We start from the raw sequence: 51,665 nt of genomic DNA, 5'->3' as shown, positions 1-51,665 counted from the left end.
CACATAGTCCTGAACGATATCTTCCATTTTCTTTCTGGGCTGCTTTATGAATTGCTTTGCGGTCATGTCCGTTGTGTTCAGAAAGCGCCCCAGGCAGCGTAGATATATGTCCCCTGTAATCACCGAATTCTTTCCAACGTTGGAATGCCATCGTCTGACATCATCATCCTGCAGCATCTCGTTGTAGAGATCTTTATCGTGGGTTATTTTGCGTGACATGATATAGGTATAAGTCTTAATCGTACTTAAATTGTTCTATGATTTATACCATACGCTGGTATGGGTCCGCCCGGATTTGAACCGGAATCTATAGGTCCCGAACCTACAAGGATAACCAAGTTACCCCACGGACCCGCGGGACAAAAAACGCAGAAAGAGTTTCATCATAAGTACTTTTGCGAATGTTTGAAGGGGCCAAAAAGTCTGCGTGGCGCTGCCTGGCAACGTTATTCAATTGTGATAAGCGTCCAAATGCACATTGAGTCGTGTGTTGTTGGCCATCCGCGGGCAAGAGGATTTAATCCTGTTGGCAATATCAAGAACGGTGAGTACCTACATGGAAGCGAATGAGACCGGCACTTCAGAGTTCAGTGAGAAAAAAGTCTACGAGAAGGCTGTGTTTGGCGGTGGTTGCTTCTGGTGCGTTGAGGCAGTATTCTCAGAAGTTGCCGGTGTGAATTCCGTGGTGTGCGGATATGCCGGGGGAACGGTACCAAATCCGTCCTATGAGCTGGTATGCAGCGGCACGACAGGACATGCCGAGGTCGTTCGGATAACATATGACCCGGCCACGATAAGTTACAGAGACCTTCTGAAGATATTCTTTTCAATCCATGATCCGACTACACCAAATCAGCAGGGCGTCGATTACGGCAGCCAGTACAGATCAGTCATACTCTATGACAGGATGGAATTCAAGAGCATGGCAGAAGAAGTTATCAGGGAACTTGAGAGGGAAAGGGTTTTCAGCGACCCCATAGTGACAGAAGTTGTTCCGCTTGGCCCATTTTACAGTGCCGAGGATTACCATCAGCATTATTTCCGCAAGAATCTGGACAAACCTTACTGCAGAATTGTCATTAACCCGAAACTGTCCAAATTCAGAAAACAGCATGTAAGTGCACTGCGGAAAACGGCTTAGGTCGCAGCAATGGCCATATAACTTCGTCAATCAACGGAGTTCGAATCGTCATTATTAAATAACCATCGCAGCAATCGGGCTGCATGCATAGCGCACTGATGGAGAAAATAGCAGGAGAAATAGTGCTATCTTCAGAACCCGGTCGCACGATGCGCAAATGGAGAGAGGAATTTCATCTGAGTCAACTGGACATTTCCAGGGAACTCAGAGTTTCACCATCAGTTGTGAGCGATTACGAGTCGGGAAGAAGAAAATCGCCGGGAGTGTCAGTGGTAAGGCGTTATGTGGATGCAATGATAAATCTGGAAATACTGAACGGCGGAAAGCTCTTAAAACGGTTCGACACCGAAACGCGTCCGGATTATTTGCTGAGTATGAGGGAGTTTTCTGGTTCCGTATCGCTTCAGGATCTCATGCTTGCGATAGAAGCGGAAAATCTTTCCAGAGACGTGAGCACTGACAGATATCTTCATGGATACACGATGCTCGACAGCATAAAGGCAATAACATCATTGAGCGCTGCCGATTACATCAAGGTATTCGGATGGAGCAGTCAGCGCGCGCTGATTTTTACCAGCGTGAAGTACGGCAGATCGCCGATGATTGCCGTCCGCGCTCACCCGATGAAGCCGGCTGCTGTAGTGTATCACAAGCCAGAGAACATAGACAGGCTTGCGATATTACTAGCGAGACTAGAGAATATTCCGTTGCTGACAAGCGATATGGATGTGGACAGAATGATAGAGGTTCTTGAAAAATTTGGAGAGGACAAACGATGATGAGCGCATCTGGAGATAAGAACGTCGGAATAGTGTCATATGGTGCCTATGTGCCCAGATTCAGAATAACGCCTGAGGAGATTGCGAGGATTTGGGGGGAGGATGGCGAAGCCGTCAAGAAGGGATTGATGATATACAGTAAATCGGTCCCGTATCCGGATGAAGATGTCATCACCATTTCTGTTGAAGCGGCGAGGAATGCGCTCGCCCGTTCCGAAGTAAATCCGGAGGACATAGGGGCAGTATATGTTGGAAGCGAGTCTCACCCTTATGCCGTTAAACCATCCGGTACAATTGTCGCTGAGGCAATAGGAACATCTCACTTCATCACTGTCGCGGATTATGAATTTGCATGCAAGGCAGGGACGGCAGCGATGCAGACCAGCATGGGCCTTGTCTCTTCAGGCATGATGAAATATTCACTTGCAATCGGTTCTGACACATCGCAGGGGGCCCCCGGTGATGCGCTCGAATATTCAGCATCCGCAGGAGGAGCCGCCTATATCATCGGAACAGACCATCTGATTGCCAGAATAAACAGAACAATTTCATTCACATCCGATACACCGGATTTCTGGAGGAGAGAAGGACAGCCATATCCGAGTCACGGCGGGAGGTTCACAGGTGAGCCGGCGTATTTCAGACACGTCGGAATGTGCGCGAAGGAGCTTATGAAACAAGTGGGCACTTCGCCTTCAGATTATGATTATGCCGTGTTTCACCAGCCGAATGGGAAGTTCCCGTCCAGAGTTGCACAGATGCTGGGTTTCAAGAAGGAGCAATATGAAACAGGACTCATGACACCGTACATTGGGAACACATATTCTGCATCCATGATGATCGGACTTGCGGCCATACTGGATGAAGCCGGAGCCGGAGACAGGATACTATGTGTTGCCTTTGGTTCTGGCGCGGGAAGCGATGGGTTCGACATAACAGTGACCGACGGCATTGATACATTTAACAAAAAGGCAGCACCGACGGTTAAGGAGCTTGTGGCAAAAACCGAAAAACTCGACTATGGCACATATGCCAAGTTCAAAGGCAAGATTGCGATGAAGGAATAACAATGAGAGACGTTGCAGTAATCGGCATTGGCGATACCAGATTTGGCGAGCTTTGGGAACACTCACTGAGAGATATAGGTATGCAGGCGGGGATAATGGCTGTCGGCGACGCCAATATCGTCGGGGAACAGCTTGATGCCCTTTACATAGGCAATATGGCCGCAGGCAGCCTCATTGATCAGGAACATCTGGGGGCAATGGTTGCGGACTATTCGGGTCTTTCACAGCTTCACCTGCCGGCAGTGAGAATCGAGGCAGCGGGAGCCTCGGGCGGAATGGCACTGAGGGAAGGATACATGGCGGTGGCGTCCGGAATGCACGATTTCGTCATGGTAGCGGGAGCCGAGAAAATGACGGACGTCGGTGATGATGAGATACCCAGAATTCAGATGGCCGGCGGTGACCAGCAATGGGAGGGACTCGCCGGCGCAACAATGGCCAGCCTGCATGCAATGATTGCGAGAAGGCACATGCATGAATTCGGTACAACGAGGGAGCAGATAGCGAGCGTGGCTGTGAAAAACCACAGAAATGGTGCCCTGAATCCGATGGCTCAGTTCCAGAAGGCGATTGACATCGACGTTGTGCTTAATGCGCCGAAGGTTGCCGATCCGCTCGGCGTCTTTGACTGCGCCCCAATTTCGGATGGAGCCGCTGCAGTGATACTCGCGCCTCTCGAAATCGCCAGGAAATATACAGACGAACCCGTAGTCATAGCTGCATCGTCTGCCGCAACGGACACGCTTGCTTTGCATCACAGGAGCAGTATAACGCGATTTGATTCGGTAAAGGTGGCATCAGCCAAGGCATACAGATACGCGGGCGTGTCGCCGAAAGACATCAAAATTGCCGAAATACACGACTCATATACGATATCCGAAATACTCAACATCGAAGATCTAGGTTTCTTTGAGAAGGGAAAGGGAGGGGCCGCGACAATGGAAGGGATGACTGAGATAAACGGCGTCGTTTCTGTCAATACTTCGGGAGGGCTCAAGTCTCGAGGAGATCCCATGGGAGCAACCGGCATAGCGCAGGCCGTTGAGATTGTAAGACAGCTGAGAGGCAAGGGAGAAAAGAGACAGGTCAGTAACGCCGAATACGGACTTACACTGAATGTCGGCGGAACAGGTGCAACTTCTGTCGTTCACATACTGAGGAGGGCGTGAATATGTCCAATCCAAGATACTGGCGTGAGAATCCAAGCAGATACACGCTGCTCGGTTCCTCCTGCGGAAACTGCAATGAAACGTTCTTTCCGCCAAGGGCCATCTGTCCGAAATGCAGACGGAAGAGCGTTGGAAAGATTACACCGCGCAAACTCTCGGGGAAAGGCAAGGTTTACTCCTACACGCTGGTTCACGAACCGATGCCGGACTTTACGCTCATGCGTCCGTACATTATGGCCATAGTGGAGATGGAAGAAGGAGTGAGAGTCACGTCGCAGATCGTTGACTGCAGGGAAGAGGACGTCAGGATAGGGATGAAGGTGGAAGCAATATTCAGAAGACTTGGTGAGGAAGGCAGCGCTGGCATAATCCGCTATGGTTACAAGTTCAGGCCTGCCGTGTGAAACTTTGCTTCAGCTGCAGCTGCACATTTCCGAACGCTCATGATGATTGCCAGTGTGAGAAGGAAACATTGCTCGCCTGAATTGCCCAGTCCGGCACAGCTAGGCACATCTATATCGTATTCAAACAATGCCAACCACACAAAGGTGCCGAAAAAATGTCAGAAAGAGAGAGCGTTAATGAATTCTTCAGCAGAAATGCAGAGAAGTACGCGCAGAGCACGTCACACGCCAGGGGAAAAGATCTGGATATCATGATTTCCCTGCTCAAACCGGAAAAGAAGATGAAGGCACTGGATGTCGCAACAGGAACCGGGTTCACGGCAGTTGAGTTATCCGATTCGGTGGGTGAGGTCTTTGCGACCGACAGGACACACAATATGCTGGATCAGGCACGGAAACTGTCGGAGAAGCGTGGCGCTGCCAACACGCACTTCATTCTGAGCGATGCCACAGCGCTTCCTTTCAGAGACGCATACTTCGACATCATAACATGCAGAAGAGCGGCACACCACTTCAGGAACAAGGATGCATTTCTGAAGGAAGTGCACAGGAGTCTGTCGCCGGAGGGGCTGTTTGCACTCGTGGACATGGTCGCACCCGAAGGATTCAAGGACATGTACAATGAGTTTGAGAGAGCCAGGGACAGCAGTCACGAAGAGGCGGAAACATTCAACGGCTGGAAGCAGCTCATCGAATCGCATGGATTTGAGCTATCAAGCGGCAATGTGGAGGGTGAGCGCATTCCGTTCGAGAAGTGGCTGTATCCGGTGGAGATGGATACAGAGGAAGGCAGGAAGAGCCGGCTGTTCCTTTCAACTGCAGGAGATCGATTCGGTGAAGCCATATCCTACGATGCCGGCAGCGATGCCTTAGTGAAGCGGCGGACGATAATCATCGCACGCAGACGCCGACTCTAACTGTGTGTCCTGCATCGCGAACGGATGGTGTCGGGAAGATTAATCCGGAAACAATAAAATAATAAGCAGGAAATCTGAAAAGTGTGACAAAGTTGAATTCCGTCAGGCTGGATGGTTGTTCGCTCACGGTTGAAGATCTCGTAAACGTTGCCCGCAACGGATCGCGGATAATCGTTGACAGCAGGGCCATGAAGGGCGTTGAGCGATCCAGGAAACTGCTCGAAAAACTCATCAGGAACGGCTCTACGATATATGGTGTCAATACAGGTTTCGGAGAACTCTGCAACAGGAGAATAGACGGAAAGAATGCATCTGAACTACAGGAAAATCTTGTGCGCAGCACATGCGCCGGCACCGGCGCACCGCTTTCAATTGAGGAAACAAGGGCAATAATGCTGTTGAGGCTGAACACACTGGTCAGGGGATATTCAGGCGTCAGGATGGAGTTGATTGAGCTTCTAAAGGATATGATCAATGCACGAGTGCATCCTGTGATACCCTCCAGAGGGTCCGTCGGTGCAAGCGGCGATCTCGCGCCGCTGGCTCATATGGCGGCAGTCATGATTGGAGAGGGATACGCATTTGATGGCGACAAAATTGTGCCCGGAGCGGATGCGCTGAAGAAGAAGGGGCTCAGGAGCATATCGCTGAAGGAGAAGGAAGGGCTTGCGCTGATTAACGGGACGCAATTCATGACCGGGCTGGGCGCACTCGCTATCTATGACACGGGGAAACTGCTGGAGCAGGCAGTCACAGTGTTTGCAATGAGTCTTGATGCCCTGGGGGGCAACACTGCGCAGTTTGATCCAAGGATCATGAAGTTAAGGCCTCACGCCGGAATGGCCTACATCGCAGAGCGTGTTAACAGCGCATATGTCGGTGGAGCGCGTGCAGGCACTTCGGGCGTGCAGGACCCGTACACGCTCAGGTGTGCGCCGCAGGTTCTGGGTCCCCTGAAGGACATGCTTGATTACTGCCGCAGCACTGTGACGATCGAAATGAATTCGACTACGGACAATCCGATAGTGCTGCCTGATGACGGTCAGGTCATATCCGCAGGCAACTTTCACGGACAGCCGATAGCAGTCGCACTGGACAGCCTGTGCATCCCGTTGCTTGCAATGATGTCCTTTTCCGAGAGGAGGACCGCCAGGCTGATAGATTCGAAACTCAGCGGCTTGAAACCTTTCCTTGCTGACAGACCGGGACTGCAGTCTGGTTATATGGTTCCGCAGTACACGGCAGCAGCACTTGTTTCGGAGGGAAAAATCCTGTGCCACCCGTCCTCCTCCGATTCCATTCCAACGTCCGCGAATCAGGAGGATTTTGTGAGTATGGGAGCCTATTCCGCGATAAAATTGAGACAGATGGTCGGGTATGCATTCACTGTCGTTGGCATAGAGGCAATGTGCGCGGCACGTGCGCTGGACCTCGCCGGAGGACCATCTTCGTCCGCCATCAGAGAGGCGCACGCACGCGTCAGGAGACATGTGCGCGGATATGACGGGGACAGAGTGCTGTCTGAAGACATAGAAGCATGTGCGGACATGCTGAAGAATGGTTCACTCCTGCGCTGAATGGAAGGCAGGTAACATTCACAAATCGAGGCCGAGTTTGCGCAGGACCGACGCGTCCATCGAAAAGCAGACATTGACATTCGGCATGTCCACGATCTCGCTGATGTGCAGACTCCCTGTCAGAGAGCAGAGCATGTAAGCCTCCGCCCTGTCAACACCTGCCGAATGAATGACGTCCACCATCTGTATAACTGCGCTCCTTGAAGCCTGATATATGTCGTGCGATATTCCGGAAGTGGAAAAAACAGTCCCTTCCTCCCTTGACTCCCTGGACACAACAAGCGGTGCGCCGATGCCCGCATTTCCTTCTTCGACAGTAAGCCTGATTCTCACCCTTGCTGGCATCTCTATTGACGTGCCGCAGACCTCTCCGTCGCCCTGGAGGGCATGCGGATCAGCAGTGGCAAAGAGTCCGCCGTCCACGTTGACAGGGAAGTACACCTTGCTCCCCCTGCGCACACGCCTGTTGTCCATGTTTCCGCCGAAATACTGCGGAGGGATTAGATCGTATTCCGCATCGCCTCCCGGAGCCACGCCCATTACTCCAAGAAATGGTTTCGTTCTCAGAGATATGCCCTTCAGGAATGCGCCGTTCATCGGTCTCGCCATCCCTCCGTCGATGGACCAGTAATACATCTTCGTCTCGCTGAACAGATCATGGAGGAGGCCGAAGTCGTTAGACACCATGCTCCATCCCCAGTTGCCGCATTTGATGTCCAGTATTTCCGCACACAGCATGTCCCCCTTCTTTGCCTCCTTTACTAACACAGGCCCGACAGCCGCATCGGTCAGTGAGCCGTCACGCGTGGAAATTCCGGCGACAGTCGCGCCCGGCTTTATCTGATCAGTGGAGGCATCCGGGAGATCAAACGTGACGGTATCGCCAGAATGTATTTCAATTGCAGGCTCGTTCCTTCCAGACCATTTGAGTATGAGGTTGCTGCGGTCATGCCCGTTCAGATGACGATCTGTCATGAACCTTGAATCGCGGGATGGGATAAAGAATTCGTCCAGGACTCGAGTGTCGCACGATGCGCATGCCCGGCAGGATAAAACGTTGTTCTCTTAATCCGACCCAGTTGAGAAACATATTTTAACCATGCAATATTGAAGAAACACAACACACAATCTGGTGGTTCAATAGAAATATATTCCAGATTCCGGAAATATGTTGTTTCCGGGTATGTCAAGAAATGGACAATAATTGGCGTCCTGATTGGTATAATTGCAGGAACAGGTTCGCTTGTGCTCTATTACGCAATATCCTTCTGCACCTCGCTTTTCCTTACGGGCATAACAGGATTTGTTCCTCCATCGCCCATCAGTGAGGGGGGAACGGCCGTATACGCATTCGGGCATTTCAAATACTGGCTCATTCCGGTTTCGACGACGCTCGGTGGTCTCCTGTCCGGCATTCTCGTCTACAGGCTCGCGCCCGAAGCTGAAGGGCACGGTACGGATGCCGCGATCGAGGCATTTCACTTCAGGGGCGGAGTCATCAGAAAGAGGGTACCTGCCGTTAAACTGGTCTCATCGGCCATAACCATCGGCTCGGGAGGCAGCGCTGGAAGGGAGGGGCCGGTAGCTCAGATCGCGGCGGGCTTCGGCTCTTTTGTGTCAGACATATTCAGGCTGAACGATAAAGACAGAAGAATAGCGGTTGCGGCCGGTATCGGTGCCGGCATAGGCAGCATTTTCATGGCACCGTTCGGCGGAGCGCTGTTGAGCACCGAAGTGCTGTACAGAAGGGATTTCGAAGTCGATGCACTCATACCCTCCATAATAGCCTCCGTTACAGGATATGCGATTTTCGGCTATTTCTTCCACTACAGCCCACTTTTCACCCTGCCTTCTTCGACACCAATCGCGTTCTATCATCCGCAGTCGCTCGCGCTTTATGCACTCGTGGGACTGCTGGCTGGCCTCACGGGCATACTTTACGTTAAGTCATTCTACGGCATCAAGAGACAGTTCGCCAGATTGAGAATGATACCGAATTACGTGAAGCCTGCAATAGGCGGTCTCCTGGTTGGCCTGATTGCAATGGCTTTTCCTGAAGTGCTTGGACTGGGTTACGGATGGGTTCAGCTCATATTGCTCAACAATCTCACACTTCTGCCGCTGTGGATATTGATTGTCATCCTGTTTCTCAAAATTCTGGCAACGTCGTTCACCATAGGGTCCGGTGGCTCCGGAGGCGTCTTCGCACCTGGAATAGTCATAGGCACATTCCTGGGTGCCATCATAGCAGTCATTTTTCACGACTACCTTTCAACCCTGTTTCCTTACCTGAGCCTGGCAGAAATAGCAATAGTGGCAATGATCGCGTTCTTTGGCGGGATATCAAAGGCACCTATTTCCATAATCATAATGGGAACGGAAATGACCGGGGGCTACGCACTTTTCCTTCCTCTGATGCTTGCGACGACAATATCTTACTTTGTATCTGGCAGCAGGTATTCGATATACAGCATGCAGGTACTCGATAAAGCACATTCGCCTGCACATGCGGCTGAATTCGAGAAGCCAATAATGGATCTTGTAAGCGCGAGGGATGCCATGAACCCGGCAATTACTTCCATCGAAGGGAGCATGAGCCTGAACGATGCGTACCGACTTCTGCTGGAGAGGAAGAGCGCGGGAATTGTAGTTACTGAAGACGGTGCCCCGGCCGGATATATTGCGTTCGCGGATCTTGCCGGCGGCGAGCGACCGGAGGGTATGAAACTGAGAGACAGGGTGAAGGTAAAGGTCGAATCTATTTCTTCAGAAGGGACAGCACATCAGGCATTCAACTTGCTCATAAGCAGGAAGATAGAGATGCTCGCTGTTTTCGATGCAAAACGGAAAGAGACCATAGGCGTCATCGGTCTGTCAGAGATCGCAAAGGCATATAACGAGAAAATCAAACAGATTCAAAAACAGGCCGGAGAGGACGAAGGCCTTACGCCGGAATAACCGCCTGAAGTGGCAATATATCGGTAACATCATTTGCAATAGTCGATTATCGGTAAGTTCCATTGACATCTGAGAGGAATACGGTGACCAGTTCAATGAACGCTTCCGGTTTGTCCCTGTGCGGTACATGTCCGGCGCCGGGGATCACTCGGTAAATGCTGTCCGGCAGCTCTCCCATCAGTCTTTCGCCTGTGGATGGGGGTATGACGTCGTCATGCTCACCCCAGATGATCAGAGTTGGAATCTTCGATTCCCTTATTGCCTCGACATATGGTGACGAGTCCTCAACACGATTCCCGTAGCCGGCTCCCGCTGTGTCCTCGAGTATTAGTGCAGAGGCTAAACCAGGGTTGCGGATGATGCAATTCATGGATATCCACCCGCCCATGGAGTTGCCGGCAAGCACTGTTTGAGTAACGCCTTCGCGACGCATGATCTTTTCCACAGTTGAGGTATAGTCTGCAATAGGTATATCCGCAAAATCACCGAAAAAGGGAGGAAGGCTCGGTGCTATGACGGTATATTTGTTCTTCATCGCATCTATTGTTTTTTCCCAGGTTCCGGAATGCCCGTTCCAGCCGTGAATGAGTACACACTTCTGCGCAGCTGTCCCCTCGACACAATACCCCACGCTGCCGAACCGCTCCGAATCAATCCGCCTGTTGTCACGTGGTCTGTCCATCATCGTCTCGTGCACCTCGGGCCAATGCAGCAATACCTGAACAGAAAGCGCGTTCTGCGGGCAGCATAACAGCAGGCAGCTTCGATCTCATCAGGCACAACACTGACGCCAGACACAGTTGCGTCACAATAACCGAACTCCTATGTCTGTTTTTCCGCTGCATCTGCGCAGAGTTTCAATGCATCCAGCGAGCAGGCATTGCGCACCATCTCCCTGCTGCCGGGGTATGCTTTCTCCGAAACAACTTCCGTCCCCTTGTAAACAACTGCGATGAATGCAAGACCGATTGCCTTCTTTTCGGTCTGTCCCGTCGGGCCCGCAATACCGGTCGTTGAGACGGCCATGGTCGAATCGAATATTCTCGCGGCACCACGAGCCATTTCCAGCGCAGTCTCCCGGCTTACCGCACCGTGAGAGGCAATTGTCTGCCTGTTTACACCGAGCAGCCTGACCTTTGCGTCGTCTGCGTACGCAACGACGCCTCCTTTGAAAAAGGAGGATGCACCGGGTACGGAGACTATGGCATTAGACACATGCCCGCCGGTAAGTGATTCGGCAACGGACAGAGTGTGCGACCTTGCAGTAAGCAATCCTGCAATGCCGGCAACAAGTTCAACCGTTGCCTTCTGAAAGTCTGAAGAGTTCTCTGACACGTTCCGCACCGCCGAAATCGTCGATGACGCGCAAGACACCTTCCGGAACCAGAGGCTGCCATTTGCCCTTGTTGATCATCAGTTCCCGTATGTGTGTTCCGGAATACTTTTTCCTGTTGTATATCCGGGTCTGCCGAACTTCGAAGCCTGCTTCAGTGAACAGCCTCTGAGTCAACGGATTGTTGGTGAATGTGATGTTAAACGGCGGAACAAGCGAGCGCACGTGAGAGACCCATACGGAGTACCTGTTCACATCCATGATTGGCACCACGTGGATCTTCTCCAGGAGCCCTTCTTCCTTCATGGCTGAGTGTATCATGCGGTAGCGTTCCCCGGCAGTGAACGGATTCTCGCGTATATGTGAATACTGCGCACTACCTATACCGATAACAAGCTCATCGCATTGCGCGAGTATCTCCCTCACGACATGCATATGGCCGAGGTGGAACGGCTGATACCTGCCAATCACTAACCCGATCATCTGAGACACGCTTTATCTCGGAACGGGCCTGCCGCCTTTAATCTTTGCCGGCTGAGTCTGTGGTATCTCGACGTCGGCATCACCCGATTTCTGGACGAATATAGAACCTATCCTGGCAAGAAGCTGATCTTTCTCGGCCCCGGGCACGAGCGCCTCTTTGAGCACATCGTACAAAGTCCTGACCGGGAATATTTTGATCTTCCCTTCATAGCGCGGTTCGAGTATGATATCCCCGAGATTGTCCTCCGGAAGAATTACCTCAATCAGGCCGGTCTCTGCAGCCGCCTCTGTCTTGGCCGTCACGCCTCCGACAGGCAGCACGAATCCGCGCACGCTGAGGCTCCCGGTCATGGCGATGGACTGATTCACGGGTATGCCTTCAAAGGCGGAAATGACAGCAGTTGCAATCGAGACCGATGCGCTGTCGCCTTCGACGCCCTCGTATGTGCCTATGAACTGTATGTGAATGTCGTGATTGCTTATGTCTTCGCCAGAGTATTTCTTGATTATGGCAGACACATTGTCAACCGCTTCCTTTGCAATGTCGCCCAGCTTTCCGGTGGCTATGACGCGCCCGCCCGATCTGGTATGCGCCGGAGTAACTTCCGCAACGATCGGCAGCACTATGCCGGATAATTCGGAGATGCCCGATTCCCCGCCGAGCGCCGCCAGACCGTTCACAGTACCAACCAGACCGCCGGCGGTAGTGATTGAATTATATTCTTTTCTCCTCTGGATATACCTGTCCGCCACCTGCTGCTCAAGGGATCGGGCGATTGCCTTTGCCTTGAGCACATGCTCGCGGTGGACTGTGTCCGATCCCTCCTCCCGCGCTATGTCTCCAGCCACCCGGACGAGACCGCCCAGTTCCCTCAGCCTCAGTGTAAGTCTGCCCTTCCTCCCCGCTCTCCTCTGTGCTTCCTTGATTATTTCTGCAACCGCGAATTTATCAAAGTGTGAGATTTTCTTGTCTTTGACGACTTCCTGAGCAACGAATCTGACTAATTTCTGCCTGTTGAGCGTGTTGTCCGGCATGGTGGTGTTCATGTACACTTCGTAGCCGTATCCCCTCACTCTGGACCTCAATGCAGGATGCATTCCCTGCAGCGCATCCAGATTTCCTGCAGCGACAAGTATGAAGTCGCACGGTACTGGCTCGCTCTTCACCATCGCACCGGAACTCCTTTCACTCTGTCCCAGAATGGAGAAACGGCCTTCCTGCATTGCCGTGAGAAGGCTCTGCTGCGACTCCATCCTGAGCAGGTTTATCTCATCGATGAACAGAACGCCCTTGTTTGCCTTGTGTATCGCACCCACTTCGAGTCTTTCATGAGCCGGCGTTTCCAGCCCGCCGCTCTGGAATGGATCGTGTTTCACGTCCCCGAGCAGCGCACCCGCGTGGGCGCCGGTCGCGTCTACAAATGGAGGCAAATCATCAGGGCTGTGCGAAACCAGCAGTTTCGGGACCATGATGCTCTCCTGCCTCTGACCGGTATAGCGTGTGAAAAACCAGATGAAAATCGCGGCGATTATTCCAAAGAGCAGGATGGACGGATCGTGGTTGTATATGAAAACTGCAATGGATGCGATGACAATCATGAGAACAAGCATCCAGTAAACAGATGCTTTCTGCTGTCTCCTCTGCATCATTTCTGCACGCTGGGCATTAACAATTTCCTTCCCTTTGCCCGCCGGTATGATCCTTATCTTCGGTTCATTTGGATCGTCCGGGTTGTGATATGCGATAATATCCTGCAGCTCGCCTCTTGGCAGGAACTCAACCATTGAACTCGCAAGCATGGACTTGCCTGTTCCGGGTTCTCCGATAAGCATAACATGTCTTTTCTGCTCCGAAGCCTTCCTGACAACACGAACGGCTTCATCCTGACCGATGACCTGATCCGACTGGCGGGTAGGTATGCTTATTTCTGCCGTGGATGAAAAATTCTGGGAAACAATCCATGTGTCTGCGTCTTCGATTCCCTCAACAGGCTCTTTAGTCTGTAATTCACCATCTGACAAATGAGTTCAGCTCTACACCATTTGTAGTTTTCCTTGCTAAATAAGGTTTTTGGGATGAGTGCAGCAAAGAATAAATCGCACGTTTTGTCACGCGGTGCGAAACAATATGCTGGCAAAAAGAGGTTGCGACTGTACTAAGCGCGCTCCGGTACAGAGCCATATGCAACAATCGTGATATACCAAAGCAGTGGTTAGCTGTGAAGCATAAACACGCGGAGGAGGCATCAACTGTGCGACATGGTCTCGCATTCATCACATCACGATTATATCGTGAGGAATATTGCCATGACTCGTGCAGTATGGCGCACATCGAACTAGCCGATGACCTGCATCTGCGCGTGCCGCGGACTCCGCCCGTACAATGAGGAGCAAACCTTCAGACGAATGGAACATTACCTGCGTTTGAATGATTGGCCGCGATCGGATAAACTGAGGTCAGTAAAATGGAGCCAGAAGTAGTCACCCCCGAAGAAATAGGAATCGATGCAGATATAGCCGAAATACTTCGTTCCGACGGCATCACGGCTCTTTATCCCACCCAGATTTCAACCCTGCCGCACGTGATTCAGGGGAAGAATCTGGTGGCGGCGGTGCCGACCGCGAGCGGCAAATCACTGATTGGATACATCGCCCTGCTCAGGGCATTCAAACAGGGGCACAAGGGCATGTACATTGTGCCGCTGAGGGCCCTTGCCACTGAAAAACATGAGGATCTGAAAAAGTATGAAAAAATAGGCGCCAAAGTGGCAGTTTCAACCGGCGATTTCGATTCGAAGGGGGAGAGTCTGCAAAAATTCGACATCATCGTAGCGACGAGTGAAAAGGCAGATTCACTCCTGAGACACAACTCCACCTGGATCAGGGAACTGTCCGTCCTGGTCGTTGATGAGATACACCTGATGAACGACGCGGAAAGAGGACCGACGCTGGAAATGGTAATTGCGCGTCTGCGGAAACTGGTGCCGAACATACAGGTGGTCGGCCTCAGTGCCACAATCAAGAATTCAAAGGAGATTGCAGACTGGCTCGAAGCTGTGCACGTAACCAGCGACTGGAGGCCCGTGAATCTGAAATATGGCACATACTGCGACGGCGAGATATTCTTCACGAATAATGAGAGGAGAAGTCTTGAAGTTGACGACGACCACCTGTGGGCACTCATAAAGGATGCGACGAAAACAGATGGCCAGGCTCTTGTATTTGTCAACACGAGAAAGAGCACGGAAACGACGGCGCTGAAGTACAGAGGGATGATGTCGAAGAGGCTCAAAGCAGAAGGAACAGAGCTGGGCGAAGACACAGAGTCTGATGATGACGAAGAGGAGGCTACCGAGGTCTCGAATATGCTTTCCGCATCGCTGAAATCAGGCATCGCATTTCATCATGCAGGCCTCACCGGAAAGCAGCGCACAAAGGTCGAGAGCATGTTCAAGAATGGAAAAATAAAATGTCTCGTTGCAACACCGACACTTGCCGCCGGCATCAATCTGCCTGCAAGGACTGTGATAATCAGAGACATCTACAGATACGACTCCCAGCTGGGAAACACGCTGATACCTGTTATGGAGATAAAACAGATGCTGGGGAGGGCCGGAAGACCGAAATATGACGATTACGGGGAAGCCATAATAATCTCAAGGACCAGGGAACAGGCCTCACTCATACTCGATGAATATCTTCTCGGTGAAGTTGAGAGCGTAAATTCTCAGATTGGAAACGAGAAGGCACTCAGAAACAACGTGCTTAGCGCCGTTGCTACGAGGCTTGCAGCATCGGAGGAGGAACTCAGGCATTTCTTTTCCCTCAGTTTCTTCGCTTTTGTCAACGATCTTGAACCCCTTCTGGATGGGGTGGAGACCGCGCTGAACTATCTTGAAGAAAATGGAATGGTAGTGAAAGAGGGAGGCAGACTGAGAGCTACCGTGTTCGGCAAGAGAGTCTCTGACCTGTACATAGACCCTAAATCGGCTGTGATAATTAAAGAAGCCATAAACAGGTTCGGGACCGGCAAAGAACTCGGTTTCCTTCATTCTGTGTGCTCCACGCCCGACATGATACCCCTCTTCTGCAGGACCTCGGAGACTGTAACGTATGATGAAATCGCCGAGGGAAGAAAGAAAGAACTTCTGCAGAGCATAGAGGACGCTGAGGACACCGGGCTATATCTTTCACAGTTGAAAACGGCGCTGATGCTGCTCGACTGGATTGGAGAGGAAAGGGAGGAGACGATTCTCCAGAGATACAACATTTATCCCGGAGATTTGAGAAACAAGGCCGACACGGCGTCGTGGCTCGTCTCAAGCGCGGCTGAACTCGCTTCTCTGCTGTCATCAGACGCGAAGCGGAGCATCGAAATGCTTGCGAGGAGGCTGGAAAAAGGTGTGAGCGAAAGGCTGCTGGACCTTGCGTCGCTCAAAGACATCGGAAGGACGAGGGCGCTTGCACTGTACACGCACAATTTCCGAACAAGAAGGGATATATCAGCCGCGGACGTCGGAAAGCTTTCGCTCGTGCCTGGCATAGGAAAAAACATAGCTGAGAATATCATAAAGCAGTCAAAGAAGGCAAGGAAGCCCGTCGTTGAACAGAAGGAGGAAATTCCGGAGGATTGGTTCTTCCGTGAGTAGTGCGAATCTCCCTCCCAGTGTGCTGGACGTGACGTTGATAGGATGTAACAGGCAAAAGGCGGATCCCGTCGAAATCATAAACACCTTCAGGAAGGAGGGGTACGCGGTTCAGCCGGTGCGATCTGACATGGTATTCGGCGCCGAGCACATGATGGCAGCATACATGCATGCCGCCAGGGCTTTTTCAAGGGGGAGCAACAGGTCTGATGACCTCATGACCGAATTCATGATGTACGCTGCCTGTGAGACACAGATTACCAGGGCCATAGAGAAAATGAAAGTCACGTCTCAGCGGGGAATTGTTATGCTCATAGTGCCGGCAATGGATGCCGTGCTGCTGGAAAGCATGCTGGCGCGCATGAAGCTGGGCAGGGATGACACGTTGATGGATGTCTCCGAAAGCAAGCGGGAGAATGCCGTTGAACTCGGTGTAAAATGGGGTGTGGACGTGACAGACGCGGTGATTGAGAGAATCGCAGTGCTGGACATCATGAAACGATGAGAGAAGTGTGCCAGCGTACGCCAGTTTGAATGCCCCTGGCCGCAGTAATCATTCGGGCAAGTGTTAATAATGTTGCGACGATAGTAGTTTCCCGCAAGCGCCAACAGAAAATATGTGGAGAGTCCGACATTGGATGAAAAACAGATAATAGAGGCACTCAGGCCGGTCATGGATCCTGAGATAGGAATAAGCATAGTGGAACTCAACATGGTCAGGGGCGTCCGGATTGAGGGGACCAAGGTGAGCGTAGACATCGCGCTGACCGTGCAGGGCTGTCCGCTTCAGAAGACCATCGAATCAGACGTGAGGACAGTTCTGAAAAATGTGCCCGGACTGGAGGAGGTCGAGTTAAAGCTCGGAGTCATGACGAAAGAGGAACAGTTTGCGCTTTCGGAGGAATTGAGAAAGAGGAGAAACCAGAAGAAACCTGAGGGAGCCACTGAAGTTGCACCCGGCATTTTCAGATATGGTAAAATGGGCATCCAGCATGTCATAGCCGTAATTTCAGGCAAGGGAGGCGTGGGGAAGTCGCTCACGACAGCCGTGATAGCCAGTGAACTGACCAGAGAGGGCTTCAGCGTTGGCATACTCGATGCAGACATAACAGGCCCCAGCATGGCCAAGATTATGGGCGTGCATGGAAGGGCGGCAGCAACGGAGAAAATGCTGATACCGGCTAAGACAGCGGCAGGCATCAAACTCATCTCCATGAATCTGATACTGGAGAAACAGACGCAGGCTGTCGTCTGGCGGGGACCGCTGGTGACAAGAGCCATAAACCAGATGTACTCGCAGACTGACTGGGGAGATTTGCATTTTCTGCTGCTTGACCTTCCTCCGGGAACGAGCGACGCGCAGCTGACCGTATTCCAGTCCATACCGCTTGACGGCGTGATAGTGGTGACGACGCCACAATCGCTTGCGCATATGATTGTAGAAAAGGCGCTGGACATGGCCAGGGTCACGAAGATACCGGTCCTTGGCCTCGTGGAGAACATGAGTTATCTGAAATGTCCACACTGCGGTGAAGAGGTGAACCTGTATCCGCACGACGACGGCAGTGAAACGGCGATGCTGGCAAAACTTGAACTCCTCGGAAGACTTCCTTTTGATCCGGCAGCCACGGCACTTGCGGACAAAGGGGAAATCGAGCAGTACCGGAGCGATGATGTCAGACGGCTTGTTTCAAATGTCAGGAACAAAATACTTTCAATCTCATCAGTTTCAGTTGAACCCATTGCCTGGAAGGCGGAAGAGACGGTAGCAGGGATCAGACGATGACGATAACGGAGAGGGAAAGCTCGTTTCAGGGCGTGAGGAGCGGAAAGGTGCTCAATTGGCCAAACTGATAGAGTGTGTTCCGAATTTCAGCGAAGGCAGAGACGCCGGCATCGTGAAGCAGATATGCGATGCTGTCAGGAGCATCGAAGGCATCATGTTTCTAGGCTCCGAGCTGGACGCATCACACAACAGGAGTGTGCTCACATTCGCAGGCACGCCCTCACCCGTCGCGGAGGCCGCGTTTGCAGCCGCCAGAAAGGCTTCCGAACTCATTGACATGAACAGGCACAAAGGGGAGCATCCCAGAATAGGAGCGACAGATGTGGTGCCGCTCATACCCCTTGCAGGAACAAGCATGGAGGAATGTGTGGCTCTCTCTGTGGAAATAGCGAAAAGGATATCGGACGAGCTGGGAATACCCACATATCTCTATGAGCGCTCTGCCAGAAGACCGGAACGTAAGAATCTTTCCGACATCAGGAAAGGCGAATATGAGGGACTCAAAGAAGCGGTTCTTATGGACGCCGGGAGAAAACCGGATTTCGGCGGACCCGCACTTCATCCGACTGCAGGTGCGACTGTCGTGGGCGCAAGGCCGCTCCTGGTTGCCTATAACATATACCTCAATACTCCGGACGTTTCGGTGGCGAAGAGAATAGCGAAAAAGATTAGGGAGAGAGATGGAGGACTGCCGGGGGTCAAGGCACTCGGTTTCCTGATAAAGGAGAAAGACATGGCACAGGTATCAATCAACCTGACGGACCTTTCAAAGACTGGAATGAGCGAGGTTTACGCACGCGTGGCGGAAGAGGCGACGCTGGAAGGCGTTACAGTGGCCGGGAGTGAAGTCGTGGGAATGGTTCCGGCCTCTGAATTCATACAGATTGGAGTGCAAAAACTTAAGCTGATGGAGTTTGATTCAAATCAGGTGATAGAGTCCAGGCTGCTTGATATCATGACAGAAGGAGGGCGGAAATGACTTCGTACTCCGACAAAAAGATCTCTGAATTCATCAAAGAGCTTGCGTCGTCCGCGCCCACACCCGGCGGCGGCTCCGCTTCCGCGATAATCGGCGCCACTGCTGCAGCGCTCATAGTAATGGACTGCAATCTGACGATCGGCAAACAGGCGTATGCGGGCGTCCAGGGGCAGGTCGCGGGCATCAGGAAGAGAGGAGAACGCATAAGCAGGATGCTGCTCAGACTCGCGGATGCAGATGCAAGAAGCTTTGAGGCAGTCATGAAAGCGCTTTCGCTGCCAAGAGAGACGGAACTGCAGAAGCTCAAGCGATTCGAAAGGATCCAGACGGCGCTGAAGAGGGCGACGGAGGTACCGCTGGAGGTTATGAACTTATGCGCGGAGCTCGAGGAAATGGCGAACTTCATGGTTGAATACGGGAACAGAAACAGCCGTTCAGATGCACTAGTCGGAAGCATAATGGCCGAAGCGGCGCTCAAGGGCGCCTATGAGAATCTTGAAATAAATCTGGAGTCCATCAAGGACGAGCATTTTATTTCTGAAATGAACAAGAGGGTGGCGGAGCTTCTGAAGACGCCTCCGCAGTATGTGCGATGAGCGCTCGAAGATGCGCCTCAATAATATTTTCTACAACGTGAACGTCACGGAACACAATGTTCACCGTAGTGGTAGTTTTAGGATGCAGGCCGGATGGAGACAGACCAACGCCTGAGATGGTAAAGCGCGTCAGATGCGGAGTGGAGGCGGCAAAAGGAACGGCGAAGGAGAGGTACGTGCTCATGTTCTCCGGAGGAAGGACGGCGGGAACGTTCAGCGAAGCTTCAGTGATGCACCGTGTCTATGAGGAAATGTTCCCGGATGCTGCCATACCTTCTGTACTCGAAAACAGGAGTCTTGACACAATCGGCAATGCATTCTTCTGCTCGTCTCTGCTCGAAGGGTTGGAATACGACAATGTGATCGTTGTAACCAGCCCGTATCACATCAACAGATCCAGGTACCTGTTTTCATTCATGCTCGGCCATAAAGTTTCGTACAGAACGTTCGGACGCGTTCCGGCCGATTACACGAAAGAGGAGCGAAAGAGCCTGCAGATGGCCAGAGAGATGATGAAGGGCATAAAGAGAGGAGATCTTGAAGCAATATGGAAGAGGATGTCGGATGTTCATCCTCTTTATTCGGCTGATGTGTAGCAAACGCTCCGGCTACATTCGCAATCTGCTCATGGCGGTAAGCTTAAGCGCCTATCGGAAGGCCGCATTCGCATGCCTTGAGCCTTGAGGAGCAGGGGATGTGGTATTCTCTACCGCAGTTACAATTGTAGGTCTGCACTCCCTCACGCAATCTGCCCCTGCAGTGCGCACAAATCCTCACCCTCACTATCGATGAGCCTTCCACCCTGAAGAGTCTGCTGTACACATGTTCCTCACTGTCTACGAGACTGCGGGCCTTAACGCTCACCTTCACATCTCCGGTCGCGGACGGCGAGATATTCAGATGCCTTTCCTGACCGGGTTTCATATTGCCAACCTCATCGTTCATGCTGAACGACTGACCTTTCACTTCAATGGATACGCCGAGAGCGACCGCACGACCCCTGTTGCGCACAGCGATCATGGGTGATGCGCTTCCCCTGATTTCTTCAACCGAAAATGATGGAAGCATACTGTTCCGAAGCTTCTTCATATCGTCGATAAGCTGTGCTGCAGTCGCAGGCGCATTTTCCGGCATATCGGAGAACAGTGTATTGAATTTGCTCTCGAATGCGCGCATGTTAATGCCGGCACCGCGCAGGATCTGTGAAAGAGACTGATACTCAGACTGTAGCGGCGCGAGTGCAGCTGCTGTCACGGCCTTTCTGGATGCCTGTTCCCTGACTTCCCTGAGATATGCCATCGCCGCGTCATACCGCTGGTCTGAAATGAGTTCATCCAGCCGGTTCATTGCGGCAGTTCGAAGAGCCTCAGGATAGTCGATCCCCTCCAGTCCTCTGTTGAAGGCAGCCTGCAGCGTTTCCAGTATGACAAACGACAGATCCTTGAGACCGTTGAAGCTCAGAGAGAGCGAATCGAAAAGTCGTCCTTCCATCATTGCCTCCTTCGACTGTTCCGTGATGCCCTGCCTGAATTCCAAACCTAGTTCGTCCGCAGCTCTTCCCGCCTTCTCCAAGGCATTGAGTGTTGAAAGGCACGTGCTGTTGATCGCCTCTTCCGCCTTCCTGTCGCAGGCTGCAATGAGCGTGAGTGCCTCAACCGGTTTGCCGGCAGACATGGCCTCTGCGATTCCTGCCGCCATCTCCCTGCATTCCCTGACCTGGACACCGATCTCCTCATAAGAGTTGAGCTTCTGTTCGAGCGCGGCAGCCTTCTCCCCTGCCCTCTTGCTGTCTGACTGGAGCTCATCCATAATCTGCTCGATGCGAAGACCCTTCTCGATTACCTCGCGGTATCTTCTTGACTCTAGCAGCTTCTTCATGTCATCGATTTCCGCATCAAGTGTGGATGTGTCGACGCCCTGCTGGCGCACGGAATCCACTTTCGATGCCGTGACTTCCAGCGTTCTCTTCGACATTTCTTCCTGCAGCTTTACCTTGTCGCAGTATTCCTTGATGGATAGCAGTCTTGACGCGCCTTCCGGCTTACCGGCCGCAAGGATAGGCTTCAGTGCCTGTATGTTCTCCTTCGCGCCTTCCATGTCTTCATCAGGCACAATGGGCATTAAAGTCTCCGCGTAGCGCATAAGCATCTGCGGACCCTTCGCCCTCAGCATTTCGGCACATATTTCGATGCATTTCTGCGCTGTCTGGAGAGCGAGTAGATGCTGTTCGTTGTTCAGGAGCGATCTGGACTGTCTCAACATGCTTATCGCAGAACTCTCTATGATGCCAAGTTCGTCCATATGCTCAACAAACTCCTCCGCAGTGCGCATGGCCACGGCAGACTCTGCAACCGTATTCCTTGAAAAGTCAAGTTCCTTGTCTGCAAGACTCAGACTGTTGAACGACTGCTCATAACGTTTCTGCGCAAGTAATTCCCTGGCCTTCTCGAGCCTTGATTCCACGAGTTTGACGTCGATACCATCCATCTCAGCCCTTGTGCTGTCGGCCCCGATGGCTTTTATCGCGCTGTCTATGGCGTTCTGAACAACTGCCTCGATATCACTGACCACCTTCCTCGAAAGGAGTAGTGCATTGTAGTGATCGCGCTCGCGCATGAGTGCCACTGCATCGTTCTTCATCGATTCGAAGTCTGTCGTATCGAGGGACAGCGTTCCGGCGAGCTGGAGGAGAGATTTCATTGCCAGTATCTCCCTGGCGGCAAGATTCGGTGCTAGTGCTTTTTCCAGCTTCTCCTGTATCTCCAGGACCATCCTGCCCGCAGTAGCATAGTCATAGTGTTTGATGGAGGATCTGGCAGCGGATATGAGTTCCTCCACGTCCTGCAGATTATTGCCTGTCTGCCTTCCTTCCGCGAACAGTTTCTCGGCCCTTTCGAGGCCGGCCTCGATCTCTTCGACACGTTTGAGCTTCGAGTGTATTTCCTCCCTGGCGATTGAGACCATCTTTGTAGCAGTCTCGAAGTCCTCAAATTTTAACGCAGCACGCGCTCTTCCTATGAGATTATACCCGTACCCGATCTCCACCTTCTTACGCCTTGATGCGGAGACCATGCCCATCAGTTCAGACATTTCGTTTGTGAAGTAATCGGTGAGCAGACCGTACATTATATCGTGGGCCTCTCCTGCCGATTTCAGCGCAGATTCAACGTCAATGGCGAGGTTTCTTTCGGCTCCTTCTATCATGCTTGCGACGACGCCACTGGAAACAGACGGAACAATTGACATCAGCCGCCTCGTCCGCTGAACAAGCGAGTTTACTCTGTACACATCGCCGTTGCTCGACCAGTCTACGACGTCCTTAGCGATGCACGCAGATCTGTAATACTCTTCCTTTTCCTCAAGGCCGTTTGCGTTAAACATCAGTTTTTCGAGTCGCTCTCTCCTGTTTCCTGATGCAGCAGCAGCTGCTTCCTTTGCCTTTTTCATCCACGATGTATTCAGCTGAAGGAGTGCCCGGTCGACCTCTTCCTCCATTTTGACAGTGATACCCAGGCACCGGTTATATTCCCGGTTCTTAACGAGTGAGATGGCATTTTCAAGAAGCTTGTTGAGCTCGAGCGTTTCCGCGCCCAGGTATTCCAGCGCAGAAATCTTTCTGTCGAGTCCATCGATCTGGCTCGTCGAAAATGTCTCCAGCATCGCATGCATTTCCGAAACCAGAAGGTTGGCCTCGTTGACGAAGCCCTGGAAATCTTTCTGCTCATACCTGCGCTTTGCGTCAGCATACTTTATGCTCATATCCACGGAATTGGCTATCCGCGCAGAGACTATTGCATATTCCGTCTCTATGGTCTTCATAAGCTCCGACGCTTGCATGACCTGCTCCGAGAGCTTCCTTGCCTCATCGTTTGCGAGTTCAGCCGTTTTGACTGCGTCGTCAAACCGGCGCCTCTTCATCAGCTCCCTGACCTGTTTAATCTGTTCATTGACGGAGGTAATATCGGCTCCGCTTCTGATTGCATCTGAAATGTATTTCTTGCCGTTGAGCAGTATGCGTGCGATGAAATCGTATTTTGCCTTTTCCAGCTCCCCCTCCACCTGTTTGAGTGTCGTATATGCTTTTTCAAAGTCGTTCTCAGACAGCATCTGCTCTGCCTGTTTCAGATGAAAAGAAGCAGTGCCGATTACGCTTGGAGGGAGCATCTTGTTGAGCATGTCCGAGCGCACCGTCTTTATGTTGACTTCGAACGCTCTCCTTAGCCTGTGATCAATGTCCCTGTTGAGCGAGGACAGAAGAGACTGGATTTCGCCGAATCTCTTCTCGGCTGGCAGCGCTTTTATCTGATCGAGTCTCTCCTTGTGAGATGATGTGCCGAGCCCGAATTGCCTTGATATTTCGATTTTTGAGGAGATCGACTGCATCTGAGCTTCGGTGTTTCCCCTGAATTTCGAAACGATTGACGCGGCAGCTTCGTCAAGCAGCCTGAATGCATTCTCAAAATTGTTTGAGGTCATCTCGTTCCTGGCGCCGGTGAGCAGTGTGTCAACACCTTCGAGGTTCATGCCGTGCGATTTAGCCTCAACCATCGTTCTCTGCACCTTTGAGAACTCCACCGAGTAGAGTTCCGATATGTTCTTTTCTTCGCGCGACCAGACTTCGGTCAACAGTGCATCTGCCTTCTCGAATTTACCCTCTTCCAGCAATGAGCGGACATCTTTCAGATTACCACTCAGATGATCAACGTTCGATCCTTTAGATCCAAGAAAATCGAGAATCTTTACCGTGGAATCGATTCTTGAACGGAACATATGATTCAGCTCATCGATGAGAGTTGAAATTGCGAGAGATGCATCGGAAATGCATCCGCGGCAATCCATTGCCTGGAGCTTTTCCCTCGCACTCTTTGAAAGTTCATTGAATTTGACCGAGTTGAAACCGAGTCTGAGACAGATAGAGGCATACTCATCGAGTTCCGCTACCTTCGCCTCCGCTTCCTCCTTCTCCTGGGCAATTTCTCTGGCCTTCTCAGTGAGCTGTTTGCCGAGTTTCATATTGCCGAAGTAATTTCCAGTCACGAGCAAACCACCATGACGAATCTGACCATACCTTAAGGTAATTGCTGGAGGAGTTCATCTCATTATGTATAAACATAATGACATAGTTTCTCCCCATGATTTTTATGTTCCTCAGCGCATGAGCGCCACGATACTGGGACCGGCACGCCGCCGACCCCATAGCAACATTTAATCACAGGTAAAACAATGCATCGGACATGGGATTGGATGCGCGAAGTGCAAGGATACCGACAGGTGTTTCAGATTTTGACTCTATTCTTGATGGCGGGCTTCCTCCGGGATCGGTAGTACTGCTACTTGGCGACGTGGGGAGTGGTTTCGTGGAATTCGCTTACACGTCGGCTTCCAAAATTTCGCTTGCTTTGGAGAGGCCGGATTCCATCCGCTATCTCATGGGTGACAAGGCCGCACAGGGGAAACTCCCTCTGAAGATGCACTACGTCACGTTCTTCAAGCCGAAGGAAGAGATACTGCAGGAGATACTTTTTTCGTTCAACGATGAGTTCCACGACGCATTCGAGAAGAACGTTAAATTCACTGACTTTTCAGAGTATTATTTCGAAAAATCCGTCGTTCCGGCAAGCTGGATAGGCAATGACGGCGGGCTGCTCAGAAAGAGGGGAAAAGGGCTGATCGATTCGTTGGTCGATTTCATGGACCGGGAGGCAGACGGCGCCTTCATAATAATCGATTCGCTCACTGACCTTTTTCTCACTGAGAGTCTGGACATAATGGACATCGTGGCAATGCTGCGTGGCATGCAGAGGATGGCAAAGAAATGGAAGGGCGTGATATACATACTGCTGACTGAGGGGATACTGGAGAAGAGAAAGGAGCAGATGATCATAGACAGCGTCGACGGCGTGCTGGTCTTTGAATGGAGCAGAAACAGCAACAGCAGCAAGAGACAGCGTTACATATACATATCAAAATTTGTGAGCCTGATGCCTCACCTGGACGAACAGCGAATAGCGAGGTTTGCCACAACACTGACATCCCAGAGCGGTCTTGTCGTCATAGATGCGGAGAGGATTTGATGCAAGGGGCTGTGGAAGCAACTGGCATTGACGGCCTGGACGAAATGCTCGGCGGAGGGCTCCCTGCAAACTCCATAACGGCGGTTCTCGGTTCTTTCGGAACGGGGAAAACAACGCTTGCTCTTCAATATCTGCTGAAGGGACTCAATTCCGGCGAAAAGTGCATATTCATTTCGCTCGAAGAGGATGAACAGTCAATACTCAAGAATGCGGGTTCGTACGGATGGGATCTCTCCACCCACATCAGCGAGGGACGCCTCTCGCTCGTTCGGCTGGAGCCGTACAACACCAGGACATCTATAGAGCGAATCAAGAGCGAATTCCCTGAATTTATCAGGAATTTCGGTGCAAAGAGAGTCGTCCTGGACTCCGTATCACTTCTCACGATGCTTTATGATAGCGATGCGGAGAAGCGGGCAGGACTGTTCACACTCTGCAACCTCATCAGGGAAAGCGGCGCAGGAGCATTGCTCACCTCAGAGGTCAATGAAAATCATCCCGTATCATCCAGAGACGGGATGGTGGAATATACGGTCGACGGCGTGATACTCCTGCAGAGCGTCGAGTCCAAGGACGCCTCGGAACAGCAGCTGACTATAAGGATTGTGAAAATGCGCGGCGTCGGGCATTCAAGAAGGATCAAGCCATACAGCATAACCAGAGATGGCATAGTGGTGCATTCCGGCTCGGAAGTATTCTGAACTCGAGCCGTGCCGCTCCGGAAGAGCGTTGTGTGCGCCAACAATATATGCATGAAGAGCTTTTTAACGAGTACATGAGCGCATTGCCCCCCGGACAGTTCAACGGCCACAGGTTTGTCATATACACGATAAATGGAGTTCCGTCAGTAGATGACAACAATTACGTGCTGGAGCTTTTTGGAGAAGTCGAAAAACCGCTGTCATTCACCCTTTCCGAAATCAGGGACATGGCCACCGCAAGAATGAAGAGCGATTTTCATTGCGTTACCCGATGGAGCATCAGGGACTGCGAGTGGGGCGGCGTCCCGTTTTCCGCGCTTAAGGAGAAAGCCGGAGTGAAGGAAGAAGCGTGTTTTGCCTACGCTCACTGCCTGGACGGCTATACTACGGTGATGCCGATGGAAAACATGCATGATGCGATGTTTGCCGTTTCACTCAACGGCGCGCAGCTCACGCAGGAGCAGGGAGCGCCGGTCAGACTGGTCGTCCCCTCGCTCTACGGCTGGAAGAGTGCAAAATGGGTCCAGGCCGTCGAGCTGCTGAAGGAGTACAGGGATGGATACTGGGAAGAGAGGGGCTATCATGAGCGGGGAGATTTCCTTGTGGAAGAACGTTTCAAGGATCCGGCGGCCCGTTTCATACACAAGAAGGTTGCAAAAAAACAGACTGCAGATCGATGATTTCGGAGAACCTTTTAACAGAGAAACGGCATTCCGGCTGCATGCGCACCGGGTATGTCGACAGGAACAGGCGTTTTGCCGTCTCTGCATTTGGAGAGCCGATGGCCGAATTCTCCTCAGTTGGGAAAGACAGATACGGGCTGAGCTTCAGCGGAGACGCCGTCAACGTTGCAACATCAGTCGCACGGCTCGGCCTTAAGCCGTGTGTGATTTCGGCCGCAGGCGACGACCACTTCGGAAGAGCATTGCTGGAGTTCATGGAATCGCAGGGCATCAGCCTGAGCGGGATGGTGACGGTAAAGGGAGGATTCACCGGCCTGTATTTCATCAGTCTGGGGAAAAACGGCGCACATGAATTTACATACTACAGAAAAGGGAGCGTCGCCTCGGCCATGCGCATAAACAGGAAACAGATTGAAGCCATAGGCGCTTCTTCCATCTTTCATTTCAGCGGAATCGCACAGGCCATCAGCAATGAGTCCAAGAAGGCAGTGTCTCTCGCACTAGATGCTGCCGTACGGGCCGGTTGTTTCATTTCATACGATGTGAACTTCAGGCCGGCACTGTGGACGAAAAAAGATGCAGCAAAGGCACTTGAGTCCGTCGCGTGCAAAACAGATGTGATGTTCATCAGCTCCGAAGATTACGGCATGATGTATGGAAAGAGCAGTGTTTCAGCGGCGATTGACCACCTCAGGGAGATGGGTGTCGCGAACATAATATACAAATCCGGCGAAAACGGCTCAATCGCGGATTTTCAGGGAAGGCGGCGCATAAGACAGAAAGCATTTCGTGTGAATGCTGTCGATGCCACGGGAGCCGGAGATGCGTTCGATGCCGGCTTCCTTTCTCAGTATTACAGAACCGGCAGCGAGAAGGATGCGATGGCCTTTGCATCGGTCAACGCGGCGCTGAAGTGCCTGAAAAAAGGCGGAACGAGAGGGTTGCCAACCTTTGAGAGTGTCATGAGAAAAATGTAAAGGGAAAGGCGCAAAAAAATGGCGGCCCGGAGGAGACCAGGCCGTCGGGATGGGTTGCGCCAGTTAATCATGAAAAGGAGAGAGGACAGCCGTAGAGCCGGTATATAGCCTGCCAGCTGCAGTCCTCGTCTTCCTCGACATCATCTGTGTATTCCGATACCACGATTTCTGTCATATTGAATGTTATCAGGCAGATATGGTATTTAAAGGAGGGAGGGGGGAGGTCCCCGAAAGATGCACCAATGTCATCGCATAGCGCCATCGATTGAGTCATCCGACGTCTTCTTGATGTGTGAGTATGTGCGCATTTAGCGCTTTAGGTCCCCACAGGATTGCACAGGCGCGGCTGCTTCGAAGGATGGAAATGTTTTAATCATGCCCATGTTAATGGACGGCCGTGGCCAAGAAGAAAAAGGCAGAGGAAGAGGAGGATGTCTTCGTACCTCCGGAATTCAATGAGCGTGAATATATTGAGAAGGATCTCAGGGACAGCAAGATCCTGATTATGACTACAATCTGGGGGCTGGTAGCAGGACTGAGCGCTGCGGCTTCGACCATCTTTGTAAATAATTCTCCGCTCGGTTTCCTGCTCATCATAGTGTTCATCGTGGCGCTTTTCAAGCTGGTTTACCGCCTGCTTAATGTCGATGTGACACGGTTCAAGCGCTCCGATTACGTAATCAAGGTGGCAACTGTTCTTTTCACCGCGCTCGCCATATGGATACTGTTAGTCAATCCGCCGTTCTATGTGATGACGCCGCCATCAATCCGCAGCGTTACCATTACGGAGAATACTGCATCAGGCTGGCAGCAATATCCGGCCAATGGCTCAGTAGCGATTCCTGCAGGGACACTCAACATTTCTGCAGCCATACTTCATGATGGAACTATCACCGTCTGGATTCGTATAACCAACAGTTCCGGTGCATCAACGACTCATCGCATGACTCTCAAGAGCGGCAATACCTACAGTTACGTGCAGGATTTTGGTCCGGGATCTTTCGGTTTCACAATTATCACAGAACTGCCCAATGGCTCGAAAACAACGAGCGCAAATTATCCGATAACTGTTTCCTGATATCATTGGCACGGAAAAATGGAATGATGCTCACAAAGTAGCCGTCACTCCCACGGGAATGCAGGTGCGAGTAATTCTGACAGGATCTTTTTATTCTCCTCGACAAGCACATCGCTACCGGCAACGACAGTGGTCTTTGACTTCAGACGATCCAGATCCGCCCCGGTGCTAAGCTCGTTCAGCATGGATCTGACGAGGTTTTCCGGCAAGTCGAATTCTCTTGCCTCCTCTGAATACAGTACTCCGTCGACAACGACGATGCTGCCGCCATGTTTCCTGTGCTTGGAGATGAAGCTGTCAGCCGTCTTAGCCCAGCCCGGGGGTCCGGTTCTGAGCCAGAAGGAGGGGTGAACACCGTTCTTCATCTCGAACAGCACCCTGATGTCGTCCTCGGCCAGATACGTAGAGCGATTCACGTCGAAGCCGTATTTTTCGAGCAGGGCGGCAATGCTCTTCTTTGCCTTGACTATCTGCGGGTAGAGGTTGTCGTCTGTGATGTCGGGCTTTGGAAAAGTGACCATAAGCAGTCCGTGGCCAGATGACGCGGAAATTTTCTTAAGCTGGGCAAGACTCAAAAGCTTGCGTGCGGTCGGATGGAAAAAAGTTATTGACGGTTTTTCCAGATAATGCCTCGCTGCGATTACGGCTGTCGCAAATGAATTTCTGTCCAGTGCGGCCGCAACATTCCTGTCGCTGTCCACAGGATCAGGCACGACGATGCTTGACTCTACGGTCCCTAGCTTACTGCCGAGCGATGCTCCGGGAGGCAGTATTGCCGCACCCGGACTCCAGTCAGCCATGTTCCTCAGGACCCCGCGAAAATCACCCAGTGAGAGAACGAGCAGTTCGCAGAGATATCCTGAAAAACCCCGGATTCTGGTATCCGCGCCATAGACACCAATGCCTTTGAAAAATCGCTTGAGCAGTCTTATTTCATCCTTCTGTTTTGACGAAGCATGACCGTTGACATAAACAGTGTGGAAAGGTGTCCTGTCGACCGCAGACATCTTCTTCGAAGAATCCTCAATCCGGTAGCAAGGAACGAGGTCAATCACCGTCTTACCTATCTTTCCACGGACATAAGGGTGTTCCGCATACTTCAGGACAGGTTCCTGCAAAACAGCCTTTCCAATCGCTATGCCCATCTTTTCAAGATTGCCCCTGGTCACACTTATCGGGAACCGCATGAATATATCCACATCCGGATCCTTGAGACATGTTCCCTTCGCAACGGAGCCCACAACAATAGGATCAACGGGACCGACAGATGGAAAGTTAAGCCGCACATACGTTTCGACATCAGAGACCACACCGGCAACCGCAGATTGAATGGCATCCATCTCAGCACTCGAAGGAGTAATGGAATCCAGAACTTTCTGCTCCAATCCATCCCTTCTGTCTTTCTCCATAGTTTGACACATGCCGATTGAATGAAATAAAGCTATCACTGGCTTTGCAGAGCTTCTACACTTACTACTGCATGTTAAGGAAGGGGTGGAAGCAACATCTCTGAGTTTCACAACTTCAAGAAGGAGTACCAGGTCCGAAACCAATGTGGTGGGGATAAAAGAGTTTGCTTAGGAGGAAAGTTGAGCCATCGGTCCCGGAACACTGGCACAAATATTCTGAGACGTAAACATAATATATGAACATTGTTAATTGCTTTGTGCCAAACAATAAAAAGGCGTAACAAAAATTGCTATTTTCGAAATGCAGAACGTACATTACAACTGCATAACGAAATTTTTACGGAGAGATGCAAGTGGCATCTCAGCGGGTTGCTCGCCGAGAACAGGATGCGGCCGGATACGATCGCCTGGACCGGTCGCGGCCCAGTTGAGACTGGCAGAGCGATGAACAGTTCCAGAAAGATAATATCCATTATCGGATAATACGCAGCGGTCCTGGTGGCGATCTTATGAAAAAGACAGGCAGACTCATGATTCTTTTCGCCGCCCTTGCCATCCTCGTATTATCGGCCGTCACCAGCAGGCAGGGACAGCTGATATCATTCTATGCGATACCATATGATGCGCTGAGGAGCATGATCAGGATGACCGCGGCGTACATCGCATCCATACTCTTTTCGTTTGCATATGCCTACGCAATGTACGCGAACAGGCATGCTGAAAAAATACTCCAGCCGATACTGGACATCCTTCAGTCTGTACCAATACTGGGATTTTTTCCCTTTGCCATATTCCTGTTTGTGAGGGCGGTTAACGGAAACGAAATAGGATGGGAATTCGCCTCCATTTTCCTGATATTCACCAGCATGACCTGGAACATGACGTTCGGCATATTTGACTCGTTTGTAGGGATACCAGAGGATCTGAAGCAGACATCTAAGCTGTATGGTCTTTCGGGCTGGAGAAGATTCCGCGATCTGTATTTTCCCGCCACCGTTCCCAAGCTCGTTTACAACAGCATGATGTCGTGGGCGGCAGGCTGGTATTTTCTCGTTCCTGCGGAGTATATCGCATCCGTAGCGAAAGGCGGCGCCGTGCTGCCCGGGATAGGCTCCATGCTCTACGTGTCTGCCCAGAAGGGTGACATATCGCTGATGACAGCAACTTTTGCATTCCTTATTTTGATCATCGTGATTATGGACATAGTCATCTGGAGACCTCTCAATGCATGGTCCGAAAAATACAAGTATGAATATACTGCGGTATCCACCGGCACACATCAGATCAACCAGTTCCCGATGCGCCGTTACTTCCAGTGGATTCCCGTCAGATCCGGAACGGGGAGGGCAATATCCGGAGCAGTCAGAAGAGGAGCGGAGGGATTCAACACTGCCGGTCACAAAATTGCGACCTTCTATGCAGATACCCGCCGCGTTTGGAGATACGTCTTTGCGGCAGCGGGCATCATCATCGTCGTGGGTATTATTGTCGGCGCAGTTGAAGCAATTTCATCAATATACAAACTTCTGATTGTTTCTGGAAAAATCTATGCTGCAGTACTTCCGCTGGCGCTCGGCCTGTCGCTGGCAAGACTCGTGATTGCGTACATCATTTCGCTTGCCATTGCGTTACCTCTGGCCATAGTGTCTACACGCAGGGGCAGTGGCAGACTGATTATGCCGATAGCTGAGATCGTCGCTTCAGTTCCGGCAACCGCCGTCTTCCCGATTATTGTGTTCGTACTCATCGGCGTAACACACGGACTGAATATACCTGCCATACTCCTGATTACGACAGGCATGGTCTGGTATCTGTTCTTCAACCTTGCCGCAGGCATGAGAACGATTCCATCGGAGATTATCGAGGCTGCGAGAAATTACGGCCTGAAAGGAGGTCTTTATGCGAAACGTGTTCTGCTGCCTGCAATGTTCCCTTCGCTGGTGACAGGGAGCATTACCGCTTTCGGCGGAGGATGGAATGCGCTGATCGTGTCGGAGTACGTGCAGTCGATATCGCCAAACACGCCGCCGTATTCTGTTCTCGGCATCGGTGAGTTAATCGACAGGGCGGCATATGCAACCCCGCCGAATACACCCCTGCTCATTCTTTCCCTGATTGTCATGATTCTCGCCGTTATTGCCATCAACAGACTTTTCTGGAAGAGACTGCAGGGCATTGCCGAAAGGAAGTACAGGATCGAGGGCGTCAGCTGACGGAAGTACATGCTAGTCACCGTGCACTTCGTTTTATATCAGTTTCTGTTCTATACTCCAACTCTATCGGGTAAGGAGGAGACGCGGTCATGGAACTGCTGCGTGTCAGGAATCTGTCCAAGAAACTTGTGGTCAACAGGACCCCGTTCGTGATACTCGACGACATCTCCTTCGACGTGAAGGAGAGGGATTTTGTCTGTATTGTGGGTCCTTCAGGCTCGGGGAAAAGTTCCCTGTTGAGAATCATTGCAAGACTAGATACACCCACGGAGGGAACGGCGGAATTCAGCGACAAACTGGGCAAGAATGTTGTCGTCTCGATGGTATTCCAGTCATTCGCCCTGTTCCCGTGGCTCACTGTCGCGGAAAATGTCGGAATAGGACTGGAGGCAATGAATGTCGGCAAAGAGGAAAGACACGGAATTGTGAAGAAATATATCGACATCGTTGGGCTCAATGGATTTGAGGATGCATATCCGAAGGAACTTTCCGGCGGGATGAAGCAGAGGGTGGGCATAGCAAGGAGTCTGGCAGTCGACCCGGACCTCCTCTGCATGGACGAACCGTTCTCCTCACTGGACGTTCTCACGGCGCAGGGTCTCAGAGATGAGGTGCTGATGCTGTGGCAGAAGAGCGATCTGCCGCCGTCTGCCGTTCTGATGGTAACACACAACCTGGAGGAGGCAGTTTACATGGCCGACAGAATAATAGTCATGACACCGAGACCAGGAAAGGTGAGCTGCGAAATGGTCGTCGACATACCAAGGCCAAGGGACAGAAAGAGTCCGGAATTCCTTGATTTCGTCGATCAGGTTTTTTCAAAGATAGTCTGATCTGTTTCTTACATATCGCGCCTCCATGAACTATGGCATCAACACAGGCGAGCGGGAGCTCCGGGGCATCACGGGTAGGTCTGCACTGCGCCAGGGTTGCGATGTGCAATAGATACAAAAAGTTATATATATCATACTTTCTTTACATATGCGATAGACTGTGGTAGAAGTACGCAGTTCTCAGGAGCTGTTGAAAATTATGAAAGTTCTTGCAAACCCGGTGAGGTTGAGAATAATAGCATCGCTTGAGAGGGAACCTAAACACATATATGCGCTCGCGAAGGAACTCAACCTCTCATATCCGCTCGTACATCTGTATCTTGAATCGCTTGAAAAAGCAGGACTCGTCTCCGGAACAACTGAAACCGGCCGGGGCGATGAAAGGGAGAGGAAGACATACATGATGTCCAGATTCAGCATCCATCTGACACCGGCGTTGATCAGGAAACTTGAGGAGGCCGAGAATAATGGTTAGAAGCATGCGCGATCCCGTGCTTATGCTTCCATCCATAGCCATGACAGTTGCCGTGCCGGCACTGGCATTCTATTTTATGACGCGCGGCCTCGATATAATCGCCGGCACAGTAATAATCGTATTCGCAATAATAGGTGCTATTGTTCTTGGCGTCGTCGGCATTGGTGTTTCGTCCGAGGTTGAACACAGCTCGTACCAGGAAGAGCTGGAGTCGCTGAAGATACTGAGAGCATCGCACCGCGCCATGCTGGAAGAGATGGACGAACTTGTCAGTATGCTCGGGCACATCAAAAATACGCTCTCTCCGGAAAAGAGGGATGCGTAATGCAGAAGGATTACAGTTCGCTGTCGGATCTTGAGGTTACTGAGCGGCTAAGGCAGAGAATGAGAGAGGCGATTGCCACGCTTTCCCAGATTGACAGATTGCTGGGCGAGATAGCGGGAAGGGAATAGAGTGTCGGAGAACAGATTTGATCGATACTACGGAGGAAAGCAGGAGGAGGGCGGCTTTACGCCTCCATCGGAATTCGGCACTGAAACGCTGAAACTCTCGGGAAGCTCTAACATTGAGAAGGCAGATGCCCGTCTTATTTCTATTGCAGGCAGCTGTCATGTTACAGATTATGCCAGGTGCAAGACATTCGATGTCAGCGGCTCTCTGCACGTCGGCGGGTCGGTATCAGCGCACTCGATCTCGTTTTCAGGTTCCGCAGAAATCGGCGGAGGACTCCGGTGCATCAGTGCTGAAACAAGCGGCAGCTGCAGAATAAACGGCGCTTCAATGGTGCGTGATAAGATGCGTGCGTCCGGTTCAATCAGTTTCGAGGGAGGTTTGAGATGCGGTGAACTGACGGCGGAAGGGCATATCAGAATGCCGTCACTTAATGCTGAACTTGTGAAGATTGACGGAGTCGGAAGCATCGGCACCATCACGTGTGCAGGCGCAGATATAAATTCAGGCAGAGCGAGGAACACATGGCTGAAACTGATGAGTGGAAGGTCGCAGGAACTGAAAGTGGAAACGATGACCGTTGATAATGTAGCAACGCTGGGAGCATGTAATATAGCAGAGCTCACCACCGGCAGCGCCAGACTCCTCAAAGGCTGCAGGATTGGCACCCTTAGATATAGAGACAGTTATGACGCGGAAGACGGTTCGACCATCGGCAGCGCAATCAAAATTGATTGAGGACGAGTGCTAAACGTGACAGAAGAATTTGTGATAAATGCAGAGGAGCTCAGATACACCTACAACGACAGGCAGTATGCTGTAGACGGTGCGAGTTTTGGCGTAAGGAAGGGAGAGATATTCGGCTTCCTGGGCAGGAACGGTGCAGGGAAAACGACTACGATAAAGGTGCTCACGACGCTCGTCAAGCCCACGTCCGGAAAGGTGGAGGTGCTCGGCACGGACGTGCGGACCGGGGGGAAGGCGCTGAGGCGCAGGATTGGTGTTGTCCTGCAGGACGATTCATTTGATTTCACCACGGTGGAAAAAGCATTGGATATCTATGGCGCCCTCTGGGGCATAGGCAGAGAGCAGAGGAAGAGCAGAACAGAGGAACTCCTTGATTTTTTTGAGCTGAAAGAGGAGCGGAGGAAAAGACTCTGGGATCTTTCAGGCGGACAGAGAAGGAGAGTGCAGGTAGCCAGAGAGTTCATGCATGACATGGAGTTGCTATTTCTTGACGAACCCACAGTTGGTCTAGACACCGTGACGAGAAGAAAGATACTGGACATGGTGAAAGGGCGTGCGGCGGAAGGACTCACCGTATTTTTCACGACGCACAATCTGGAGGAGGCCGACTACATCTGCGATCGTGTCGCAATTATCGACAGAGGGAGAATACTTGCGGATGACACAGTCTCCATGCTGAAGAGGAGATACTCGGGATACAAGACGGTCGAGGCTTCGTTCGGGGAGGAGCAATCCGTCATAGAGACAGCCCTTGCATGCCTTGACGGCGTAAGAATTGAGAAGCCCGCCGGCCCCGGAGAACCGTTCAGAATTGTAGGCAATGAACCCGAGGAAACGTTAAGGAGAATCGTTGATCTAACGCTAAAAAACGGACTCCATCTCAACTGGCTCAATGTGCATCCGGTCACGCTTGAAGAGGTCTTCCTCCACACCGTCAAAGAGAGCGTGGAGGCATCCTGATGGACCTGATGAATGCGTACAGACTCGCCAGAAGGAATGTGCAGGTGAACACGGACCCCGGCACTCTGGTCTTCCTGCTCCTCATGCCCACAATATATCTCATTTTCATGGGCTACATGTACGGGTCGCTAATAAGCAACCTTTCTGTGGGAGGACATTCAGTGAGCTATATCAGCTTCCTGTCCCCGGGCATAATTGCCTTCCAGACACTGACTGCCGGCTCCGTAGCGGGAAGCATGCTCTGGTCTGACAGAAGGTATGGCATGTTTGAGCAGATACTCTCCATACCCTACACGAGAGCGGAGTATCTTCTGGGCATCATATTCACAACCATGGCACTTTCAATATTCGGTGCGCTGGCCATGCTACTCATCTCGCTGGTTATCGGTGCCCTCGTGTCCATCACCGCCCTGGGAGTGGCGGCAATCATATTCAGCCTGATTTTTGGAAGCCTCTTCTGGGGATCGTTCAATCTGGCGCTGGCTGCCAAATCAAGGTCGAATCAGATGTATAACAGCATACAGGTAATCATACTCTTTCTTGCAGGTTTCGCGAGCACCGTTTTCTATCCGATATCCGCGGGAACGCCGGCTGCACTTCGTTACATTATGGTCTTGAATCCTCTCACGTACATAACAGACACAATCAGGGCTGGATATGTTTCGAGTTTCAACACCGCGTTCCTGGGAGAGGAGGCAATACTTGTTGCAGAAACGACATTCATTTTCATACTCGCGGTGCTGCTCTACAGGAATGTCAGAGTAGGCGTGAAATGACGGTGCACATCATGCACGGCATCACATACATAATTTCGGCGGCGGACGTCGCAAGCATGAACATAGGCAACAGACTCATCGAGCAGGCATCCCTGTCGGTGAAGGACGAGGCAGAGGGATACACACACTACTCAGGCGGCGGATGTTCGGCCGTGGCCATACCCGGCATACACATCCATGCCGAGCACGTGGACAACGAGATTGCAAGACTCTTCGGACTGAGACCGGATATACTGGTTTTTCTCTCAACACACAGATCGGAGAGCGGCTCGCCTGCTGTCACGCTGCATCCTGTGGGAAATTTCGGAGAAGCAAGGCTGGGCGGGACGAACCGGCTGCTGGTTCCATCGCCCGCAGCGTACATGGCAGGGAGACTTATGGGCCTGAAGGACGCGTTCAGGGATACGAAGTATGCGGTGACATTCGAAGCAACTCATCACGGTCCCTTCGTCGACATGCCGGCAATGTTCGCGGAGATTGGCAGCGACCAGGCAGCGTGGGAGGATCGGGATGCGGCGCGGCGCCTTGCGGCAACGCTGCTCAACGGCATCGACGCAGATGGCAGGGTGGCCGTCGGTGTCGGCGGAGGGCATTACTGCCCGCGTTTCACGGATCTTGCACTGAAGAAACAGTTGAACTTTTCCCATTTCGTGCCGAACCATCAACTGGGCGTGGTGGACGATGTCGTTGCAGACGAGATCGTCAGGAAGAGCGGCGGCGCAACGGTTGCCGTAGTGCACAGATCCAGGAATTTTGCTGCAGAGGCGGACAGAGTATGCTCTCTTCTGGAGGAGAGGGGGCTTGCAATAACGGACGGCTCAGATGCGCCGCCAAGGAACAACGGCAGCCGCATACAGCCCTGATGCGATCGGGGCAGCAGCACACTAGCGTGAAGGGGAACCGGAATTAGCGGCTGCATCCGAAGGCGGTTGAGCAGACGTTATCAGCGTGCCGACGAACGGCTGCCCCTTTATTGCATTGGACAGCTGCTGCAGGTCCCGGCCGAACACTACGGCCGTCTGAATCTTGCTCCTGCTTATCAGTTTGGCACCGAGCGGATCGAAAATGAAGCTGGAGCCGGCCTCCATCTTTGCGTAGACTACTTTCTCGAGAAGTTCCTTGAATGTCATCCTGTCTATCCGCTTCGCGGCCGGATTCGTCTTGGGGTCTTCGGTGTATACGCCGTCGACGGATGTCGCGTTTACCAGGCGCGTAGCCTTGATCTTTTCGGCAGCGAGAGCGGCGACCGCGTCTGTTGTCTGACCCGGATGCGTTCCGCCCATGACCACAATCGGATAGCTGTTTGAGGCAAGGCGTGCCTCATCGATGCTCTCCGCCGGCTTGTAATACGCCTTGTCGCCGAGCGCCGTTATCAGCAGTCTGGCATTAAGTCTGGTGACTTCTATTCCCAGCTCATCTAGAGAAGACTCGTCTGCGCCTAGCGACCTGCCGATCGTTATATAGTAACGGGCAATCTTGCCGCCGCCGCAGACTACTAGAAATTTATAAACAGGCAGCATATCGAGAAGTGTAGAGGCGAGCTGTTTAATGTATGACATGTCTTCGTTATCCGGAACCAGTATAGAGCCGCCGATGGATATGGCAATTCTTTCCTGCACCATTTGACAACCTGTCCTTCCTACGCACTTTTGGCATATGGGGAGAGATTTTCTTAGTATTAAAAATCAACAGACGTGAATGAAATGGAAATTACGGAAAAACAGAGGTACGACTTCAGACGGGAGATAGAGAGGATTGCCGCTTACCGTGGCAGGGGAACGGAGCTCATATCACTCTATGTGCCCGCAGGAAAAATGATTTCCGACGTGGCAAACTACCTGAGAGAGGAACAGTCGCAGTCCTCGAACATCAAGTCGTCGTCCACGAGGAAGAACGTCCAGAGCGCCATCAGCTCAATACTGTCGAGGCTGAAGGGATACAAGATGCTCGCGCCCGAGAACGGCATCGCATTCTTCGTCGGTACTGTCCCGAAAAACGGTAATAGTGATCAGACGACGATGGTTCAGCACGTGATAGAGCCGCCGGAACCGGTGCCGACATTCCTGTACCGGTGCGATTCCAGCTTCTATCTGGATCCGCTCAACAGCATGATCGAGGTCAAGGACGTTTACGGCCTCATTGTCATAGACAGGAAGGAGGCGACCATCGGCTTTCTGCGCGGACAGTCGATTCAGGTGGCAAAAAACATGCACTCTCAGGTGCCCAGCAAGCACAGAATGGGAGGACAGTCTTCGCTCAGATTCGAGCGGCTCATTGAGATAGCCGCGAATGAGTATTACAAGAATGTCGCCGAAGTGTGCACCAATGTCTTCCTGAACGTGAAGAATCTGAGCGGCATACTTGTCGGGGGACCGGGCAGCACAAAAGACTTCTTTGTCAAGGAAGGATACCTGCACTACGAACTGCAGAAGAAGGTCATAGACACGTTCGACGCAGGATACACGGACGAATATGGCCTAAGGGAGCTTGTCGAGAAGGCGAGGGAAAGGCTCAAGGATCTGGACATCATGAAGCAGAAACTGCTCATCGAAAGGCTGCTGTCAGAGATAAGGAAACCGGACAGCGGCCTGGGTGCATACGGCCTGAAAGAAGTGGTTGGTGCACTCAATGCCGGCGCGGTTTCGCTGCTGCTCATAAGCGAGGGTTTGAAGAAGATGATCAGGGAATATACGTGCAGTAGTTGCGGTAACGTGATGAATGTCACAAAATCTGACGAAGACAGCACTGCACCGCCGTGCGAGAAGTGTTCTGCCCAGACCACGATGACGGGCGAGAAGGATCTCGTTGACGAACTCTTTGAAAAAGCGGAGCAGATGGATACGCAGGTTGAACTGATATCCTCCGAATCTGAAGAGGGTAAGATGCTCATGACCGCCTTTTCAGGCATTGCTGCCATACTCAGGTACAGGACGGTAACATGATCATGGATCCGATGGAACCTTATGTAACAGAGGCGAGGCATTACATCACGGCAAAGGTATCCTCATTATACAAATCAGAGGCAAAGGTGGAGCTGGAGATACCGGCAGCCAGGGCTGATATTGCCTTTCCGTGCTTCACGCTCGCAAGAGCGGCGGGCAAAGCACCTCAGGAAATCGCTGCCGAAATCGCTGCAGGTTATACCGGAAAGAAGCTGAAGATGTGGGCCGAAAACGGTTATCTGAACATCAACGCTGATCCGGTCTTACTGGCTGCCGAAACTGTCGGAGCGATTGGAGCGTCAGGAGAGAAGTACGGCAGGTCTGCGCAGCAGAATGAAAAGATTATCGTCGAGCACACATCCATAAACCCGAACGGGCCCATCCACATCGGCAGGGCAAGAAACGCTCTGATAGGCGATACCCTCGTGAGATGCATGCGCCAGGCCGGAATGAAAGTCGAATCGGAGTACTATGTCGATGATGCAGGCAAACAGGTTACGACGCTAGTCTGGGGGGTGCAGCACCTGGAAGCGCCTGCAGAAGACGGACGCAAGAAAGATCACAGGCTTGTCGATTACTATATCCGGGCCACTGAGCTGGCCGGGAAAGACGAAAAATGTGCAGCGGAAATACAGGAGATGCAGAGGAAGCTCGACACGGGGGATCGGGAAACGGTTGCGTCGGTGAGGAAGGTTGCCGACGATGTGCTGGATGGCATAAAGGAGAGCCTTTCGGGCATCAATGTGCAGCTTGACACTTACTCATATGAGAGCGACCTCATACTGAGCGGAAAGGTAGCCGGCGTAATAGAGATGCTTAAGCGACTTCCCGAAGCAAAGGAGGAAGGCGGTGCCTGGTACATACCGGTCGGGGGAAAGGACGGAGAGGACAGATTCTACTTCACAAGAGGCGACGGCACAAGCCTTTACACGACTAGAGACATTGCCTATCACCTTGACAAGTTTTCAAGGGCGGACAGACTCATTGATGTACTCGGAGAGGACCAGAAGCTTGGCGTAAGATTCCTCTCAGCCGCGCTGAAACTTCTGGACACAGGAAGGGAGCCTGAATTTCTCTTCTATTCATTTGTCACGCTGCCTGCGGGGCAGGGCAAGATGTCGACGAGAGCAGGCTCATTCATTCTGCTCGACGATATCGTTGAGGAGGGGAAGAGAAAGGCAAAGGAGGAAGTGCTGAAGAGACGCCCGGACATATCTGACGATGAGGCGTCCGGCATTGCCTCCATAGTGGGCGTCGGCGCATTGCGCTACAACATAGTGAGGCTGCAGGCTGAGAAGAAAGTCGTCTTCAGATGGGAAGAGGCACTGAACTTCGAGGGCAACAGCGCCCCTTTTGTGCAGTATGCGCATGCGCGTGCCTGCAGCATACTGGAGAAGGCCGGCGAATGGAGTGCGGGCAGTGTCGCCTACGCGGAGGACGCCGAGCTCGCATTGTGCAAGCAGCTGGCCCTCTTTCCGTCCATACTCGGGGAAGTCGCACGTTCCATGGCGGTGCACAGGATAGCCGTCTATGCGCACGAGCTTGCTTCGCTGTTCAACCAGTTTTACCGCCTCGTTTCTGTCCTGAAGGCACCCGCAGATACGAAGATGAGCAGGCTTGCACTGGTGGATGCGACAAGACAGGTGCTCAGCATTTCGCTGAACTGCCTCGGCATAGAGGCGCCGCGTTCTATGTAAGCACACGAAACAACATGCTGAATGCGGACGACCGGGCGGCGGAACAAAATAGGTGAAAATGAAGAGGTTTGAATCAATCCGTTTTGCGCAGTGCGGTTACTTGCCCTTGCGCTGATCCCTGCCCTTGTCGTAACCTCTCTTCGGCATCCTTCTCCGCAGTGCTATGGCAGCGATTATGCCCACAATTATGATCACTATGCCGGCATATAGCGCGTAGACCTGCAGCTGTGACTGGCTTACGCTTATCGGTTGCGTGGCCGAGTTGTCCAGCGCGGATATTAGCTGGTACGTTGCGGATGTCTGTGCCTTCACCGTGAAGTTTCCGAAGGTCGTCGGCGTCCACCTGATTGTGCCGTAAACGGTCTCATTTGCTTTTATGACAGATACCGCCGTCTTGTTCGTGCCGTTGTAGAATGTTGTAATCACACCAATCTTTGTCTTGGCGCCGCTTTCCGATGCTATGGCGGTGAGTGTCACCTTGGGGGATGTCGCATTGGCGTTGCCTATGTTGATGATAGAAACTGTGATCTTGCCTGCACTTCCCTGTACGAATGACTTCGGACCGAAGGTTATGTTGATGACGCGCAGATCAGGTCTGGGCTGAGATGTGACGGCAAGCGCATAGGTGTAGCTGGCCTTGTTGCCTGCCGGGTCCACGACTGTCAGATTAACGGTGAGCGGAGTGCTGCTAATTGCAGTGTAAATGTGCGTAACATTCATTCCACCCTGTGCTCCAGTCAGGTTGAGGTATTTTTCGTAAGAGGCATTGCCCTTTGTCGTCGAATTGGTTATGTTGTGGGCATCGCCGAAGTTCCATTCGAACAGAAGCACGGAATTGTTGAAATTCGGATCTGTAGTGGCTGAAGCGTTGAAGTGCACTGTAGTGTTTTCCTGAACACTGCCTGCAGCGGAAACCCACTTGCTGTTGCGCACGATGAACGATACGACCGGTTTCAGTGTCTTGTTGACCTGGACAGTCATGCTTGTGAGTGCAGTAAATCCGGCCTCATCTGTGACAGTCAGGTTGAGCGTGAAGTTGCCTGCCTTTGAATATGAGTGCGATGCATTGAGATTTGACTGGGTGTTGGAGACCACGGTATAGTTTTTCGCTCCGTCTCCCCAGGTGAAGTTGTATGAGACGATTATGCCCTGGTTGTCGCCCGGACTTATCGACGCCTTGGACTTCAGCCCGTTCACTGTGAACATGACGTCCTGGTTGGCATAGATTCTGCCGGAGCTCAGCTTGCCGTTGACAGGAGTTATCACAGCGCTGAGCGTTGTGTCGTTGGCAATCCTCACTGAAATGGTCGTACTCGCCTTCTGGCCCGTTACGGTCGTAGCTGTCAGTGTAATGTTAATCAGCACGCCCGGTGTCGTGTAATTTATCGAATATTCGTGCTGCACGACAGTCGTAGACGCGTTTGTGTAGGAAGAGCTGTAATTCGTGTTGTTCCAGTGCCATGAGTAGTAGAGAGGACCGCCGGACGGGTCATATGAACCCTGTGCAGTGTAGTTGATAGGTGTCCTGGATTTGATGATGTAGTACTGCACAACGCCGCTCTTCATGTACGCATAGGAATACGTTCCCGTAACTGCCGCGGCCTTCACCACGGGTATCTCACCGGATTTGATAGTCATTGAGACGGTAGCATAGCCGGTGCCCGTGACGGTCGTGTAAACCGTGACGGTTCTATAGCCCGTAACCACTACATCGCCGCTTGGCACATTGGTTGAATTTGACGACAGTTCGAAACCGGGCGGCAGTTGAATAGTGCTGATGAACTGCATCTCAGTGCTGTTGAACGGTGCCAGGAAAGTGCCGGAATATGAAGAGGTGTTGGCGAGAAGACTGCTCGACAGCGCGGAATAGGAATCGGAGGACACTATGGACAGCGGTGACGAACTGTTCACATAGCTTGCTGCGAAGCCTGGCATATGAAGACCGAAGGTCGATTCGTTACTCAGGTATGTGGTAGAGTTGACGGACCAGAGATTGTAAGTTGTCGTGTATTCGGGTCCCAGATTCGTGATAGCGGACAGCGCGTCAGCCACAGTCGAACCGTTGACTTCCGGATAGCCGTTGTTGAATGCCAGCGCGAACTGCATCCTGGCACTCGGGACATACGCATATGGAAGACCATTCACGGCGCTTCCTGCATCCAGCGTTTGATTGAACGTTATGTTCAAATCGCGCCAGTTCGGAGACGCCTGTGAGTATGAAATGGCAGTCGAGGACAGAGGTGCAGATGAAGAAAACTTGCTCGGAAGAGTTATTGTTCCCAATGGGTATGAAACTGCAGACGGTACAGTCACGTTGTGCAAGTACGTTGCCTGGCCGGTCGCATTAACTGCAATAACATAGCTTCCTGCTGGAACATAAAATGTTGCGAAGCCGGACACCACATTCGCAGAAAACAGCCTCGTCTGGATTGGCGTGGATGTGCTTGCATATGCAAGCATGTATCCGGTGATGCCTGACGGCACCGTCCCTGAGCTCGTCTCTATGCTTGCGTAGACGTCGACTGCGGACGGAAGGGTGAGTGTAACGGTAGAGGGAGTTGGCGAAGTAAGAGTCGCGAACGAAGGAGCAAAAAATACATCACTCTGGGCATAGGTGGAATTTGAGTTGTTGATGCTCGCTACAACAGTGTAATTGTATGTGTTGTTGACGGTAAGAATGAGTACGCCTGTTTTGTTAGTGTATCCGGAATAGAGGACCTGGTTTCCTTCACCAAAGTTGTTGTTATAAACGAGTCCGTTTTCAATGAACTGGACATATGCGCCCTTGAGTCCTCCGCTGGCACCGTTGACTGTGACTGTGACAGCTGTTCCCGCACTCCTGATCTTATAGAGCGTTATAGGACTGTTGACATTTGCAGTGTCGTTGAATCTTACAGGCTTCTGTATGGTGCCTGTGAAGTATCCCGGTGCGGATGCATTCACCCAGTAGTAACCGGGTGCGAGACTCCCTGTAGGAGCACCGTATATGTAATACCCTATAGAGCTGCTGAAATTAAGTTTGTATGACTGCGACGGATGATGTGTGTTTGTCACGAACACGTTGGCGTTGGACAGCGGTGAAAAGACCGCGCCGTTTGTGGTGCCGAGCACCTGCACATCGAAAATGTAGCTGCCGGTCCCGCCGTTTGGGGACGCCGCGGATGTCTTCTGGTCAGGCTTGACGCCTGTCGTGCTTGCTGCAGCCCATATCGCGGCTGCGGATGATACAACCAATATCATCACGAGCAATATGGACATTGTCTTTCTTAGTGCTCTGCTTTCCATTAATACTTCCTCCGAATGCCTCGAGTACATCTGGAGTCGCTGACGCTAGATGTACTGGTGTTCGAAGACAACTTTTTGCGGACTAAATGCTACCACTTAATAAAGGTTGTTGAAGAACCAGAAACAGACATGAGCGTTTTGTGTGCTACCAGCCATGTTCGCTGCCACATAACATCGGACGGCACAATCATGTGACAATTTCACTAAGCCTTCCCTCGATCGCCGCACGCCTGATTTCCATGGCTATTCTTCTGCCCGTGCTGACATTGGTGTTGTAGAGCATATTGCCGTAAGGATGGCCTGACCATATGTGCGCATTGGTGCCTCCGCCGATCCTAGGCGCAACGTCGTAAATGTAAAAGTCCATATCCTTGTCCACGCAGGTCTGCAGCGTGAACGGGCCGATGATGCCCGGAGCGTAATACTTCCTTGCAGCGGCAACGTACTTTTCCCCCAGTTCAAATGCCCTGTCGAGCAACGACTCTCTGAGCGTTGCGCTGTTGTGCCCGACCACCGTGTATTCCGGTATCTTCTGTGAATCCTGAAGCGAGAGCTGCTGATCAGCCGGCAGGCGAACATGTCCGTCCAGAGAAGACTCGAATCTCCAGTCGATGCCCAGCAGCTCGAGCTTCTCTCCTTCGTCCTCCAGCGGCGAATAGAAGAAATCGAGATTGAAAACCGGACCGATGACATAGCGCTCGATCCTGGCGTGAGCGAGTGTGTCGCTGTCTATGACGCCTGCACGGATGAGTGCGGCAGACTTCCTATCATATTCTTCGCTGCTGGACGCAGTGAAAAACCCTCTTTCCAGCTTTTTCTTCGCGTGATGCAGTTTCACAATGGACAGAAAATTTATGTCTGACGGTGCATCGATCTTATCAGGGTAAGGAAGGCCCGCTTTCTCAAGGAGAGTGTAATAATTTTCCTTCTCCTCCCTTTCTTCGCTCCTGAGCAAGTTCCTGGAGCCGAATAGCGGGACAGAAAAATTGTCCTCGATGTCGCCTATACCGCAGTATGATGTAAACGACCTGTTCGGCACAAACACAGTGTTGTTTTCCCTGAGTTTTACCATATTTGTCTCATGCAGAATGTCAGAGAATTTCTGAAAGGTCATCGTGCTGTCGACTATCCCTCTGCGCGCCTTTCCGCCAGTCACTCCTATCTTGCGCAGGTATTTCGAGTACACAGCATCGCGCCCTTTCTGCAGCACAACCAGTGATCTGAGGGATTCCTGCGCTGCACCATCGAGCACATCAATTGCCGAATGAGAGCCGAGTACGCCCACTCTGACACGTTCCGCTTCGTACCCTGTGACCGTTTCCTGCATCTTCTTTCTGTCAATCATTTCAGCACGGCAATAGACGTAAAGTCATAAATAAAGAAATCACACGCCGATGACATAACAGGCATTACGGTTTCAGCTGTCCTCGGCTTTTCCCGAAACATCATATGAGGTTTCGATTGCGAGATTGGGGGAAGTTCCCTTTGGCCTCAGGATGGAAGGAAACAGAGCCAGGATTACTACAACGCTGAAAATGGCGAATACCGAATGGAATGATCCCATGAAAGTGCGCCACTGGGCCTGATAGGCGGCACTCTGCACCACGGATGCAGGAAGATTCCTTACGGTACCGACGAAGAGTGTTATGAAATTCGATATTTTGACTGTCGTGCCGATGAAAACAAATGCTATTGTGAGCGCCATCATGCTTGCCACATTGAGCATCGTCGAATTTGTCGCTGCGCCGACCCCTCTCTCATTGGCGCTCATCGAACCCATCACAGAAGAGATATTGGGCGAGCCGAAAAGTCCTCCGCCTATGCCTGCCAGTGCCAGTACGCCTGACACTTCGAGCGGGGGCGCGTTTTGGGGCAGAACGCTGAGGAACACCAGCACCACCGCCGAAAGGATGACACCGGCGGTAGTTAGGCCCCTGTAACCGACCCTGTCAGAGAGGACGCCGCTGATTGGGCCGACAAGCAGGAAGCCAAGACTCATTGGAATGAGCTGCAGCCCCGCGTTAAACGCGCTTAGTCCCTTAACACCTTCGAAATAGAACACCAGGAGGAACATTATGCCGCCCCTTCCAATCGCAAGCAGGCTTGACGCCAGCACACCGGTTGAAAATGCCCTTCTCCTGAAAAGCGAAAACTTCATGAGAGGATACTTGGCGAAATGCGACTCGTTGATGACAAATGCGACCATCAGCAGAGGGGAAACAATGAACCCAACGTAACTTAACAGCAGATATGGGTGGAACGTCGAATAGAAAATGCCGGATGAGGCTGACAGACCTGCAGTCATGCCGCCAAGGGTGTAGAAGGTTGAACCGAGCAGAAGGGATGCGATTGAGCCCGAAAACAATACGGCACCGATTGTATCAAGCGATTCGTTACGGCTCGGTTTTGAAACTTCATGCAGCCTCTTATAAGCCCAGACTGTGGCGAATATCCCGATAGGAACATTGATGAAAAATATGTATCTCCAGCTGGCCACCGAAGTAATTATGCCGCCCAGAACAAGGCCAAGAATGCTTCCGCCCACACCCGATACCATGTTTGTGCCCAGCGCGAGACCTCTCTGGTTTGATGGAAAAGCATCAGTCAGAAGCGCGGCAGAATTTGACCAGAGCATTGCGGCACCGACGGCCTGGAACAACCGGAACAGCACGAGCTGCAAGCCTTCGGTGATTAGCGAATTAGGTATAATTATGCCTGAAAAACCGGCGAGCAGAGAGCCAATCGTGAATAAAGCAAAACCGGCGTTGTATATTTTCACTCTTCCCTTCAGATCCGCAAGCCTGCCGAAGAAAATCAGGAGAGTTGCAGTAATGAGCATATACCCCATCAACGACCATATTACGTAGACAAAGGAATCTGCACTGGCGATAGCGTAAGCGGAAGAGGTCAGCGGGGCTGTACCACCGGGTGTGTGCCTGAGGACACTGCGCAGAATGTAGGGGAGGGAAATTATCACTATGCTCGTGTCTATGGAGGCCATCAGCATTGCTATGGTAGTATTGGAAAGAACTACCCACTTGTAATTATCAGATTTTACGTCATTCATACGCAATTCGCCGGATATCGGTGACTTTCCAATCAAAGCCATTATTTGAACTATTTGAATCTGGAAACGCTACCGCTGAAACAAGAGTGGCGAAGCGATACCCTCACGATCAATGCGCAAGCCTGTTTGCGCGTAAAGCTTGATTGATCTTACACATCGCGACAATCCATGGAATTTATTCAACCACATGAGGAATTGAAAAATGGCACGAGTGACGCACAGCTGGAACGTGCGCGGAGTAGCCCCGGGCAGATTCGAACTGCCGTCGCAAGATCCAGAATCTCGCATGATTGACCACTACACTACGGGGCTAAAATGCAGTCACCACAAGAACTGAAATAGTAAATAAAACTAATCTGAGAAGACTGCTGGTTGCCGACCGGCAAGGTATCATGCATTATGCGCACAATAAGGAAGAGATGACAGTCTGAAGAAGACGGGCGTCGGAGCCAGTGTGCCCCGCGGTTTTTGCTGGCACTCGAGTCTCATCGAATTAATTTTATACTGCACTATCAATAGGCCAGTTCATGTTAGACAGCGATGCAAACACGGCAAAAACACTGACGCTTGTGGCGATAATATTGCAGGTTGTGTTCTTCGTGATAGGCATTTTTGCAGTTGCAGCTCTTGCTGTAATCACCACTGGCGTTACGACAACCACAAACCCCGGTGGGACTATAACAACTACTGGACCGGTTGGAGTAAGCATATTTGGTGTGGTGTTCGGAGGCATTTTCCTCATAGGCCTTTTGTGGATACTGCTTGACTACTTCCTGATATACAAGAAACTGGCAGAGGATAAGGTCGAGGAAGCTGAAACACCGGCGCTGGTCCTGGGCATCATCCAGCTGATTTTTGGTGGCGTCATAACAGGCATACTTGTAATTGTCGCATACGTGAAGATAAAGGACTCAGTGAGGAACAGGGCGCGAGGCACAACTCCTCAGCAGCAGAGAGCATCAAACTGAGAAATCGAATTGCAAACCTTTTCCTGTCTTTCAACAGGGCGTCTTTCAGAAACAATAGTCATATTAGCTCATTCTGCAATGATTGGTCTGCATGATTACGGACATCGTCGAAGTGGAGAAGACTGACGCGTCGAACGTCATACTCGCTCAATCACATTTCATAAAGACTGTGGAAGACGTTTACGAGGCACTTGTGACGGCGGTACCTGGCATAAGGTTCGGCATAGCATTCAATGAGGCCTCCGGACCCCGCCTGGTCAGGACGGAAGGCAACGACATGAAGCTTACGGACATCGCGGCAAAAAATGCAGAAAAGATTGGAGCTGGTCACTTGCTTGTAATACTCATTGAAGGCGCCTTCCCGGTAAATGTTATGCATTCGCTCAAATCAGTGAGCGAGATCACGACCATTTACTGCGCATCGGCAAACAGATTGAGAGTTGTCGTTGGCAGGGAAGGCGACGCAGCCTCCGTGCTTGGCGTGATTGACGGAGAATCGCCACTCGGACGGGAAACAGAGAAGGACCGCAAAGACAGAAAAGAGTTCCTGAGGAAAATAGGATATAAACTGTAAAACTGCAGCACGGTTCACTCAGTGAGCGACTTGAGCAGAGAGTCGGAAACGTTGCCGCCGGAAATTATCAGTGCAACAGACTGTCCCCCCTCGCCGAAAATCTCTCTTCTGTACTTCAGCAGTGCTGCAACTGTTGAAGCGCTCGCAGGTTCCATGAGCACTCTGGAGTTCTGCCACATCTCCTTCACTGCCGACATTATCTCAGCGTCGCTGACCAGCAGGATTCTCCTGACACGTCCTGCCAGTATGCCGACGTTGAGTGTTCCCGGAGTTGAAACGGCTATGCCGTCAGCGACAGTTTCCGACTTAGAGGTCACGGGCTTGCCTGCGCTGAGCGATTCGTACATTGACCTTGACTTCTCAGACTGCGCACCTATCACTTCTGTTCCGCTGACATTGTCGTAGGCAAGAGCAATGCCGGAAATCAGGCCTCCTCCGCCCACCGGCGATATCACATAATCACATCTGGTCTGCGCCTGTATTTCGAGGCCCGCTGTTCCCTGTCCGGCGATGACCAGCGGATCGTCGAATGGGGGTATCATTGTCATACCCCTGGTTTCGCTGAGCCGTTCAGCGGTGGCCATCCTGTCATCGGTCGTCAGACCGCTTATCACAGTCTCGGCACCCAAACTCTTTATCAGCCTCAGCTTGGATTCGTTCACGTTTTCTGGCAGCACAATTGCCGCCTTCTTTCCCATTGCCTTTGCCACGTACGCGACAGCGAGGCCGTGATTGCCTGAGGATGCAGTCACTACACTATCCCCGGTGACATGTGACATCTTGTTGGAGGCACCCCTGATCTTGAATGCACGCACGGGCTGAAACATTTCCATTTTAAGGTACACGTCCGCGCGCAGTTTACCGGAGAGATAGTAATCAAAGAACAGGGGCGTCCTGATGCAGTGGCGATAGACAACTCTGGTCGCGTCTATGACGTCTTTCCTGCTGACTTTCACTTCCGTCCTGTCCACAATACCGCTTCCCGCTACCAGTCCGTTCCGACAGCCCTTATGCCAATCTTCGGTATCGGCGCTGCACTCCTCTTATGACTGCTGCTATCCACCATGGAAAATACCCTGTCGACGATGTCACTGCGGATGCCTGTCCTCCTGACAACCTCAGGCGCAGACATGTGGTTTTCCATAGCTAACAATATGCTGTCAAGTTGTTCGTACGGCATCCCCAGTTCACCCTCATCGGTCTGCCCTTCCCACAGCCCCGCGCTGGGACTCTTTTCCAGAAACCTGGATGGCAGTTTGAGCTGTGATGCGAGCTGCCTCACCTCCGTTTTGTACAGATCGCCTATGGGAAGAAAGTCGACAGCGCCGTCACCGTACTTTGTGAAATAGCCGGTGAGCAGTTCGCTTTTATTGCCTGTTCCGGCCACCCTGAGGTTACGCATGTTTGCAACAGCGTAAAGCAATATCATCCTCACGCGCGCTTTTATGTTTCCGACCACCCTGGCGTCCGAAGCGCCTATCGCGCCTGCCACGAGAGAGACTTGACTGCTTATCACAATCCGCCGAACCGGTACACCGAGCGAAGTTGCATACTCGCCTGCATCCTTCTCGTCGGGACCCGGAACTTCAGAGTCCGGAAGCAGTAACGCCTCGACCCTGTGTTTTCCCAGAGCATCGCAGCACAGCTTCATAACGAGGGCAGAATCTATGCCGCCGCTCAGCCCGAGGACCACTCCGTCCGCACAGCTTCCATCAACTTTTTCTCTGATGAAAGCGATTATGGCATCATAGGCATAATCCCTGAGAGATGGTTTCACAGACCCGGTGTAGTATGGGAATGTATCTAAAATTGTCGCCTCAGTGACTCTGTCAACTTTTCCTTGAAAAGGTTGACTTTCCCCCATCTGCTCCACGGATTACCGGCATCATCCTCTCTTCCGCCGGGTTCCGTCTCATTGCT

At 51.8% G+C, this 51,665-nt stretch carries 45 protein-coding genes and 2 tRNA genes; 31 read left to right on the top strand and 16 right to left on the bottom strand.

All coding sequences use genetic code 11. The features are described 5' to 3' along the window. Together KIS30_07605 and KIS30_07600 are read right to left on the bottom strand one after the other, a co-directional pair. A partial coding sequence (locus tag KIS30_07605; GenBank protein MBX8646604.1) for a hypothetical protein occupies positions 1-219 on the bottom strand: 219 nt, incomplete at its 3' end. 61 nt (positions 220-280) lie between these two features. Then, positions 281-354, bottom strand: a tRNA-Pro gene (locus KIS30_07600). Positions 355-556: 202 nt separating this feature from the next. Between KIS30_07600 and msrA the strand changes: the two genes are divergently transcribed. The 7 genes from msrA (at position 557) to hutH (ending at position 7,054) form a co-directional block, all read left to right on the top strand. Beyond that, positions 557-1,141, top strand: a complete 585-nt coding sequence (gene msrA, locus KIS30_07595) for a peptide-methionine (S)-S-oxide reductase MsrA (GenBank protein ID MBX8646603.1) — start codon at positions 557-559, stop codon at positions 1,139-1,141. A gap of 83 nt (positions 1,142-1,224) precedes the next feature. Then, complete coding sequence (locus KIS30_07590; protein MBX8646602.1) at positions 1,225-1,920, top strand: helix-turn-helix domain-containing protein; 696 nt, start codon at positions 1,225-1,227, stop codon at positions 1,918-1,920. Next, entirely contained in the window at positions 1,920-2,987 is a 1,068-nt protein-coding gene (locus KIS30_07585) for a hydroxymethylglutaryl-CoA synthase (GenBank protein MBX8646601.1), read from the top strand. Before KIS30_07590 ends, KIS30_07585 begins: the two co-directional genes overlap by 1 nt. Before the next feature lie 2 nt (positions 2,988-2,989). After that, positions 2,990-4,156, top strand: coding sequence for a thiolase domain-containing protein (locus tag KIS30_07580; protein MBX8646600.1), 1,167 nt, complete (start codon positions 2,990-2,992; stop codon positions 4,154-4,156). A 2-nt stretch (positions 4,157-4,158) separates the two neighbouring features. Next, positions 4,159-4,560, top strand: a complete 402-nt coding sequence (locus KIS30_07575; protein ID MBX8646599.1) for a Zn-ribbon domain-containing OB-fold protein — start codon at positions 4,159-4,161, stop codon at positions 4,558-4,560. Between the two features lie 155 nt (positions 4,561-4,715). Further along, a complete protein-coding gene (locus KIS30_07570; protein ID MBX8646598.1) occupies positions 4,716-5,477 on the top strand; it encodes a methyltransferase domain-containing protein in 762 nt (253 codons plus the stop codon). Between the two features lie 83 nt (positions 5,478-5,560). After that, positions 5,561-7,054: a histidine ammonia-lyase gene (gene hutH / locus KIS30_07565; GenBank protein MBX8646597.1), complete on the top strand. Its 1,494-nt coding sequence runs from the start codon at positions 5,561-5,563 to the stop codon at positions 7,052-7,054. A gap of 18 nt (positions 7,055-7,072) precedes the next feature. On the opposite strand, the gene KIS30_07560 is transcribed toward hutH, so the two are convergent. Continuing rightward, complete coding sequence (locus KIS30_07560; protein ID MBX8646596.1) at positions 7,073-8,029, bottom strand: acetamidase/formamidase family protein; 957 nt, start codon at positions 8,027-8,029, stop codon at positions 7,073-7,075. Positions 8,030-8,161: 132 nt separating this feature from the next. On the opposite strand from KIS30_07560, the gene KIS30_07555 reads away from it, so the two are divergent. Then, on the top strand, positions 8,162-10,012 hold the full coding sequence (locus tag KIS30_07555; GenBank protein MBX8646595.1) for a chloride channel protein: 1,851 nt from the start codon (positions 8,162-8,164) through the stop codon (positions 10,010-10,012). Positions 10,013-10,058: 46 nt separating this feature from the next. Here the strand turns inward: KIS30_07555 and KIS30_07550 are convergent, their stop codons facing one another. The 4 genes from KIS30_07550 to lonB all read right to left on the bottom strand — a co-directional run bounded on the left by KIS30_07550 (position 10,059) and on the right by lonB (position 13,808). After that, positions 10,059-10,697, bottom strand: a complete 639-nt coding sequence (locus KIS30_07550) for an alpha/beta hydrolase (GenBank protein ID MBX8646594.1) — start codon at positions 10,695-10,697, stop codon at positions 10,059-10,061. Positions 10,698-10,834: 137 nt separating this feature from the next. Next, on the bottom strand, positions 10,835-11,347 hold the full coding sequence (locus KIS30_07545; protein MBX8646593.1) for a nicotinamide-nucleotide amidohydrolase family protein: 513 nt from the start codon (positions 11,345-11,347) through the stop codon (positions 10,835-10,837). Next, positions 11,307-11,828: a nicotinamide-nucleotide adenylyltransferase gene (locus KIS30_07540; GenBank protein ID MBX8646592.1), complete on the bottom strand. Its 522-nt coding sequence runs from the start codon at positions 11,826-11,828 to the stop codon at positions 11,307-11,309. Before KIS30_07540 ends, KIS30_07545 begins: the two co-directional genes overlap by 41 nt. Before the next feature lie 12 nt (positions 11,829-11,840). After that, positions 11,841-13,808 (bottom strand): ATP-dependent protease LonB, encoded by a 1,968-nt coding sequence (gene lonB, locus KIS30_07535; GenBank protein ID MBX8646591.1) that lies wholly within the window; start codon positions 13,806-13,808, stop codon positions 11,841-11,843. A 485-nt stretch (positions 13,809-14,293) separates the two neighbouring features. Between lonB and KIS30_07530 the strand changes: the two genes are divergently transcribed. The 6 genes from KIS30_07530 (at position 14,294) to KIS30_07505 (ending at position 20,431) form a co-directional block, all read left to right on the top strand. After that, positions 14,294-16,477 carry a DEAD/DEAH box helicase gene (locus tag KIS30_07530; protein ID MBX8646590.1) on the top strand — a complete coding sequence of 728 codons (2,184 nt, stop codon included), beginning with the start codon at positions 14,294-14,296 and terminating at the stop codon, positions 16,475-16,477. Further along, the gene (locus KIS30_07525; protein ID MBX8646589.1) at positions 16,431-16,979 is read left to right on the top strand and encodes a hypothetical protein; all 549 of its coding nucleotides are present in this window, start codon (positions 16,431-16,433) and stop codon (positions 16,977-16,979) included. Before KIS30_07530 ends, KIS30_07525 begins: the two co-directional genes overlap by 47 nt. 129 nt (positions 16,980-17,108) lie before the next feature. Next, positions 17,109-18,260 (top strand): P-loop NTPase, encoded by a 1,152-nt coding sequence (locus tag KIS30_07520; protein ID MBX8646588.1) that lies wholly within the window; start codon positions 17,109-17,111, stop codon positions 18,258-18,260. A gap of 55 nt (positions 18,261-18,315) precedes the next feature. After that, positions 18,316-19,239 (top strand): glutamate formimidoyltransferase, encoded by a 924-nt coding sequence (gene ftcD, locus KIS30_07515; GenBank protein ID MBX8646587.1) that lies wholly within the window; start codon positions 18,316-18,318, stop codon positions 19,237-19,239. Next, complete coding sequence (locus KIS30_07510; protein ID MBX8646586.1) at positions 19,236-19,835, top strand: cyclodeaminase/cyclohydrolase family protein; 600 nt, start codon at positions 19,236-19,238, stop codon at positions 19,833-19,835. Before ftcD ends, KIS30_07510 begins: the two co-directional genes overlap by 4 nt. A 56-nt stretch (positions 19,836-19,891) precedes the next feature. Then, positions 19,892-20,431, top strand: coding sequence for a YdcF family protein (locus KIS30_07505; protein MBX8646585.1), 540 nt, complete (start codon positions 19,892-19,894; stop codon positions 20,429-20,431). Positions 20,432-20,474: 43 nt separating this feature from the next. On the opposite strand, the gene KIS30_07500 is transcribed toward KIS30_07505, so the two are convergent. After that, positions 20,475-24,872 (bottom strand): hypothetical protein, encoded by a 4,398-nt coding sequence (locus tag KIS30_07500; GenBank protein ID MBX8646584.1) that lies wholly within the window; start codon positions 24,870-24,872, stop codon positions 20,475-20,477. A 197-nt stretch (positions 24,873-25,069) separates the two neighbouring features. On the opposite strand from KIS30_07500, the gene KIS30_07495 reads away from it, so the two are divergent. The 5 genes from KIS30_07495 (at position 25,070) to KIS30_07475 (ending at position 29,348) form a co-directional block, all read left to right on the top strand. Then, entirely contained in the window at positions 25,070-25,909 is an 840-nt protein-coding gene (locus KIS30_07495; protein ID MBX8646583.1) for a recombinase RecA, read from the top strand. Then, complete coding sequence (locus tag KIS30_07490) at positions 25,909-26,610, top strand: KaiC domain-containing protein (protein MBX8646582.1); 702 nt, start codon at positions 25,909-25,911, stop codon at positions 26,608-26,610. Before KIS30_07495 ends, KIS30_07490 begins: the two co-directional genes overlap by 1 nt. A gap of 74 nt (positions 26,611-26,684) precedes the next feature. Continuing rightward, a complete protein-coding gene (locus KIS30_07485) occupies positions 26,685-27,290 on the top strand; it encodes a molybdopterin-dependent oxidoreductase (protein ID MBX8646581.1) in 606 nt (201 codons plus the stop codon). Between the two features lie 41 nt (positions 27,291-27,331). Beyond that, positions 27,332-28,270 carry a sugar kinase gene (locus KIS30_07480; protein MBX8646580.1) on the top strand — a complete coding sequence of 313 codons (939 nt, stop codon included), beginning with the start codon at positions 27,332-27,334 and terminating at the stop codon, positions 28,268-28,270. A gap of 397 nt (positions 28,271-28,667) precedes the next feature. Next, positions 28,668-29,348, top strand: a complete 681-nt coding sequence (locus KIS30_07475; GenBank protein ID MBX8646579.1) for a hypothetical protein — start codon at positions 28,668-28,670, stop codon at positions 29,346-29,348. Between the two features lie 44 nt (positions 29,349-29,392). Here KIS30_07475 and cca read toward each other — a convergent pair whose 3' ends face one another. Next, complete coding sequence (cca, locus tag KIS30_07470) at positions 29,393-30,757, bottom strand: CCA tRNA nucleotidyltransferase (GenBank protein MBX8646578.1); 1,365 nt, start codon at positions 30,755-30,757, stop codon at positions 29,393-29,395. Positions 30,758-31,266: 509 nt separating this feature from the next. Here cca and KIS30_07465 point away from each other — a divergent pair. The 8 genes from KIS30_07465 (at position 31,267) to KIS30_07430 (ending at position 38,075) form a co-directional block, all read left to right on the top strand. Further along, the gene (locus tag KIS30_07465; protein ID MBX8646577.1) at positions 31,267-32,970 is read left to right on the top strand and encodes an ABC transporter permease subunit; all 1,704 of its coding nucleotides are present in this window, start codon (positions 31,267-31,269) and stop codon (positions 32,968-32,970) included. Positions 32,971-33,059: 89 nt separating this feature from the next. Further along, positions 33,060-33,803 carry an ABC transporter ATP-binding protein gene (locus KIS30_07460; protein MBX8646576.1) on the top strand — a complete coding sequence of 248 codons (744 nt, stop codon included), beginning with the start codon at positions 33,060-33,062 and terminating at the stop codon, positions 33,801-33,803. 199 nt (positions 33,804-34,002) lie between these two features. Then, positions 34,003-34,278 (top strand): winged helix-turn-helix domain-containing protein, encoded by a 276-nt coding sequence (locus KIS30_07455; GenBank protein MBX8646575.1) that lies wholly within the window; start codon positions 34,003-34,005, stop codon positions 34,276-34,278. Then, complete coding sequence (locus KIS30_07450) at positions 34,271-34,603, top strand: hypothetical protein (protein MBX8646574.1); 333 nt, start codon at positions 34,271-34,273, stop codon at positions 34,601-34,603. The genes KIS30_07455 and KIS30_07450 overlap by 8 nt, the downstream gene beginning before the upstream one ends. Before the next feature lie 129 nt (positions 34,604-34,732). Next, complete coding sequence (locus KIS30_07445) at positions 34,733-35,467, top strand: hypothetical protein (GenBank protein ID MBX8646573.1); 735 nt, start codon at positions 34,733-34,735, stop codon at positions 35,465-35,467. Positions 35,468-35,482: 15 nt separating this feature from the next. Next, a complete protein-coding gene (locus tag KIS30_07440) occupies positions 35,483-36,436 on the top strand; it encodes an ABC transporter ATP-binding protein (protein MBX8646572.1) in 954 nt (317 codons plus the stop codon). Beyond that, positions 36,436-37,212 (top strand): ABC transporter permease, encoded by a 777-nt coding sequence (locus tag KIS30_07435; protein MBX8646571.1) that lies wholly within the window; start codon positions 36,436-36,438, stop codon positions 37,210-37,212. Before KIS30_07440 ends, KIS30_07435 begins: the two co-directional genes overlap by 1 nt. A gap of 11 nt (positions 37,213-37,223) precedes the next feature. After that, positions 37,224-38,075 (top strand): hypothetical protein, encoded by an 852-nt coding sequence (locus tag KIS30_07430; protein ID MBX8646570.1) that lies wholly within the window; start codon positions 37,224-37,226, stop codon positions 38,073-38,075. 21 nt (positions 38,076-38,096) lie between these two features. Here KIS30_07430 and pyrH read toward each other — a convergent pair whose 3' ends face one another. Continuing rightward, positions 38,097-38,834 carry a UMP kinase gene (gene pyrH, locus KIS30_07425; GenBank protein MBX8646569.1) on the bottom strand — a complete coding sequence of 246 codons (738 nt, stop codon included), beginning with the start codon at positions 38,832-38,834 and terminating at the stop codon, positions 38,097-38,099. 81 nt (positions 38,835-38,915) lie between these two features. Here pyrH and prf1 point away from each other — a divergent pair, with 81 nt between their 5' ends. Beyond that, positions 38,916-40,154 (top strand): peptide chain release factor aRF-1, encoded by a 1,239-nt coding sequence (prf1, locus tag KIS30_07420; protein ID MBX8646568.1) that lies wholly within the window; start codon positions 38,916-38,918, stop codon positions 40,152-40,154. Then, positions 40,151-41,851 (top strand): arginine--tRNA ligase, encoded by a 1,701-nt coding sequence (locus KIS30_07415; protein ID MBX8646567.1) that lies wholly within the window; start codon positions 40,151-40,153, stop codon positions 41,849-41,851. The genes prf1 and KIS30_07415 overlap by 4 nt, the downstream gene beginning before the upstream one ends. A 96-nt stretch (positions 41,852-41,947) precedes the next feature. On the opposite strand, the gene KIS30_07410 is transcribed toward KIS30_07415, so the two are convergent. The 4 genes from KIS30_07410 to KIS30_07395 form a co-directional block, all read right to left on the bottom strand. Then, on the bottom strand, positions 41,948-45,136 hold the full coding sequence (locus KIS30_07410) for a PKD domain-containing protein (protein ID MBX8646566.1): 3,189 nt from the start codon (positions 45,134-45,136) through the stop codon (positions 41,948-41,950). Between the two features lie 187 nt (positions 45,137-45,323). Then, the gene (locus tag KIS30_07405) at positions 45,324-46,481 is read right to left on the bottom strand and encodes a formate--phosphoribosylaminoimidazolecarboxamide ligase family protein (protein ID MBX8646565.1); all 1,158 of its coding nucleotides are present in this window, start codon (positions 46,479-46,481) and stop codon (positions 45,324-45,326) included. Positions 46,482-46,553: 72 nt separating this feature from the next. Next, entirely contained in the window at positions 46,554-48,203 is a 1,650-nt protein-coding gene (locus KIS30_07400; protein MBX8646564.1) for an MFS transporter, read from the bottom strand. Positions 48,204-48,442: 239 nt separating this feature from the next. Further along, a tRNA-Gln gene (locus KIS30_07395) sits at positions 48,443-48,515 on the bottom strand. A gap of 215 nt (positions 48,516-48,730) precedes the next feature. On the opposite strand from KIS30_07395, the gene KIS30_07390 reads away from it, so the two are divergent. Beyond that, entirely contained in the window at positions 48,731-49,171 is a 441-nt protein-coding gene (locus KIS30_07390; protein MBX8646563.1) for a hypothetical protein, read from the top strand. Between the two features lie 91 nt (positions 49,172-49,262). After that, a complete protein-coding gene (locus KIS30_07385) occupies positions 49,263-49,745 on the top strand; it encodes an adenosine monophosphate-protein transferase (GenBank protein MBX8646562.1) in 483 nt (160 codons plus the stop codon). Positions 49,746-49,759: 14 nt separating this feature from the next. On the opposite strand, the gene KIS30_07380 is transcribed toward KIS30_07385, so the two are convergent. Together KIS30_07380 and KIS30_07375 are read right to left on the bottom strand one after the other, a co-directional pair. Then, positions 49,760-50,716, bottom strand: a complete 957-nt coding sequence (locus KIS30_07380) for a threonine/serine dehydratase (protein MBX8646561.1) — start codon at positions 50,714-50,716, stop codon at positions 49,760-49,762. 14 nt (positions 50,717-50,730) lie between these two features. Next, a complete protein-coding gene (locus tag KIS30_07375) occupies positions 50,731-51,609 on the bottom strand; it encodes an NAD+ synthase (GenBank protein MBX8646560.1) in 879 nt (292 codons plus the stop codon). Positions 51,610-51,665: the final 56 nt, after the last annotated feature.

It is taken from the genome of Candidatus Sysuiplasma acidicola (assembly GCA_019721035.1).
GTDB lineage: Archaea > Thermoplasmatota > Thermoplasmata > Sysuiplasmatales > Sysuiplasmataceae > Sysuiplasma > Sysuiplasma acidicola.
This window is presented reverse-complemented; position numbering and strand designations above follow the sequence as displayed.

Bases quoted from the DNA above. Each gene is read 5' to 3' on its own strand.
- KIS30_07410 (MBX8646566.1), bottom strand. From the start codon at position 45,136: ATGGAAAGCAGAGCACTAAGAAAGACAATGTCCATATTGCTCGTGATG.
- KIS30_07530 (MBX8646590.1), top strand. From the start codon at position 14,294: ATGGAGCCAGAAGTAGTCACCCCCGAAGAAATAGGAATCGATGCAGAT.
- KIS30_07455 (MBX8646575.1), top strand. From the start codon at position 34,003: ATGAAAGTTCTTGCAAACCCGGTGAGGTTGAGAATAATAGCATCGCTT.
- KIS30_07400 (MBX8646564.1), bottom strand. From the start codon at position 48,203: ATGAATGACGTAAAATCTGATAATTACAAGTGGGTAGTTCTTTCCAAT.
- KIS30_07575 (MBX8646599.1), top strand. From the start codon at position 4,159: ATGTCCAATCCAAGATACTGGCGTGAGAATCCAAGCAGATACACGCTG.
- KIS30_07570 (MBX8646598.1), top strand. From the start codon at position 4,716: ATGTCAGAAAGAGAGAGCGTTAATGAATTCTTCAGCAGAAATGCAGAG.
- KIS30_07430 (MBX8646570.1), top strand. From the start codon at position 37,224: ATGCACGGCATCACATACATAATTTCGGCGGCGGACGTCGCAAGCATG.
- KIS30_07480 (MBX8646580.1), top strand. From the start codon at position 27,332: ATGCGCACCGGGTATGTCGACAGGAACAGGCGTTTTGCCGTCTCTGCA.
- KIS30_07465 (MBX8646577.1), top strand. From the start codon at position 31,267: ATGAAAAAGACAGGCAGACTCATGATTCTTTTCGCCGCCCTTGCCATC.
- KIS30_07495 (MBX8646583.1), top strand. From the start codon at position 25,070: ATGGGATTGGATGCGCGAAGTGCAAGGATACCGACAGGTGTTTCAGAT.
- KIS30_07390 (MBX8646563.1), top strand. From the start codon at position 48,731: ATGTTAGACAGCGATGCAAACACGGCAAAAACACTGACGCTTGTGGCG.
- KIS30_07415 (MBX8646567.1), top strand. From the start codon at position 40,151: ATGATCATGGATCCGATGGAACCTTATGTAACAGAGGCGAGGCATTAC.
- KIS30_07540 (MBX8646592.1), bottom strand. From the start codon at position 11,828: ATGATCGGGTTAGTGATTGGCAGGTATCAGCCGTTCCACCTCGGCCAT.
- msrA (MBX8646603.1), top strand. From the start codon at position 557: ATGGAAGCGAATGAGACCGGCACTTCAGAGTTCAGTGAGAAAAAAGTC.
- KIS30_07490 (MBX8646582.1), top strand. From the start codon at position 25,909: ATGCAAGGGGCTGTGGAAGCAACTGGCATTGACGGCCTGGACGAAATG.
- KIS30_07560 (MBX8646596.1), bottom strand. From the start codon at position 8,029: ATGACAGATCGTCATCTGAACGGGCATGACCGCAGCAACCTCATACTC.
- KIS30_07550 (MBX8646594.1), bottom strand. From the start codon at position 10,697: ATGATGGACAGACCACGTGACAACAGGCGGATTGATTCGGAGCGGTTC.
- KIS30_07585 (MBX8646601.1), top strand. From the start codon at position 1,920: ATGAGCGCATCTGGAGATAAGAACGTCGGAATAGTGTCATATGGTGCC.
- KIS30_07385 (MBX8646562.1), top strand. From the start codon at position 49,263: ATGATTACGGACATCGTCGAAGTGGAGAAGACTGACGCGTCGAACGTC.
- cca (MBX8646578.1), bottom strand. From the start codon at position 30,757: ATGGAGAAAGACAGAAGGGATGGATTGGAGCAGAAAGTTCTGGATTCC.
- KIS30_07375 (MBX8646560.1), bottom strand. From the start codon at position 51,609: ATGGGGGAAAGTCAACCTTTTCAAGGAAAAGTTGACAGAGTCACTGAG.
- KIS30_07580 (MBX8646600.1), top strand. From the start codon at position 2,990: ATGAGAGACGTTGCAGTAATCGGCATTGGCGATACCAGATTTGGCGAG.
- prf1 (MBX8646568.1), top strand. From the start codon at position 38,916: ATGGAAATTACGGAAAAACAGAGGTACGACTTCAGACGGGAGATAGAG.
- KIS30_07435 (MBX8646571.1), top strand. From the start codon at position 36,436: ATGGACCTGATGAATGCGTACAGACTCGCCAGAAGGAATGTGCAGGTG.
- KIS30_07405 (MBX8646565.1), bottom strand. From the start codon at position 46,481: ATGATTGACAGAAAGAAGATGCAGGAAACGGTCACAGGGTACGAAGCG.
- KIS30_07590 (MBX8646602.1), top strand. From the start codon at position 1,225: ATGCATAGCGCACTGATGGAGAAAATAGCAGGAGAAATAGTGCTATCT.
- pyrH (MBX8646569.1), bottom strand. From the start codon at position 38,834: ATGGTGCAGGAAAGAATTGCCATATCCATCGGCGGCTCTATACTGGTT.
- KIS30_07505 (MBX8646585.1), top strand. From the start codon at position 19,892: ATGTTCACCGTAGTGGTAGTTTTAGGATGCAGGCCGGATGGAGACAGA.
- KIS30_07485 (MBX8646581.1), top strand. From the start codon at position 26,685: ATGAGCGCATTGCCCCCCGGACAGTTCAACGGCCACAGGTTTGTCATA.
- KIS30_07450 (MBX8646574.1), top strand. From the start codon at position 34,271: ATGGTTAGAAGCATGCGCGATCCCGTGCTTATGCTTCCATCCATAGCC.
- KIS30_07460 (MBX8646576.1), top strand. From the start codon at position 33,060: ATGGAACTGCTGCGTGTCAGGAATCTGTCCAAGAAACTTGTGGTCAAC.
- KIS30_07510 (MBX8646586.1), top strand. From the start codon at position 19,236: ATGACTTCGTACTCCGACAAAAAGATCTCTGAATTCATCAAAGAGCTT.